The sequence below is a fragment of the Paenibacillus pseudetheri genome (genome assembly GCF_924513355.1).
Classification (GTDB): Bacteria; Bacillota; Bacilli; order Paenibacillales; family Paenibacillaceae; genus Paenibacillus_AQ; species Paenibacillus_AQ pseudetheri.
Genome location: NZ_CAKMAB010000007.1, coordinates 173,015 through 230,685, shown reverse-complemented (window position 1 = coordinate 230,685; position 57,671 = coordinate 173,015). Strand labels below are relative to the sequence as shown.

51 protein-coding genes (1 of these 51 cut by a window edge) are annotated in these 57,671 nt (G+C 44.8%); 43 read left to right on the top strand and 8 right to left on the bottom strand.

The window, feature by feature from the left end:
- Positions 1 to 136: the end of an Asp23/Gls24 family envelope stress response protein gene (locus tag L1028_RS09255; protein WP_042126837.1), read on the top strand. Its footprint begins 230 nt before the window's first position; 136 of the gene's 366 nt are visible here — the last part of the coding sequence; its start codon lies beyond the left edge, outside the window; the stop codon is at positions 134 to 136.
- A 91-nt stretch (positions 137 to 227) separates the two neighbouring features.
- Here L1028_RS09255 and ftsW read toward each other — a convergent pair whose 3' ends face one another.
- Both ftsW and L1028_RS09245 read right to left on the bottom strand, forming a co-directional pair.
- Complete coding sequence (gene ftsW, locus L1028_RS09250) at positions 228 to 1,472, bottom strand: putative lipid II flippase FtsW (RefSeq protein WP_234533175.1); 1,245 nt, start codon at positions 1,470 to 1,472, stop codon at positions 228 to 230.
- The gene (locus L1028_RS09245; protein ID WP_042187352.1) at positions 1,469 to 1,816 is read right to left on the bottom strand and encodes a YugN family protein; all 348 of its coding nucleotides are present in this window, start codon (positions 1,814 to 1,816) and stop codon (positions 1,469 to 1,471) included. The genes ftsW and L1028_RS09245 overlap by 4 nt, the downstream gene beginning before the upstream one ends.
- A gap of 198 nt (positions 1,817 to 2,014) precedes the next feature.
- Between L1028_RS09245 and L1028_RS09240 the strand changes: the two genes are divergently transcribed.
- The 9 genes from L1028_RS09240 (at position 2,015) to L1028_RS09200 (ending at position 10,934) form a co-directional block, all read left to right on the top strand.
- On the top strand, positions 2,015 to 3,238 hold the full coding sequence (locus L1028_RS09240; protein WP_423803030.1) for a M20 family metallopeptidase: 1,224 nt from the start codon (positions 2,015 to 2,017) through the stop codon (positions 3,236 to 3,238).
- A gap of 86 nt (positions 3,239 to 3,324) precedes the next feature.
- Positions 3,325 to 3,735, top strand: coding sequence for a CBS domain-containing protein (locus L1028_RS09235; RefSeq protein WP_234533189.1), 411 nt, complete (start codon positions 3,325 to 3,327; stop codon positions 3,733 to 3,735).
- 215 nt (positions 3,736 to 3,950) lie between these two features.
- Complete coding sequence (locus L1028_RS09230) at positions 3,951 to 5,663, top strand: DNA repair helicase XPB (protein WP_234533174.1); 1,713 nt, start codon at positions 3,951 to 3,953, stop codon at positions 5,661 to 5,663.
- Positions 5,660 to 7,591 (top strand): helicase-associated domain-containing protein, encoded by a 1,932-nt coding sequence (locus tag L1028_RS09225; protein WP_234533173.1) that lies wholly within the window; start codon positions 5,660 to 5,662, stop codon positions 7,589 to 7,591. The genes L1028_RS09230 and L1028_RS09225 overlap by 4 nt, the downstream gene beginning before the upstream one ends.
- A gap of 15 nt (positions 7,592 to 7,606) precedes the next feature.
- A complete protein-coding gene (locus L1028_RS09220) occupies positions 7,607 to 8,044 on the top strand; it encodes a YlbF/YmcA family competence regulator (RefSeq protein WP_076282926.1) in 438 nt (145 codons plus the stop codon).
- 40 nt (positions 8,045 to 8,084) lie between these two features.
- Positions 8,085 to 8,348 (top strand): YlbG family protein, encoded by a 264-nt coding sequence (locus L1028_RS09215; RefSeq protein ID WP_042126853.1) that lies wholly within the window; start codon positions 8,085 to 8,087, stop codon positions 8,346 to 8,348.
- A gap of 164 nt (positions 8,349 to 8,512) precedes the next feature.
- Positions 8,513 to 8,950: a hypothetical protein gene (locus L1028_RS09210; protein ID WP_234533188.1), complete on the top strand. Its 438-nt coding sequence runs from the start codon at positions 8,513 to 8,515 to the stop codon at positions 8,948 to 8,950.
- Positions 8,951 to 9,078: 128 nt separating this feature from the next.
- On the top strand, positions 9,079 to 9,978 hold the full coding sequence (locus L1028_RS09205; RefSeq protein WP_234533172.1) for a selenium metabolism-associated LysR family transcriptional regulator: 900 nt from the start codon (positions 9,079 to 9,081) through the stop codon (positions 9,976 to 9,978).
- 53 nt (positions 9,979 to 10,031) lie between these two features.
- Positions 10,032 to 10,934, top strand: coding sequence for a PHP domain-containing protein (locus tag L1028_RS09200; RefSeq protein WP_279306844.1), 903 nt, complete (start codon positions 10,032 to 10,034; stop codon positions 10,932 to 10,934).
- Between the two features lie 314 nt (positions 10,935 to 11,248).
- Here L1028_RS09200 and L1028_RS09195 read toward each other — a convergent pair whose 3' ends face one another.
- Complete coding sequence (locus L1028_RS09195; protein ID WP_234533171.1) at positions 11,249 to 13,138, bottom strand: Rqc2 family fibronectin-binding protein; 1,890 nt, start codon at positions 13,136 to 13,138, stop codon at positions 11,249 to 11,251.
- Positions 13,139 to 13,432: 294 nt separating this feature from the next.
- On the opposite strand from L1028_RS09195, the gene L1028_RS09190 reads away from it, so the two are divergent.
- From L1028_RS09190 to spoVM, 18 genes are all read left to right on the top strand, one after another.
- Complete coding sequence (locus L1028_RS09190) at positions 13,433 to 16,252, top strand: calcium-translocating P-type ATPase, SERCA-type (RefSeq protein ID WP_234533169.1); 2,820 nt, start codon at positions 13,433 to 13,435, stop codon at positions 16,250 to 16,252.
- A 91-nt stretch (positions 16,253 to 16,343) separates the two neighbouring features.
- Positions 16,344 to 17,180, top strand: coding sequence for a diaminopimelate epimerase (gene dapF, locus L1028_RS09185; protein ID WP_234533167.1), 837 nt, complete (start codon positions 16,344 to 16,346; stop codon positions 17,178 to 17,180).
- Positions 17,181 to 17,400: 220 nt separating this feature from the next.
- Positions 17,401 to 19,272 (top strand): bifunctional homocysteine S-methyltransferase/methylenetetrahydrofolate reductase, encoded by a 1,872-nt coding sequence (locus L1028_RS09180; protein ID WP_234533165.1) that lies wholly within the window; start codon positions 17,401 to 17,403, stop codon positions 19,270 to 19,272.
- Between the two features lie 38 nt (positions 19,273 to 19,310).
- Complete coding sequence (locus tag L1028_RS09175) at positions 19,311 to 20,204, top strand: YicC/YloC family endoribonuclease (protein ID WP_234533164.1); 894 nt, start codon at positions 19,311 to 19,313, stop codon at positions 20,202 to 20,204.
- A 49-nt stretch (positions 20,205 to 20,253) separates the two neighbouring features.
- Positions 20,254 to 20,514, top strand: a complete 261-nt coding sequence (remA, locus tag L1028_RS09170) for an extracellular matrix/biofilm regulator RemA (RefSeq protein WP_006209218.1) — start codon at positions 20,254 to 20,256, stop codon at positions 20,512 to 20,514.
- 19 nt (positions 20,515 to 20,533) lie between these two features.
- Positions 20,534 to 21,106 carry a guanylate kinase gene (gmk, locus tag L1028_RS09165; RefSeq protein WP_234533161.1) on the top strand — a complete coding sequence of 191 codons (573 nt, stop codon included), beginning with the start codon at positions 20,534 to 20,536 and terminating at the stop codon, positions 21,104 to 21,106.
- A gap of 49 nt (positions 21,107 to 21,155) precedes the next feature.
- A complete protein-coding gene (gene rpoZ / locus L1028_RS09160) occupies positions 21,156 to 21,356 on the top strand; it encodes a DNA-directed RNA polymerase subunit omega (RefSeq protein ID WP_060622274.1) in 201 nt (66 codons plus the stop codon).
- 228 nt (positions 21,357 to 21,584) lie between these two features.
- Positions 21,585 to 22,820 (top strand): bifunctional phosphopantothenoylcysteine decarboxylase/phosphopantothenate--cysteine ligase CoaBC, encoded by a 1,236-nt coding sequence (gene coaBC / locus L1028_RS09155; RefSeq protein ID WP_234533159.1) that lies wholly within the window; start codon positions 21,585 to 21,587, stop codon positions 22,818 to 22,820.
- On the top strand, positions 22,820 to 25,351 hold the full coding sequence (gene priA, locus L1028_RS09150; RefSeq protein WP_234533158.1) for a primosomal protein N': 2,532 nt from the start codon (positions 22,820 to 22,822) through the stop codon (positions 25,349 to 25,351). The genes coaBC and priA overlap by 1 nt, the downstream gene beginning before the upstream one ends.
- Positions 25,352 to 25,435: 84 nt before the next feature.
- The gene (def, locus tag L1028_RS09145) at positions 25,436 to 25,921 is read left to right on the top strand and encodes a peptide deformylase (protein ID WP_094868543.1); all 486 of its coding nucleotides are present in this window, start codon (positions 25,436 to 25,438) and stop codon (positions 25,919 to 25,921) included.
- A gap of 4 nt (positions 25,922 to 25,925) precedes the next feature.
- A complete protein-coding gene (fmt, locus tag L1028_RS09140; protein ID WP_234533156.1) occupies positions 25,926 to 26,861 on the top strand; it encodes a methionyl-tRNA formyltransferase in 936 nt (311 codons plus the stop codon).
- A gap of 77 nt (positions 26,862 to 26,938) precedes the next feature.
- Entirely contained in the window at positions 26,939 to 28,333 is a 1,395-nt protein-coding gene (gene rsmB, locus L1028_RS09135) for a 16S rRNA (cytosine(967)-C(5))-methyltransferase RsmB (protein WP_234533186.1), read from the top strand.
- A gap of 150 nt (positions 28,334 to 28,483) precedes the next feature.
- Positions 28,484 to 29,524 (top strand): dual-specificity RNA methyltransferase RlmN, encoded by a 1,041-nt coding sequence (gene rlmN, locus L1028_RS09130; protein ID WP_042187390.1) that lies wholly within the window; start codon positions 28,484 to 28,486, stop codon positions 29,522 to 29,524.
- 6 nt (positions 29,525 to 29,530) lie between these two features.
- Complete coding sequence (locus L1028_RS09125; protein WP_234533153.1) at positions 29,531 to 30,304, top strand: Stp1/IreP family PP2C-type Ser/Thr phosphatase; 774 nt, start codon at positions 29,531 to 29,533, stop codon at positions 30,302 to 30,304.
- Positions 30,304 to 32,571, top strand: coding sequence for a Stk1 family PASTA domain-containing Ser/Thr kinase (pknB, locus tag L1028_RS09120; RefSeq protein ID WP_234533152.1), 2,268 nt, complete (start codon positions 30,304 to 30,306; stop codon positions 32,569 to 32,571). Before L1028_RS09125 ends, pknB begins: the two co-directional genes overlap by 1 nt.
- A gap of 99 nt (positions 32,572 to 32,670) precedes the next feature.
- Entirely contained in the window at positions 32,671 to 33,576 is a 906-nt protein-coding gene (gene rsgA, locus L1028_RS09115) for a ribosome small subunit-dependent GTPase A (RefSeq protein ID WP_234533151.1), read from the top strand.
- A 3-nt stretch (positions 33,577 to 33,579) separates the two neighbouring features.
- Positions 33,580 to 34,245 (top strand): ribulose-phosphate 3-epimerase, encoded by a 666-nt coding sequence (rpe, locus tag L1028_RS09110; protein ID WP_094868549.1) that lies wholly within the window; start codon positions 33,580 to 33,582, stop codon positions 34,243 to 34,245.
- Between the two features lie 176 nt (positions 34,246 to 34,421).
- Positions 34,422 to 34,502, top strand: a complete 81-nt coding sequence (gene spoVM, locus L1028_RS09105; RefSeq protein ID WP_020431362.1) for a stage V sporulation protein SpoVM — start codon at positions 34,422 to 34,424, stop codon at positions 34,500 to 34,502.
- 108 nt (positions 34,503 to 34,610) lie between these two features.
- Here the strand turns inward: spoVM and rpmB are convergent, their stop codons facing one another.
- The gene (gene rpmB / locus L1028_RS09100) at positions 34,611 to 34,799 is read right to left on the bottom strand and encodes a 50S ribosomal protein L28 (RefSeq protein ID WP_042187400.1); all 189 of its coding nucleotides are present in this window, start codon (positions 34,797 to 34,799) and stop codon (positions 34,611 to 34,613) included.
- 191 nt (positions 34,800 to 34,990) lie between these two features.
- On the opposite strand from rpmB, the gene L1028_RS09095 reads away from it, so the two are divergent.
- From L1028_RS09095 to L1028_RS09080, 4 genes are all read left to right on the top strand, one after another.
- Positions 34,991 to 36,775, top strand: a complete 1,785-nt coding sequence (locus L1028_RS09095; RefSeq protein WP_234533150.1) for a DAK2 domain-containing protein — start codon at positions 34,991 to 34,993, stop codon at positions 36,773 to 36,775.
- Between the two features lie 83 nt (positions 36,776 to 36,858).
- Complete coding sequence (locus L1028_RS09090; protein ID WP_234533149.1) at positions 36,859 to 37,722, top strand: DegV family protein; 864 nt, start codon at positions 36,859 to 36,861, stop codon at positions 37,720 to 37,722.
- A gap of 9 nt (positions 37,723 to 37,731) precedes the next feature.
- Positions 37,732 to 39,783, top strand: coding sequence for an ATP-dependent DNA helicase RecG (recG, locus tag L1028_RS09085; protein WP_234533148.1), 2,052 nt, complete (start codon positions 37,732 to 37,734; stop codon positions 39,781 to 39,783).
- A gap of 66 nt (positions 39,784 to 39,849) precedes the next feature.
- Positions 39,850 to 40,137 carry a stage VI sporulation protein F gene (locus tag L1028_RS09080; protein ID WP_042187408.1) on the top strand — a complete coding sequence of 96 codons (288 nt, stop codon included), beginning with the start codon at positions 39,850 to 39,852 and terminating at the stop codon, positions 40,135 to 40,137.
- Positions 40,138 to 40,466: 329 nt separating this feature from the next.
- Here the strand turns inward: L1028_RS09080 and L1028_RS09075 are convergent, their stop codons facing one another.
- Complete coding sequence (locus tag L1028_RS09075) at positions 40,467 to 41,327, bottom strand: YitT family protein (protein WP_234533147.1); 861 nt, start codon at positions 41,325 to 41,327, stop codon at positions 40,467 to 40,469.
- Between the two features lie 240 nt (positions 41,328 to 41,567).
- Positions 41,568 to 41,963: a hypothetical protein gene (locus L1028_RS09070; protein ID WP_234533146.1), complete on the bottom strand. Its 396-nt coding sequence runs from the start codon at positions 41,961 to 41,963 to the stop codon at positions 41,568 to 41,570.
- Between the two features lie 184 nt (positions 41,964 to 42,147).
- Here L1028_RS09070 and L1028_RS09065 point away from each other — a divergent pair, with 184 nt between their 5' ends.
- Both L1028_RS09065 and L1028_RS09060 read left to right on the top strand, forming a co-directional pair.
- On the top strand, positions 42,148 to 42,561 hold the full coding sequence (locus tag L1028_RS09065; protein ID WP_234533145.1) for a DUF2500 domain-containing protein: 414 nt from the start codon (positions 42,148 to 42,150) through the stop codon (positions 42,559 to 42,561).
- Positions 42,562 to 42,658: 97 nt separating this feature from the next.
- Positions 42,659 to 45,385: a calcium-translocating P-type ATPase, SERCA-type gene (locus tag L1028_RS09060; protein WP_234533144.1), complete on the top strand. Its 2,727-nt coding sequence runs from the start codon at positions 42,659 to 42,661 to the stop codon at positions 45,383 to 45,385.
- 96 nt (positions 45,386 to 45,481) lie between these two features.
- Here L1028_RS09060 and L1028_RS09055 read toward each other — a convergent pair whose 3' ends face one another.
- The gene (locus tag L1028_RS09055) at positions 45,482 to 46,417 is read right to left on the bottom strand and encodes a C40 family peptidase (protein WP_234533143.1); all 936 of its coding nucleotides are present in this window, start codon (positions 46,415 to 46,417) and stop codon (positions 45,482 to 45,484) included.
- Positions 46,418 to 46,740: 323 nt separating this feature from the next.
- Between L1028_RS09055 and L1028_RS09050 the strand changes: the two genes are divergently transcribed.
- The 7 genes from L1028_RS09050 to L1028_RS09020 all read left to right on the top strand — a co-directional run bounded on the left by L1028_RS09050 (position 46,741) and on the right by L1028_RS09020 (position 52,836).
- A complete protein-coding gene (locus tag L1028_RS09050; protein ID WP_234533141.1) occupies positions 46,741 to 47,811 on the top strand; it encodes an ABC transporter substrate-binding protein in 1,071 nt (356 codons plus the stop codon).
- A gap of 61 nt (positions 47,812 to 47,872) precedes the next feature.
- Positions 47,873 to 48,796, top strand: a complete 924-nt coding sequence (locus L1028_RS09045; RefSeq protein WP_076282900.1) for an ABC transporter permease — start codon at positions 47,873 to 47,875, stop codon at positions 48,794 to 48,796.
- The gene (locus L1028_RS09040; protein ID WP_042187421.1) at positions 48,789 to 49,583 is read left to right on the top strand and encodes an ABC transporter ATP-binding protein; all 795 of its coding nucleotides are present in this window, start codon (positions 48,789 to 48,791) and stop codon (positions 49,581 to 49,583) included. Before L1028_RS09045 ends, L1028_RS09040 begins: the two co-directional genes overlap by 8 nt.
- A gap of 112 nt (positions 49,584 to 49,695) precedes the next feature.
- Positions 49,696 to 49,968 carry an SGNH/GDSL hydrolase family protein gene (locus L1028_RS09035; protein WP_234533139.1) on the top strand — a complete coding sequence of 91 codons (273 nt, stop codon included), beginning with the start codon at positions 49,696 to 49,698 and terminating at the stop codon, positions 49,966 to 49,968.
- Positions 49,969 to 50,082: 114 nt separating this feature from the next.
- On the top strand, positions 50,083 to 50,874 hold the full coding sequence (locus tag L1028_RS09030; RefSeq protein WP_234533138.1) for an SDR family oxidoreductase: 792 nt from the start codon (positions 50,083 to 50,085) through the stop codon (positions 50,872 to 50,874).
- 170 nt (positions 50,875 to 51,044) lie between these two features.
- Positions 51,045 to 51,761 (top strand): MgtC/SapB family protein, encoded by a 717-nt coding sequence (locus tag L1028_RS09025; RefSeq protein WP_042126933.1) that lies wholly within the window; start codon positions 51,045 to 51,047, stop codon positions 51,759 to 51,761.
- An 85-nt stretch (positions 51,762 to 51,846) separates the two neighbouring features.
- Positions 51,847 to 52,836, top strand: a complete 990-nt coding sequence (locus tag L1028_RS09020; protein WP_234533136.1) for an aldose 1-epimerase — start codon at positions 51,847 to 51,849, stop codon at positions 52,834 to 52,836.
- Between the two features lie 125 nt (positions 52,837 to 52,961).
- Here L1028_RS09020 and thrS read toward each other — a convergent pair whose 3' ends face one another.
- Entirely contained in the window at positions 52,962 to 54,875 is a 1,914-nt protein-coding gene (gene thrS, locus L1028_RS09015; RefSeq protein WP_234533133.1) for a threonine--tRNA ligase, read from the bottom strand.
- A 473-nt stretch (positions 54,876 to 55,348) separates the two neighbouring features.
- Between thrS and L1028_RS09010 the strand changes: the two genes are divergently transcribed.
- Positions 55,349 to 56,017, top strand: a complete 669-nt coding sequence (locus L1028_RS09010; protein ID WP_234533131.1) for a TraX family protein — start codon at positions 55,349 to 55,351, stop codon at positions 56,015 to 56,017.
- A 95-nt stretch (positions 56,018 to 56,112) separates the two neighbouring features.
- Complete coding sequence (locus tag L1028_RS09005; RefSeq protein WP_234533130.1) at positions 56,113 to 57,633, top strand: stalk domain-containing protein; 1,521 nt, start codon at positions 56,113 to 56,115, stop codon at positions 57,631 to 57,633.
- Positions 57,634 to 57,671 lie beyond the last annotated feature (38 nt).

Here is a 57,671-nt window from a genome sequence, read left to right as displayed (position 1 = left end):
AACTCCGATACATGAAGTGTGCCGGATGCTTCAACAGAACGTACGCGAAGCTGTGGAGAGTATGACTGGACTTCATATTGTTGAAGTGAATGTCAAAGTTGAAGGCGTAGCCTTTAAGAACGATGAAATCGCTTAATGTAAAAGAGCTTGTACACAAAAAAAGCAGTCCAAGATTTTTAACTTGGACTGCTTTTTTATATATTCCACCAGATCGGGATTTATGAATCTTACCGGGAACGAACTTGTCTAACCGTAGTTACGGATTTCGTGACTTCCTCTTTAGCTGGAAGATTAGTTTCTCTTGAAATGCTCAGCATAATTCCCATGGACAGCATACTCACAAGAAGTGAAGAGCCGCCGTAGCTGATAAATGGCAAGGTTACACCAGTAAGCGGAATCGTCTTCGTTACACCGCCGATATTGACAAAGGCCTGAATGGCAATGAGGCCCATGATACCAATGCCCACTAGTGTGCCAAAGGGATCCTTACACCTTAATGCGATTAAAATACCTCGCCAGATAAAATACAGATATAACATCAGAAATAATGCCGTTCCTACAAAGCCGAATTCTTCGCCAATGACGGGGAAAATAAAGTCCGTATACGGGTATTTAAGATAATCCAGCTTTTGAATGCTTTTGCCAAAGCCAGAGCCACTGACTCCACCTTGTCCGAGAGCAGTCAAAGACTGAATAATATTATATCCTTCGCCTTCAGCATCCTGATAGGGATCTATGAAAGCTTGAATACGGCCTTTCCTATAGTCCTGATTGGCGGCTACTTTGTCGGATGCGGGGGAAAGGGAATCAATCGCTGCTTTAGCCCCCATAACAATTCCTACCCCTAGCACCAAGAGTGCAATAGAGCCCAGGATATGCTTCATGCTGGCACCGCCTGCATAAATGACAAGTCCACTGGTAGCCACGAGAATAAGGCATGAGCCCAAATCTGGCTGCATCATAATAAGTCCGGCAACTATACCCACAATGACCATTACAGGGATATATCCTGTCCGGAAATCTCTAAACCGTTCACCTTTTTTGGTAATCAGTGCAGAGAGATACAGGATAATTGATATTTTGGCCAGCTCGGTAGGTTGAATCCCAAGCTTCCCGATACTTAACCAGCTCTTGGCGCCATTGATTCTTTCGGAGAAGGCAACAATTAGCAGGAGAATAACGGTGATGATGAAGATAGGTACATACCACTTCTTGAATTTACTGTAGTGAATATTCATGGCTATAAACATAACAACGATTCCAAGTACGATCCAAATCATTTGACGTTTCATGAAAAATAGAGGGTCATTACCGAACTTCGAGCTCGCTAAGGTCAAACTGGAGCTAGCACTGAAGACCATGACTAGACCGAAACCCACAAGTAGCAGTGTTAAGATAAGTAGTTGGAAATCGGGTGTTCCTCTTTTGGGCAGGCTGACATTTTGTTTCGTCTTTCCCTTTCTGTTACTCAAGCCTCCAACAGCTGCTTTAATTCGAGAATCCGAGTAGCAGCAGTGTCCAATACTGGTTTAGGCACCGGGGAGTCATACTCCAGGCCATGGGGGAATGTTGCTTTCCCTAAGTATACGGCTTCAATTGCAAGTACGGCATCAGCTTTCTCTAGCTTCCCCTCGACAGCTCGAGTGTTGATGCGTAGAAAGTATTCGCCACCATCCTGTGGGTCTTCAATTTTGCAATCGTAAGTGGCACGATAGTATTCCCATTGCCAGCGAATGAAGCCAGCCTTTGTCGCACTCTCGTCCAGATAGAGAAGATCACTCTTCAATCCTACGAGGCCCGTGTTCTCAAAAATCATAGCACGCATATCCCCCTTATGAAGTATAATGATGAATTTCATGATCCGTTTGCTGATGTTCTACCTCATGATAGTATGTTTCTAAACGTTGTGCAAGAGTAGGCACCTCCTAACGATACCCAGTTTTTTGCGTTTCTGCTACAATAAAAGAATTATAGCCGTATGCGGCTGGAATAAAGTGAACAGGACTGCTGTCGCATGCTATTGATGCGGGTTTATGAAGAAGGGGATGGAGAACGTATGAAGAGCTTAGCGGTTGATTCGCTCATGCCGGAGATCGTGGAATGGAGACGCCATTTACACCGTTATCCGGAGTTGTCTTTTCATGAAAAGGAAACGTCAGCATTTATAGCAGACAAATTAGCAGAATTCGGCATTGAAGTTAGAAGAAGCACGTCTGGGTATGGTGTAACAGGTATATTGCGAGGAGAACGACCGGGGAAAACGGTAGTCCTTCGCGCGGATATGGATGCACTACCTATTAAAGAGGAGAATAAGAATGACTACGTTTCGCAAAATGAAGGGGTTATGCATGCCTGTGGGCATGATGGACACACTTCAATACTGCTGGGTGTAGCCTCTTACTATAGCAGCTGCCTTGATGAGCTAGAAGGGGAGCTGCGTTTTCTTTTTCAGCCAGCGGAGGAAGTCTGCCCGGGTGGCGCACAGGGGATGATTGCCGAAGGCATGCTGGAAGGTGCGGATGCGGTGTATGGACTGCATTTGTGGACTCCGATCCCAATGGGGACTGTGGGCAGTGCACCAGGACCTCTTATGGCATCTGCTGATGAATTTTTCATTGATATCATCGGTAAAGGTGGACATGGCGGTATGCCGAATCGCTCGATTGACAGCATTGTGGCCGGGGCGGCGCTTGTGACTCAGCTTCAGAGCATCGTAAGCCGCTCTGTGAACCCGCTGGAGCCCGCTGTTCTCAGTGTAGGAACCATTCAAGGGGGATTCGCCCAGAATGTCATTGCTGAGCATTGTCGCATTACAGGAACCGTACGGGCATTTGACGAGGAGACCCGTTATCTGATCCGTAGCAGGATCGAAGAAATGACAGTTTCAATAGCTGGCGCATACGGTGCAGAAGCTAAGATAGACTATGTTATGGGATATCCGCCACTCGTGAATCACGAGGGGGAATATCAGCGTTTTTTCGAGGTGGCACCAGGAGCGTTAGGAGAAGACGTTCAAGTGATTCGGATGGAAAAGCTGATGCCTGCTGAGGATTTTGCCTACTATGTAAAAGAAATTCCTGGCTGCTTTATGTTCGTAGGTGCTGGGAATCCAGATAAAGATGCAGTTTACCCGCATCATCATAGCAAATTTGATTTTGACGAGGATGCTATGTTGTATGGGATGAAATTATTGATCGCAATGGCGAATTCCTGTTTGCAAGAGAAGACAATCGTATAATTTCGTTTCAAAGAGGAGAACCTATTCCATAACATGGAGATTATGATTAGGAGGGTTCATTCTTGAAGAAGACAGTGAAAGAGGTTATGACGAAGGAGCCTGTAGCAGTCACACTACAGGATAATGTGTATGAAGTCGCAGTTAAAATGAGAGATCATGACACTGGGTTTATGCCGGTCATTGATAATGAAGACGATAAGACATTACTCGGTGTAATTACAGATCGTGATCTAGTGATAAGAGGTTACGCGGCTAAACACTCTGGATCAACAGCTGTGGAAAAGGTAATGAGTAAAGAAATTCAGACCGTCTCAGAGGATACATCAGTAGATGAGGCTGCAGAACTGATGTCGAGCTGGCAAATTCGCAGATTGGCCGTGACTAGTGGCCAGAAGCTGATTGGCGTAGTGTCCATCGGTGACTTGGCTGTGCGGAACATTTTTGCGGACGAGGCTGGCGAAGCACTTCATGATATTTCGCAGCAGCATTTACATTAAATAGTTTGATTGGGAAGCTCATGACCGTTATGCGGGGATGAGCTTTTTCCTGTTCAAATATAAGAAAATATTGATTCCACACGATATATTATCCTTATATTTCCAGAATAAACACAACCTCCTTTTGGGACGTCGAAGACGTTTTTGGTTTGTATGAATGTAAGCAGATTACATAGGCAAGCTTGAATAAAATTAATGATTGGGGAGGGAATGATATGACTGAAACAGGAGCTTGCATTGTGCGAAGGGATCGGACGATTCTACTGGAATGTGCACATCCTGGTTTTGAGAAGGCAAGGAAAGAACTGGGAACCTTTGCAGAGCTCGTAAAGAGTCCTCCGGCTTATCACACCTATAGAATCACTCCATTATCGTTATGGAATGCTGCAGCGCTTAATTATACAGCTGAAACGATTATTTCAAGTCTGCATCAACTCGCGCGCTGGGGTGTTCCTGCCGGGCTGGAGGATGAGATCGGAACTCTTCTCTCTAGGTATGGGAAGCTTACCCTTCACGGACGGGAGACTTCGAATGAGATCATTACACTTAGGGCTGAAACAGCTGAGATTCTGGATAGGCTAGTGAATGAATCAGGTTTAAAGGAGTTAGGTTTGCAGAGAATAAATCCACTTGAAAGCTCATGCCGTGCGGAGAACAGAGGGCTTTTAAAGCAAGAGCTGATGAGACTAGGCTATCCTGTCCTGGATTATGCTGGTTATCATGTCGGACAAGCTCTAAGTTTGGCCTGGAAGGAGTCTCACAATCACGCAAAGGATGGAGCGAAAGGTGAAGCTTTTGGTCTGCGTGATTACCAGCAGGAGGCTGTTCAGATGTTTCAAGGCATAGAAGGGCAGGGAGGCAGCGGGGTTGTTGTGTTGCCTTGTGGAGCGGGTAAGACGGTAGTGGGATTAGCCGTTCTTGAAAGTCTACAATGCGAAACACTGATCTTAACTTCAAATACAACTTCGGTAAGACAATGGGTAGATGAGCTACTTGAGCGAACCGATTTGGATGATGAATCTATTGGTGAATACTCCGGTGAAAAAAGAGAAGTACGGCCTGTTACTATAGCTACCTATCAGATACTGACGCACCGTCAATCCAAAGGCGGTCCTTTTCTCCATATGAAGCTGTTCAATGAACGCAACTGGGGTTTGATTATTTATGATGAGGTCCATCTGCTTCCAGCTCCAGTATTCCGGGCTACAGCAGATATTCAGGCTACTAGAAGACTAGGTCTCACTGCAACTCTGGTTAGAGAAGACGGGAAGGAAGGGGACGTATTCTCATTGATCGGGCCTAAGCGTTACGACATGCCTTGGAAGGAGCTGGAGCAGCAGGGCTGGATTGCAGAGGTAGAATGTGTCGAGATGATCGTACCGATGAGCTCTGAGCTGAGACAGAAGTACTTGTATGCGGAAGCGAAAGAGAAATTTCGTATGGCCTCATGCAATCCTGCAAAAGCTGGGGTTGTAGTCGAGCTTCTAAAAGCCCATCAGGGATCTTCGGTTCTTGTTATTGGACAGTATCTCGACCAATTAATTGAACTGGCGGATAAGATCGGTGCACCTCTGATTACGGGTAAAACGAAGCAGCGAGAAAGAGACGAGTTGTATGCAGCTTTTAACGAGGGAATAATACAGGTGCTTGTTGTCTCTAAAGTAGCGAATTTTGCGGTGAATTTGCCAGATGCGTCGATTGCTATTGAGGTTTCAGGAGCTTTTGGATCCAGGCAGGAGGAGGCCCAGCGTTTGGGTCGAATCTTGCGTCCGAAGGCGGGTGAGAACAAAGCGTACTTCTATTCGCTGGTATCTGAAGATAGTCGGGAACAGGAATTCGCTATGCGCCGCCGGATGTTTTTAACAGAACAGGGGTATGAATATGTCGTTAAAATGGTGCCGATCGGAAAGGAGTTAACGATCCATTGAACCAGCTATCAGCGGAAGCCTTAGAGGTCTTAAAGCGATTATGTGCTGCTTACGCGGCCCAACCCTTTGACGAGGGGAAAGAAGAGCGTTGGCGTCCTACGACGCTCTGCCGGGCAGAGCAAAAGCTTGCAATGAATGAACTGCGGCGCGCGGGGTTGTTAACTGCGAGGCATAAAATATTGGGGGAAAAGCTGTATCAGATTCCAGTTGAACAATTATTAGTGCTAGAACAAGAATTCTTCCCATACCAACCTGAGTTTATTGAGGGTTATTCAGTGAATCTATCCATGGAGGCGGGTGCTGGACTGGCAGCAGATCTGTTTCGGGCCTTGCTGTTCATAGCTCGTGAAGGCTTGCCTTTGACCGCTAAGGGAATTATTCATAAAAAGAATTTAAATCGTTTAGCGGCTCAGCTTTCTTTTCAGGAAAAGCATTTAGCGGGGCTCTCTATGGGCACTCCTTCAAATGAAATGGATACCCTGTCAGCGTCTCTTGTAGTAGATATCATGTTGTGTCTTGGGCTTATTACCAGACTGAAAACAGGCTATAGACTTGCCAAGGATATGCTGGGACGTTGGTTGCAACTTCCTGAGACAAGAATGACTGACATCCTGTATGGGATTGTTATTCATCGTTTTGGAAGCATTGGGCCTGCCGATCAGCATTTTCGCTGTTTAATATCCAGCCCTGCTTTTCTAACAGAGAAATGGACAGCGTTGCCTGAGCTACTGGACTGGATGGCAAATATGAATTTAACTGGAACATTTGCCCGAAAAGAGCTGGAACAATCAAGCTTGAACTGGCTTCGTTGTCTAACAGGCTTTGGATGGTGTGAACTGGGGAGCACGCCTGAGGGTATCCAGTGTTTTCGCTGGACTGCTGCAAAACCGAAGCTGATGTACAGTAGCGAGTCCTTCCCTGATGCTGTGGCAGAGCATTCGAATGATCAGTTTATTGTGCAGCCCGATTTTGAAGTCCTGATTCCACCGGATGTTCTCTATACTGTGCGCTGGGTTTTAGCTGAATGCGCTGAACTTCTGCAAACAGATACGATGTGGAGCTTCCGACTGACTCGTGAGATGCTAGTGCATGCATCAGAGCGAGGGATGCCTCCAGAAGAAGTGATAGCTTGGATTAAAGATCATGCACTGGGTGATCTGCCATCTGTGGTGGAGCTGTCTTTAGAGCAATGGGGCAAGAGCATTGGCCGAACATCACTCTCTGAAGTGATTCTGTTGACTTGCCAGACGGAGGAGGACGGAGCGGCTATTGCAGCCCATCCGCGACTGCAAGATAGCCTTAAACGTATCGGACCGCTTCATTTCCTTGTATCTCCGGAGTCTGTGGAGCAGATGCGTAAGGAGCTGTTTTTAGCAGGATTGGCCCCTTCTAGGATGATTGGAGGACGTGAGGAAGAGGTGAACGCTGATTGGACTTCATTTCATCAACAAGCCGAAACCGAGCAAGATGTATACTCACTCCCAGTACTAAATGCTGAACTAAGGCTACTCCACAGCGGGAATCCATTTTTAAACTTACCTGTTATTTCTCCTGAGCAGGAGGAGGATATCTTATTAGGTGGAGAAAATGTGCCCCAGATCTGGAGCAAGGAATGGCGCCATTATCATAGCTCAACCGCTGAGAAAGTAATGGAGCAAGGTTTGAAATGGGGAATTAAGGTACGTTTTTCCTTAAAGGATCAAATGTTAGATTTCATCCCCTCTCGAATCAAAGGCAATCCTTGGAAGGTGGCAGGGTATCTGCTGTATAACGATGGTGAAACGGTTGAGGAAATAGAGCTGACCCCTGAAGACTGGAAGGAAATGAAGTTAGTTATTCCCAAAAGGCGAAGAAATTCCTCTTCTGCTGAACCGAGTGATTATGGTATGATAGAAAAGTCTACTGATTTCGGTAGAACATTAACGTAGAAAAGAGCTGAGTTCATGAGCGTAGCGGAATTAAATACGGTCGATATGGCTGAAGTGCTGACATACGCCTATGAATTAGGCGATATGATTAATCAATCCGCCGAAGTGTCGGATTACTTATACTGGAAAGGACGGGTTGATTCGAACCCAGAAATTCAGGCCATGGTCAAACAACTTCAAGCCAAGAAAGAGTTGTTTGAAGAAACACAGCGATTCGGACATTTTCATCCGAACTATCATTCAGCGAAGGATGAGGTTTCGGCAGTAGAAGCGGAATTGGAGAAGTTTGAAGAGGTCGCTCGTTTTAAGCAGGCGGAGAAGACTCTTGATGACATTCTACATTCCATGTCGGAAGCGATTGCTTTTTCAGTATCGGATAGCATTAAAGTACCAAGCAATGATCCTTCCCCTAAAGGTGGATGCGGTAGTGGGGGAAAATGCTCCTGCGGATAAGCTTCCCTTAGGATTTAGAGAGAGAAAGGCGGTTTAGCTTATGTTTGCGGAACGGACAGGATACATCATTTGGGTAAGTGACGTCAAAGCGGCACGCAACCTTGAGAAATACGGAACATTACATTATGTTTCTCGGAAAATGCATTATGCAGTGATGTATGTTAATGCAGAACGTGCCGAGGAAGTTATGAAGAATGTCCGCAGACTCTCCTACGTTCGTAAGATTGAAAGATCCTATCGTAACGAAATTAAGACAGAGTATACCAGTAATGGGCCGGACAAGTCCCGTAATTACGGTATGTAATTCTTGGAGATGAACAGGTGCTTAAGTAGCACCTGTTTTTTTATGCGCAGACCTCGGGTGACCGCGGTTTCTTCCGTACTCTGGAACTTGTACAACTTTCAGCAATAAGGTAAGATGACAACATTAAGTACATACAAAGACCCTTATGGTGGAGTGTGATGATGATGCGCAATAAAGGGACGGATTGGCCCAGTTCTTACGAGCCCTTCCACATCATGCTGAACGACTACAGGGTCGCTGACATCGTTATAACAAATCATGCGAAGAGTCGTTATTTGGACCGGATCAGTAAAGGTGTAAGCAATGACGAAGAGGTCGCCGCATGGATGTGGCAGTGCCTGATGCAGAATCGGCTCAAGCCCTTTTCAGACAGTGATTTTAACGCGTATTTAATTGACGATGACTCTGTAGTAATCGCTGAGTTCACGGAATTGCTAGGTGAAAAAAATATTTCAGGTCAGCCATTATATTCTATGATCATCGTTTCGTTTCTTGGGAGAATCTCTGTGACACCACAGTTGAGAGATTTAAAAACTTACTTTTCGCTGCTGCACAATTCCCGCCGCACTAAGCTAACGAAGAAGAAGCGCAAACGCAAATAGTGTATAAAGAACGAACAGGAGGCATGCGGCGGTAGCTGCATGTCCTTTTTGAAAATAAGAATATATAAGCTTCATATCGTACATAATCCTTAAGTTTCTTTTATAGATAGCACAAGGAGTTGCAGAGCATGAACTTTCATCAATTACATATTTTTTATACTGTCTTAGAGCGAGGAAGCTTCTCGGCAGCGGCGCAGACATTACATATGACTCAACCAGCAGTGACCATGCAAGTACAGGCGCTAGAGGATTATTTTGGAACCAAGCTCTTCAATCGTTCTACCAAAAAAATCGTACTCTCCGAAGCAGGGCATACCCTAATGCCATACGCGATCCGTAGCATCCAATTGATGCGTGAGACGGATCAAGCGATGTCGGCATTTACGCATATGCTGGAAGGGCGCTTGCAGCTTGGGGCAAGTCTTACCATTGGGGAGTATGTGCTGCCAAGGCTCTTAGGTCCTTTTGGGAAGCAATATCCGAACATTTCAATCATGATGAAAGTCATGAATACCTCGCAAATTATGGAGGAAATCCTAAAACATCAGTTGAATTTTGGATTAATTGAAGCGTCGGTGACACATCCTGATATGGTGATTGAGCCGGTAATGGGGGATGAATTGAAGTTGATTGTGCCCCATGATCATCCGCTTGCAGACCAGCAAGAGGTCACTTTGGAAGAGGTGCTTAAGCACCCTTTCGTCCTGCGTGAGCAGGGCTCAGGAACGCGGCGTGTGATGGAAGAACAGCTGTTCTCGAAGGGGCTTGATCCGGGATCAATGAAAATAGTGATGGAGCTTGGTAGTACGGGTGCTGTGAAGTCGGCAGTAGAGGCTGGTCTTGGGGTTACAATTATCTCGACTTCTTCTGTTAAACATGAGGTTGCGCTTGGACTACTGAAAATCGTGAATATCTCGGATGCCTCATTTAAAAGACAGTTCTACGCCATACATCTAAAATCGACACTGCTGCCGATTTCTGCAGTGACGTTCTTGACCTTTTTGCGCGAGCATTCGAATGTTAACTAAAGTAATATGACCTGAGGCAGGGAAACTTGAAACTAGCGGTAGAGGTGATAGAAATGGAGAATGAAACTAGACTAGATCAACTAAAGGGCGACAGATCGGAGAATATTGACGCCTCACGATGCGATCTTCACACGCATACTCAAGCCTCTGATGGCATGCAGCCACCGGAGGAAAATGTACGTCTCGCTAAAGAGAAGGGACTAATCGCAGTTGCCATTACGGATCATGATACTGTGGCTGGTGTGAAGGAAGCTCTCGAAGCAGGAGAGAAGTACGGAATCACTGTTGTACCGGGTGTAGAGATCAGCACTCGTGCTGGAGGAAAAGATATTCACGTCCTTGGATACTACGTAGATCCAGCAAATGATTTGTTTCTTTCCCGTTTGGAAGGGCTAAGAGAAACCCGGGCACTAAGGAATGAGGCGATCATCTCTAAATTACGTGGTCTTGGGATTAAGATTACGCTTGAGGCAGTTGTCGCGGGGATTGGACGGGAACTGAAGCCTGATGAGAGTATTGGTCGACCACATATTGCTGATGAGCTGGTTCGTCTTGGTGCAGCTACGGATATGAGAGATGCGTTCAATAAGTATTTAGCCGAAAGTGCAGCAGCTTACGTGTCACCTCCACGAATCACGCCTGAGGAAGCCTGTAATTGGATTATTGAGGCAGGTGGGTCTCCAGTATTGGCGCATCCGGGTCTATATGGTGACGATCAGTTGGTTCGAGGCATATTGGAGCGGGGGACCTTTAAAGGAATTGAGGTTTATCATTCGGATCACAAACCCGCTGATTCAGAGCGTTACCTAACCATGGCTGAAGAGTATAGCTTGATTATAACCGGCGGCTCGGATTTTCACGGTGCCCGCCAAGGTGTTGTATTCCATGGAGATATCGGTAGCGTTACGGTTCCTTTCCATGTGCTGGATCAGTTGAAGAAGCTTGCTGACGTATAGCGCAACTCAAATCAATAAGTGATTTATTAGTTTTAGATTGCACTTTGTGCAATAGGATCGCCATTGCAGCTTGGAAAAAACAAGTCTATTGCACTTAGTGCAATCAAAATGAGGATTAATCCCTCAATGAGTGATTTTAAGAACTTCTATTGCACAAAATGCAATCAAAATCATTTTGTGCAAAAACTAAGCGCATTCTGTTGCACATAATGCACTAGAATAACTTCATGACTAAGCAAAGGTCTTGTATGCTTGGCAGAATACGAAAACCGGCTGTCATCCATACAAGGACGACAACCGGTTCTTTTTGTTACTTAGCTTCTCAACGTATTTGGAAGGCTCTTAATGCGATCTTCATCTGGAGTGACAAACAACGTCTTTTGATGATCGTAGATCACAAATCCAGGTTTGGAGCCACTCGGTTTACGTACATGGCGGATCAAAGTGCAGTCTACAGGCACACTGCTTGACTGCTTCGCTTGACTGAAATAAGCGGCAAGCTGAGCTGCTTCTTCCAGTGTGGCATCTCCAAATTCCTCACTGCGAATGACAACATGAGAACCAGGGATATCCTTGGTATGCAGCCAAGTGTCATTAGGTGAAGCCAGTCGATTAGTGACGTATTCGTTCTGTAAATTGTTTTTTCCGACATAAATGTCGATGCCTTCAGACGATGTGAAGACCTGCAGTGTAGGTCTGGTTGCTTTTTTCTTTTTCTTGCCTTTTTTGCTTCGGTCGCGCAGGTATCCTTGACTTACAAGCTCGTCGCGGATCTCTTCAATGTCATTCAATGAAGCATGGGCTAGCTGTTGAAGTAAACTTTCCATGTAGGATATTTCCTCATGGGTCTTAATCAGCTGCTCATTAATGACAAGGAGGCTGTTTTTATATTTATTGTACTTTTTAAAATAACGTTGTGCGTTATCCGATGGGCTTAATAAAGGGTCCAGTGGGATGACCATCTCTGCCTGATTTTCGTCATAATAATTGACCAATGAGGCTTCTTTAGCTCCTTTGGACACGGCATGTAAGGACGCGAATAGCAATTCACCCCAAATGCGATAGCGATCTGCGTCTTGCGCTTCGTCTAGATCCTTCTGCAGATTGGCAAGCTTCTTAACGTTTTTGCTGCGTTCGTTGCTCAGGAAACGGATCAAATCACTTACCCGTTGCTTTACCGTATCACGTTCGGCTTTATCCCCGTAATAATCCTCCATACACTCACTGATTGAGTTATATTTCTTCGCATTTTCACCCAATAGAGTTAACGGAATCGCGGAAAAAATCATTTTCCCTTTCGCATTCGCACCTGAAACTGGAGAGAATTCGCAATCAAGTACGGATCCCATAACAGACTGGAAGGCGTCCCATAATTTTGCTGGAAATTCTGCTGCAGATCCCTGTGTATCATCTATCGCAAGGATATTTCTGAGACGAAGAGCAATCTCTCCGGCAACAAGTGGGCTCATTCCGCTGAAAGCATGCACCATCCAGCCTACCGGGTCAGCTGATGGGGAAGGACCGCCTGAGCCGTCAGGTTTCTGCTCAACCTCTTCTTTTGTAATCAGGTTAGCGAGCTCACCTTCGATGATTTCTTCCGGTTCAGTCTCCTTCTCATCTTCTTCCAGTAGAACGGATTCTTCAGCAGCTGTGATCAAATTGAGAAATCGTTCTTTGTCGATCTCCAGAGGGTTCAGCTTGTGTTGCTGAGGGGGCTCTGTGTAAGCGACGCCGGGCATTACGATCCGGTAGCTACTGATCGATGGAGTAACATGATGAATGCCGTCTATGATCGTTCCAGTGCTGAGATCTGTAAGGATGATATTACTATGCCGTCCCATGAGCTCTATGATGATCTTTTTGGCAGAGACGTCTCCAAGCTCGTCTCTAGTCTTAACGTTTATGTGAATAATTCGTTCCATGCCTACCTGAGTGATACTCTCGATAGCCCCACCTTCACAATGCTTACGCATGAGCATGCAGAACATAGGTGCTTCTGATGGGTTTATGCTGCTTCTTTCTGTAAGATGCAGACGCGGATATGTCGGATTAGCAGAGAGCAATAGCTTGCCACCGCCGCCGGCACCCCGCAGGTTAAAGATAAGATCGTGATTGTTCGGTTGATATATTTTGCCTATGCGCGCACCGATGAATGATTGCAGTTCGTGCACGATAGCTCGGGTAACAATACCGTCTAATGCCATGATAAAGCTCTCCTGTCGACGTGAAATGAATTTCTAAAAAATATAAGAAAGTATAAGTTTCACATCATACTTTATATCTTATATTTCTTGTTTAAACGCTTACCGCCCTTATAAGAACGCCGAAGACGTTTAAGCTTACCTCTCTATGATGCCATACTTTGGGACATTCGCGCAAAAGGGGAATTGGTTAGGCGGTGATATTATTGGACGACCTTGAATACACTTGGTCATGAACAGGTGGAAAAGCTGTGCGCCGCCGGAAGTCAAGAAACGACCGGGAGGGAAAGAAAAGTCATGGAACAAAACAGTTGGCACCGGCTCGGTGCAGAAGAGCTGCAGAAAATGTTCAATGTCCATCCGAGGACGGGCCTCAGTGGAGAGGATGCCGCGGAGCGACGGAAGCAAAATGGGTATAACGAGCTGTCCGAAGGAAAGACCGTATCCCCGTTTACCCTGCTGTTGAACCAGTTTAAGGATTTCATGGTGCTTGTGCTTATGGGTGCGACGCTCGTATCCGGTTTGCTTGGCGAATATTTGGATGCCATCACGATCATCGCGATTATCCTTTTAAACGGAGCCCTTGGGTTTGTCCAAGAGTTCCGTGCCGAACGTTCGCTAAGAGCTTTAAAACAGCTCTCCGCACCTTCTGCCAAAGTACTGCGTGGGGGGAACAGCGAGGTCATTCCAGCAAAAATGTTAGTACCAGGTGATATTGTCTTGCTGGAGAGTGGTGATCGAATACCCGCGGATATACGATGGCTGGATTGCAGTTCTCTATATGTAGAGGAATCCGCGCTAACTGGGGAATCGCTGCCTGTCTCGAAGCATTCGGATGTGATCCACGCGGAGGAGATTCCGCTCGGCGATCAGAAGAATCTTGGGTTCATGGGCACAATGGTAACCAGGGGTACTGGTAAAGCTATCGTAATTCGTACGGGTATGGACACAGAGATGGGTAAGATTGCAGACCTGATCCAGAATACAGAATCTCAGGAAACTCCGCTTCAGCATCGTCTCGAGCAGTTAGGAAAAATTTTGATCTATGTATCACTAGGTTTAACTATTGTGGTTGTAGCAGCCGGTATTTTACATGGACAGCCTGCCACAGCAATGTTCTTGGCCGGGGTGAGCTTGGCGGTCGCTGCGATTCCGGAAGGGCTGCCAGCCATTGTAACCATCGCACTTGCGCTGGGCGTGCAGAGGATGATCAAACGAAAAGCTATCGTTCGTAAATTGCCTTCAGTGGAAACCTTGGGCTGCGCATCCGTTATCTGTTCGGACAAGACGGGCACATTAACACAGAATAAAATGACGGTGACCCGATTATGGACGGGCGGACGTGGGCTTGAAGTAACAGGTGAAGGTTATGCTCCGAACGGACAGGTTCTGGAGAAAGGTAAACCGGTAGATCTCAAAAATGATCAAAGTTTACGGCGGATGCTACAGGTGGGTGCTTTGTGCAGTAATGCGGAGATTATCGAGACCTTTCCGACCGAAGTGCGAGGTAAGCGTAAAGGGAAGGATAAGGACATTGTAGTTGATAAATCTTCTGACAGCTCATCGAGCTGGGAACTCAAAGGAGATCCAACGGAAGGAGCTCTAGTAGCACTTTCAGGGAAGATGGGCTTGACTGCCCAGACACTAGCCGTAACATACTCCCGTGAGAAGGAATTTCCTTTTGATTCGGAGCGGAAGTTAATGTCAGTTATTATTGGTCATCCCGGAGGACGGATGGTATGTACGAAAGGCGCGCCAGATGTACTGCTCAATCGTTGTTCGTATATGCTCTGGGAGGGCGGTGTAGTGCCTTTAACGCCAACATTGCGGCAGAAAGTACTCGATGCCAATGAGCAAATGGCTTCAGGTGCACTTCGTGTCCTAGGTATGGCTTATCGTGATATGCGCTCAAGTGAAAAAGTGGATAGTGAAAAGGATGCGGAGGGTCAACTTGTCTTTATCGGATTGGCTGGAATGATTGATCCACCGCGGCGTGAAGTTCGCGATGCCATTAGCGTCACACGCCGAGCAGGAATTAAGACTGTAATGATTACTGGGGACCACGGAACGACTGCAGAGGCCATTGCTCACCAATTAGGAATTTTGCAACGCGGGGGCACAGTACTAACAGGGGCTCAACTGACTCGGATGGATGATGATGAGCTGGATAAAGTATCGGACAATGTGTACGTATTCGCCCGCGTATCTCCAGAGCATAAGCTTCGTATCGTGAAGTCTTTGCAGCGTCGTGGTCATGTTGTGGCTATGACCGGAGACGGAGTCAATGATGCTCCAGCCATTAAAGCGGCAGATATAGGAATATCTATGGGGATCACCGGAACAGATGTGACCAAGGAAGCATCTTCATTAGTGCTAGGGGATGACAACTTCTCAACCATTGTTGCTGCCATTGAAGAGGGTAGAAACATCTATGAGAATATTCGTAAATTCATTCGATACCTGCTCGCATCAAATGTAGGGGAAATCTTGACCATGTTCTTTGCTATGATGCTCGGCCTGCCTCTGCCGTTAGTGCCTATTCAAATTTTATGGGTCAACTTGGTGACAGACGGACTGCCAGCGATGGCGCTTGGTGTTGACCAGCCTGAGAAGGACTTAATGGAGCATAAGCCACGTGGTGCGAAGGAAAATATTTTTGCCCGTCGTTTAGGATGGAAGATCATAAGCCGTGGATTTTTAATTGGTTTATGTACGTTAGGAGCATTTTGGCTAACCTTACGTGTAGCACCAGAGAATCCGGCGCAGCTGATTCGAGCACAGTCCGTAGCTTTTGCAACACTCGTTATGGCTCAGTTGATTCATGTCTTTGATTGCCGCAGTTCTCGTTCGGTGTTCCATCGAAATCCGTTCCAGAATAAGTACCTAGTTCTTGCTGTATTGTCATCCGTGATTTTGATGCTGGCTGTTATGTATATTCCATTTCTCCAGCCCGTCTTCAAAACAGTGCCGCTTAATTTCCGTGAATGGTGTCTAGTATTTGTAACAGCGGGGATTCCGACGTTCTTGATGGGTGCTGGCAGTGTTTGGGGTGGTAAACGAAATCGAGGTCGGAGCGTCAGTAATTCGATGATAAAAAGTACAAAAATTTCGGCATAAAGTTAATAGTATTGCTCCATTCCTAAAGGTATACTTGTTGCAGTTAACAGCTCGTATCTAACTTAACATAACCTTTAGGAGTGGACTTTCAATGGAATTCACAAAAATGCACGGCCTAGGCAATGACTTCATCGTAGTTTTCGGCGAGCAAGAGCTACCAAGTAATGCGGCGGATCTTGCTGTTACGCTATGCAATCGATTCTTCGGAATTGGTGCGGACGGACTTGTATACATCCTTCCGTCTGAACGCGGCGATTACATGATGCGCATTATGAATTCTGATGGCTCGGAAGCGGAGCAGTGCGGAAATGCCATTCGCTGTGTATCTAAATATGTTTACGATCATGGCCTGGTAAACTCCGAGCAGATTGTTATTGAAACGATTGGTGCAGGAGAACAAAAGGTTACCTTGAATGTAAAAGACGGTGTGGTGGAAACTGTAACGGTTGATATGGGTGAACCTGTGTTGTCCGGCCTTCAAATACCGGTAGCTATTGATGCAGAACCCGTTCTCTCAGAGCCGATTGAATCGGACGGAACCGAATTTAAGTTTACTGCAGTATCTATGGGTAATCCTCATTGCGTTATTTATGTAGAAGATGCAGGTGCCTTCGATCTTGCGACATGGGGACCTAAGTTAGAAGTACATCCATTGTTCCCCAGAAAGGTAAACGTCGAGTTCGCGACGGTTCTGGATCGAGGCAGAGTAGATATGCGGGTATGGGAACGCGGAGCTGGACCAACACTTGCTTGTGGGACTGGGGCTTGCGCAACTTTAGTATCTTCTGTGCTCAATGGTCTGACAGACCGGGCGGCTTGGATTAGTCTAAAGGGTGGCGATCTCTATATTGAATGGAACGAAGATGATAACCATGTGTATATGACAGGTCCTGCTGAGGTTGCATTCACAGGCAGTGTTGCACTATAGAAAAAAACTATAAAAGGTGGTTCAAGAGAGCATTCTTGGACTGCCTTTTGTTGAAAGATAAGATAGTATAGGTTTCATACTATATATCATTTTTTTATTTCAAATAGAAACGGTAGTCGCCTTTAATAGACGACTGCCGTTTCTTCTTTTGAAAGCTTATCATACATACTGATTTATGATACATTAGTATGAAACTAATGAGTCAGGGGAGGATCTTGCAGTGAAGCCGGATTTACGTTCCGCATGGGGAAACAAAGTATTGGTCGGAGACGGAGCGATGGGTACCTATTTATATCAGAAGGGTTTCCCTGTCGGCATTTCCTACGAAGAATTAAATTTGACCTCTCCGGGGGTTATCGAAGATGTCCATCGCAGCTATATCGATGCAGGAGCAGTGTTGCTAGAAAGCAACACCTTCTCAGCGAATTTTGACAGGCTGTCCAAATATGGTTTGGAGTCCAAGGTTGAAGAAATTAATCGCGCCGGAGTAAGAATCGCTCGTAAAGCTGCTGGAGATACTGGATATGTATTAGGTGCTGTAGGCTCTATTCGTGCCGGTAAACGAGCAAATCTCTCATCCACAGAGTTGAAAAAGTATTTTACACAGCAGATTACAGCCTTGTTAGAAGAAGAAGTAGACGGCATTATGCTAGAAACCTTCTACGATGTCGAGGAACTGCATCTTGCGCTGAGAACAGTACGTAAACATAGTACTCTTCCTGTCATTTGCCAATTTGCTGTGGATGAATCGGCACGTACATTAGATGGTTTGACGCTGCCAGAGGCTTTTCGCATTTTAGAAGGTGACGGCGCAGATATCATCGGATTTAACTGTAATACTGGCCCGAACGGGATTAAGAGAGCACTAAAAGCGGTACAAGGCAATCTAATTCTGCCTACCTCGGTCTATCCGAATGCTGGCGTTGCGGATTATGTAGATGGAGAATATCGGTATGGAGCCTCACCGGAATATTTCGGACAGATGGCAGTTACTTTTGCAGAAATGGGCTGCAGAATTATTGGGGGCTGCTGTGGTACTACTCCGCAACATATTGCTGAAATTTCTTCTGCATTGAAAGATTACGTACCTCAGCCACTTCCAGAACCGACGCTTCCGACAGTGGAGCGTGTATCTTTGCAGGAGCATTTTGGCGAAGATGAGGGAAGAGATGGTCGTGAGCCAAACTTGGTTGATCTAGTAAAGGAACGTCATACGGTTATCGTTGAGCTTGATCCACCTCGTGATTTGGATATCGGCAAGTTCATGAAGGGTGCAGAAGCGTTGAGAAGAGCAGGCGCGGATGCGCTGACACTCGCCGATAACTCACTGGCTGTTACACGGATGAGCAATATGGCTTTGGGCCATTTGGTGCATGCTAAAACTGGACTCCGTCCCCTAGTGCATATTGCTTGTCGTGATCGTAATCTGATTGGTACCCAATCGCATTTGATGGGTTTTGATGCACTCGGAATTGATCATGTGTTAGCGGTGACTGGAGATCCAGCGAAATTCGGAGATCTTCCCGGCTCAAGTTCGGTTTATGACTTAACCTCTTTTGAGATTATTCGTATGATTAAGCAGTTGAATGATGGCATTTCCTTCTCAGGCAAACCGTTGAAGCAGAAAGCTAATTTTGTTATCGGTGCTGCCTTTAACCCGAATGTTAAACATTTAGATAAGGCCGTACAGCGACTGGAGAAGAAAATTGCCTCTGGTGCAGATTATATTATGACTCAGCCTGTTTATGATCAGGAGCTTATCGTAAAGATCGCTGAGGCAACTGCACATTTGGATATTCCCGTGTTTATTGGTGTGATGCCACTGGCTAGTGGGCGTAATGCAGAGTTCCTGCATAACGAGGTTCCGGGAATCCAGCTTACGAATGAAGTCCGGAATCGCATGAAGGGACTTGAAGGGGAAGCAGGAAGAGCTGAAGGGGTCGCCATCGCTAAAGAGTTGTTAGATGTTGCTACGGCTCATTTCAATGGGATCTATTTGATGACACCGTTTATGTTCTATGATATGAGTGCACAGTTGATCGAGTATGTATGGGAGAAATCAGGACGTAAATTGTCCCCCTTGTTTCGCTAGTAATAATCAATTACAATAGTGTAATGGATGTGATTCCGTTGTCATTTAGCATGACCGGATACGGTCAATCGTCCCTGCAATTCGGCGGCTACAAGATTATGTTCGAAGTGAAATCGGTGAATCACCGGTACTGCGAAGTTGTACTGCGGATGCCCCGGGATTGGACGGGTTATGAGGATGTGCTGAGAAGAAAGGTTCAGCAGCACGTCAAACGGGGAAGGATAGATGTTACCATCAATAGAGAGCACGATGAGTCGTCTTCCGGACCGGTTCTGAATCGCTCTACTGTCATGACTTATCTTAAGGCAGCAGATCAGCTTAAGAACGAGTATGGTTTGTCCGGTGAGTTGACTCTACGTGATATACTTTCTATACCCGGTATTATGGAAAGCAAAGATGAGGCTGCGGGTGCCGTGTCCGCGGCCTTAGAAGACTACTCTGAAATGTTGGAGACGGGACTTGAACAGAGTTTGCAGTCTCTGCTAGAGATGCGCGCCCGTGAAGGCAGTTTTCTAGCCGCTGATATTGAACAGCGTCTCAATCATCTCGAGACCATGCATGCTGAAATGGTCGAACTTGCACCTGTTGTAGTCATTGAATATCGTGACAAGCTTCGTCATCGATTAAATGAGTTAAATGATGGGACGTTCGCTTTTGATGAGCATAAATTCGGGATGGAAATCGCTATTTTTGCAGATCGCTGTAATATTGATGAAGAGTTGACCCGGTTGTATAGTCATTTCGAACAATGCAGAGCCCTCCTGAAGGGGAAAGGACCGGTAGGACGCAAGCTGGATTTTCTCATTCAGGAGATGAACCGGGAGACGAATACAATCGGATCGAAATGTAATCATTTAACACTCGTGGGTCTTGTGCTAGACATGAAAGCGGAGCTGGAGAAGATTCGCGAACAAGCGGCAAACATAGAGTAACCGGGAACAGGCAATAGCATAGAACTTTTATGGGGGGAACTACCGGAACATGGCAATCAAACTTATCAACATTGGCTTTGGGAATATTGTGTCCGCCAATCGCATTATTTCCATCGTCAGTCCGGAATCTGCACCAATCAAACGTATTATCCAGGAGGCTCGAGATCGACATATGTTGATCGACGCCACCTATGGCCGACGGACTCGTGCCGTAATCATTACAGATAGTGATCATGTCATTCTGTCGGCTGTACAGCCGGAGACTGTGGCGCATCGCTTATCCAGTAAAGATGACGACAACGACGAATAACAACTAAATGGAGTGTATTATGTCAAAAGGATTGCTCATCATATTATCCGGACCTTCCGGCGTGGGTAAAGGTACTGTATGTACTGCGCTACGACCGAAGATGCCCGAACTTGTCTACTCAGTTTCTGCTACTACTCGCAGTCCACGTGCGGGTGAGGAAGACGGCGTGAACTATTTTTTTAAAAGCAAAGAGGAGTTTTCGGCTATGATAGATGCCGATCAACTGCTTGAATATGCGGAGTACGTAGGTAATTTTTACGGTACTCCACGTGATTTTGTAGAGAGAACTCTCAATAGCGGCAAAGATATTATTCTCGAAATTGAGGTTCAGGGAGCTCTCAAAGTCAAAGAAAAATTTCCTGAAGGTATTTTTGTGTTCCTTCTTCCACCTTCTATGGATGAGCTGAAGGACCGCATACGCGGACGGGGTACGGAACATCCAGATGTGATCGATCACCGCATGACTGTAGCGGAGGATGAGATTAATCTAATGCAGCATTATGATTATGCTGTTGTGAATGATGAGATTGATCTGGCCTGTAAGAGAATAGAAAGCATTATTATCGCCGAACATTGTAAAGTTAGAGAATGAATGCTGCAAGGCTGAAGGTATTACCAGTAAACTATGAAGAGGTGTCCCAGTGCTATATCCATCAATTGATGAAATGATGACCAAGGTTGACAGTAAGTATTCGCTCGTTGTAGCCGCATCACGTCGTGCTAGACAATTGCGTGAGGGTGGCAAGACAGATGTGAAGAACCCAAGATCGCATAAATTCGTCGGTGTTGCTCTTGAAGAAATTTACGAAGATCGCATTACGCTTACCCGCGGTGAAGAGTAGTCTCAAGCCTATTTAGATATGACCTTTTGTAGAAACGGATACCGCCTAGTTGTGATTAGGCGATGCCGTTTCTTCTTGGGTTATGGAGCAATTATTGGTCTTAATGAATGATGATAGCCCAAGACCGGGCTGTTTCTGACAACCGGAAGGTTGTTATTTTTTTCTCAAAATATAAAAAGTTTAAGAAATAGATCATTCGTTGTAAGAGTAGGGAACAGGGGGGAGATCATGTTGAAGAGCTTGAAGGGGAAGACTATTTTACTTGGGATTACAGGGGGAATTGCCGCTTACAAAGCAGCTGCCCTGACCAGTAAGCTTGTCCAAAAAGGAGCCAAGGTTCATGTCATTATGACAGCTTCGGCAAAGCAGTTCATTACAGAATTAACTCTACAGTCACTGTCGAAGCAACGAGTATATAGCGATACATTCCAGGAACGGGATCCATCCTCCATCTCACATATTGATTTGGCTGATTCGGCGGACCTTGTGATAGTAGCACCAGCAACTGCTAATATTATTGCTAAAATGGCGCACGGAATTGCGGATGATATGTTATCCACAACGTTACTCGCTACTACTGCACCTATAATGGTGGCGCCGGCTATGAATGTTCATATGTATCAGCATCCCGCTGTACTTAGCAATTTGGATACCCTCGCTAAACGAGGTGTTCAATTTATTGAGCCTGGTGAAGGTCTGCTGGCATGTGGTTACGTGGGTAAAGGACGTTTAGAGGAACCGGAGACCATTGTAAGTTATGTTGAGGACTTTTTTGCGTTGCAAGAAAGTGTGAAGACTAGTCCACTCAAGGGTAAAAAGATCGTCATCACAGCTGGTGGTACAGTAGAACGAATTGATCCGGTACGCTATATCTCCAATGATTCCTCCGGTAAAATGGGTTTTGCATTGGCACGTGCTGCACGTGCTATGGGTGCTGAGGTTGCCTTGATAGCTGCTCGAACTGATGAGGCGCCTCCGCAGGACCCGGATATTAATGTTATTCGTGTTCAATCCGCACAAGAAATGTATGATGCGGTTACTGCGCTGTGGGACAGCTGCGATATCATGATCAAGGCGGCTGCTGTATCGGATTACCGACCTAAACAAAGTGAGCCATCCAAAATTAAAAAAAGTGGAGATACGCTGACTCTTGAGCTTATAAAAACAACGGATATCCTGGAAACGCTAGGTAAGAACAAAGACAAGCAGTTCTTGATCGGCTTTGCGGCGGAGACGGGAAATACAGAATTTTATGCAAAGGACAAGCTGGTCCGCAAAAACTGCGATCTCATTGTTGCAAACAATGTAGCGGCTGCAGGAGCCGGATTCGGATCGGATACGAATATTGTATCGATTTATGACGTAGATGGATTGGTGCTCGAATTGCCACAATTGTCTAAGGATGAGGTCGCTCGCCGTTTGCTGACGCTCGTGGCAGAGCGAATTACTGGAGCTTCATTATAATGGATATTGCCAAGGTCATTGTGGATGTGCCTGTACGCAGCACTGACCGGCCATTTGATTATAGTATTCCAGAATCACTAAAGTTATGGATTGAAGTGGGCAGCCGAGTAGCGGTCCCGTTTGGACACCGCACGGTGCAAGGCTTTGTCGTTTCTCTGGAGTCAGGTGAAACAGTAGTGAATCCTGGTCTTAAGGCTATTCAAGAAGTGCTGGATTTGCTTCCACCTTTATCTCCTGAATTAGTTGAACTAGCGGACTGGATGAGTAAAAGATATGCATGCAGACGAATTTCAGCGCTGCAGGCGATGCTGCCCACCGCTCTAAAAGGGAAGGCAGAACGACTGATTTCGCTAGGAGATGTGGAAGAAGATACAGCATTTTCTGATGATGAGCTATTCCCTATGTTTGCCGATACAGGGAACGAGGAACGACTAATTACTGAATTTATTGGACGTAATGGCGAAGTTTCCATGAAGCAGCTTACCCGTGCATTTCCGGAGGCTGCGGAGACGGTAAAGTTCATGCTAAGACGTGGAGTTCTTGTGGAAAGCCAATCGATTAAAGATAAAATGGGCAAGAAGAAGCTCAAAGCAGTAGATCTTGCGATAGGGATTACGGCTGCTCGTGAGGCGTTGAATAAATTCCCAAAAAAGTCCGCGCGACAGAAGGAAGTACTTAGCTTTCTGATTGAAAGGGAAGCTACACTCCCAATGGCGCTTAAGGAAGTCTTGTCTGCACTTCAAGTGACAGCAAGTACCGTGAAAGGTTTAGAGGAAAAAGGCTTTATCGAAATCAGTGAAATCGAAGTCTATCGCGACCCTTATCAAGGACGTGATTTTAAGCCTACTACGCCTCTGCCACTTACAGCAGAGCAAGAGGTTGTATACACACGTATTTCACGAACGTTAGAAGAACAGCTTCACGAAGTTTTTCTGTTACATGGCGTTACGGGGAGCGGTAAGACAGAAATCTATTTGCAATGTATCAAACGTTGTTTGGATCAGGGTAGACAGGCCGTAGTGCTCGTCCCAGAAATCGCATTAACGCCGCAGATGGTGGAGCGCTTTAAAGGGCGTTTCGGAAGTGGTGTCGCGGTAATGCATAGCCGATTATCTGTTGGCGAACGTTATGATGAGTGGCGCAAAATCCGTGAAGGAAAGGCTACGGTTGCCGTTGGCGCCCGTTCAGCGGTGTTTGCACCGTTCTCTAACCTAGGTTTGATTATTATGGATGAAGAGCATGAGACCTCATATAAGCAGGAGGAAAATCCGAAATATCATGCCCGTGATGCAGCGATTCGCAGAGCCGAACAGTGTGGGGCAGCCGTGATTTTAGGCTCCGCCACGCCTTCGTTAGAAAGCTATCATGCTGCTAGAGCGCAGAGTGATATTCATTTTTCACCAGTACTTCTAGAGATGCCTACCCGTGCGCTTGGTAACGAACTACCTAAGGTAAATGTCGTGGATATGCGGGAAGAGCTTAAAGAAGGTAATCGCTCGATGTTCAGCCGAAAGCTTCATTCTGCATTGGCTGAAAGACTGGAACGTGGAGAACAGACCGTGTTATTGCTTAACCGTAGAGGTTTCTCGACGTTTGTCATGTGCCGAAGTTGTGGATATGTAGCAGGCTGCCCGGAGTGTGATATTTCATTAACGTACCATAGTCGTAGTGACAATTTACGTTGTCATTATTGTGGTCATGCCGAACCAGCACCTAAGCTTTGTCCAGAGTGTGGAAGTGAGCATATCCGGTTCTTCGGAACGGGGACGCAGCGGGTGGAAGAAGAGCTTGGTAAGTTGTTCCCTGGGATACGGGTGATTCGTATGGACGTGGATACAACGACAGAAAAAGGTTCACATGAGAAGCTGCTGAATCAATTCAGAGACAAGAAAGCGGATGTTCTGCTAGGCACTCAGATGGTAGCGAAAGGTTTGGATTTTCCTGACGTAACTCTTGTTGGCGTAATTACAGCAGATTCAGCGTTGAACTTGCCCGATTTTCGTGCAGCGGAGAAGACCTTCCAATTGCTTACACAAGTTGCTGGAAGAGCAGGTCGGCATCAGCTTCCGGGTGAGGTTGTAGTTCAGTCCTATACACCTGAGCATTATTCGATTATTCATGCAAGCGGGCATGACTATCTCTCCTTTGTAAGGGAAGAGCTGAAGCATCGCAGAGGGCTACATTATCCACCTTATTGCAGACTGGTACTCGTTACATTATCCCATGAGCAGTTACCGCTATTACTTCGGATGGCAGAGAATTACGCTATGAATCTGCAAGGGAAGGCTAGAAATCTAAGATGGTATGGGAGTCTAGATAAGCTAACCACGGATGTACTAGATCTGTTAGGTCCCGTAGCTTCTCCAATCCCTCGCTTAAAGGGTAGATATAGATTCCAATGTATGATAAAATGGCGCGGCACCATCGATGTGATAGGGCTTGTTCGACAAGTGGCTGAGGAGTTGGAGGATTCTGTAAGGGATACAGGGCTCCAGATCAGCATTGATGTTGATCCGCAAATGTTGATGTAAATCGTTATCATGTTACAATGTAAAAAAAGAGCTAGATCAATAAACTCTAAATATAGAGATGTACAGAACGGGAAGGTGTTTTTAATGGCGATACGTATGATCGTTAAGGAACCGGATGAAGTGTTGCACAAAATAGCAAAAGAAGTAACTGTAGTTACACCTAATGTTAAAAAATTGTTAGATGATATGGCTGATACGATGTATGACGCTGAAGGTGTAGGGCTGGCGGCTCCACAAGTTGGCATTTTGAAGCGCCTAATTGTGGTGGATGCAGATGAAGAGCACGGGCTGATCAAAATGATTAATCCGGAAATCATCGGTACAGAAGGAGAGCAGCTAGGTCCTGAAGGATGTCTTAGTATTCCCGGGTTGAATGGTGATGTACGCCGTGCAGAGACTGTAACCGTACGTGGTCTTAACCGTGAGGGAAAAGAAATTACCATTACCGGCAGTGGTTTACTTGCGCGGGCTTTTCAACATGAGATTGACCATCTGAACGGAGTACTGTTTACGGATATCGCTGAAAAAGTATACGAGATGACAGCTGAACTGAGCGAGACTGAGGAGTGAGGATATGAAGATTGTATTCATGGGAACCCCAGCCTTTGCGGTGCCAAGCTTGCAAATGCTGATGGATGAAGGCTATGAAGTTGTAGCAGTTGTCACCCAACCAGATCGACCGCAAGGACGTAAAAAGATCTTGGCTCCTTCACCAGTTAAAGAAGCCGCATTATCTCTCGGTTTACCTGTGCTCCAGCCTGAACGGATGCGCAAACCTGAGGCTGTCGCAGAGCTAGCTGCATATGAGCCTGATCTAATTGTTACCGCTGCATATGGTCAGATTTTGCCAAAGGCTGTATTGGATTTGCCGCGTAATGGTTGTGTGAATGTTCATGGTTCACTGCTACCTAAATACCGGGGGGGCGCACCAATTCAACGCAGTATCATTAACGGTGAGAAAGTTACCGGCGTTACCTTGATGTATATGGCTGAAGGACTTGACACTGGAGATATGATCTCGCGCGTCGAGGTGGCTATCGAGGATGAGGATACTTCCGGCACGATGTTCGAGAAGCTTAGCCTTGCTGGACGTGATCTCTTGAAGTCTGAAATGCCGCGATTAGTAAACGGCCTTGTTCAAGCGACTGCGCAAGACGACAGTCAAGCGACCTTTGCTCCTAACCTAAATCGTGAGGATGAGCGTTTGGATTGGAACGCTGGCTCACGTGATAACTATAATCGAATTCGTGGATTAGTACCTTTTTCCGGTGCGTTTACGCTTTGGAATGGAGAGACCTTCAAAGTATGGACTTCAAAAATTCCTGCTGAGCGGAAATCAACTGACAGTGCGCCAGGAACGGTACTTTCGGTCACTGAACATGGTGTCGAGGTTAAGACTGGAGACGGAAGTCTGCTGCTAACTACGGTTCAACCTGCTGGTAAAAAAGCGATGAGCGCTGCGGACTTTAGCCGTGGCGGTGTCATGAAACCAGGGACGGTGTTAGGTTGAGCGCGGGCGGTAACGGTGCAGGCCGAACAGGAGTAAATCATAATTCGGGCAATAGCAACGGTAAAGATCATAAAGCATTGGGTGGTAAAAAGGGCGGCACCGGAAATAAAGGTAACACTGCTGCAGCTTCTGCCCGCGATATCGCACTTGATATACTGGTTAAGGTTGAACAGCAAGGGGCTTACAGCAACTTATTGTTGAACAGTAGTCTGCAGAAGTCTGCACTCAGCAGAGAAGATGCTGGACTAGTTACAGAGCTTGTCTATGGTACCATCTCTCGGATGAATACACTTGATTATGTGCTCGAGGAATTTGTTAGCAAAGGGATCGCTAAATTGCAGCCCTGGGTGCGTAATTTACTGCGTCTAAGCTTATATCAAATTATGTATTTGGATCGCATACCATCTCATGCAGCTGTAAACGAGGCTGTTAATATAGCTAAGAAAAAGGGCCATCAAGGGATTTCGGGTATGGTTAATGGCGTGCTTCGTAGTGTGCTGCGCGCTGGAGATTTACCGGTAATACCTGATGGATTGAGTCCTGCGAAGCGGATATCCATCCAGTATTCCCATCCTATATGGTTAGTGAAGCGCTGGATTACCGAGTATGGTGTTGACACTGCGGAAGCTATTTGCGCTGCTAACAATGAGCCGCCCGCTGTCAGTGTACGCGTAAATACTACGATGATCAGCCGTGAAGCCCTGTTGAGTCAGATGATTGAACAAGGTCTTCAAGCTTCTGCTTCTAAAGTAAGTCCTTATGGTATTGTTGTAAAAGGCGGCGGTAATCTGGCTCTTTCATCCTGGTACCGGGATGGATATTTATCAGTTCAGGATGAAAGCTCCATGCTTGTAGCTGAAGCGGTTGCACCTGAGCCTGGAATGAGAGTGCTTGACTGCTGCGCCGCGCCTGGGGGCAAAACAGCCCATATGGGCGAGCTGATGAAAGATGAAGGATCTATTTTCGCTAACGATCTGCATCCACATAAAGCTAAGCTTATCTCAGATCAAGCTGCACGTTTAGGTCTCGAAACCGTAGTAACAGGCAGTGCAGATGCACTGGAGCTGGAGCATACCTTAGAGCATCATTCCTTCGATAGAATTCTTCTGGATGCTCCTTGCTCTGGGCTCGGTGTAATCCGCCGTAAGCCAGATCTCAAATGGCGTAAGCAGCCTGAGGATGTTGCAAGTGTAGCATCACTGCAGGGTCAGCTGCTGCAGTCGGTTTCTAAACTGCTGAAACCGGGTGGTGTTCTGGTTTATAGTACCTGTACGACTGAACAAACGGAAAATAGTGAGGTCGTAGCTGCATTTTTGAAGCAAAATCCTGATTTCACTTCTATAACTTTTACTTCCCCGCTGTGGGGGAGATTGGAAGGTACCGCGCTGGCTGAAGGTGAGGGGATTCAGTTATTGCCACATCATTATGGCAGTGATGGGTTCTATATCTCCAAGCTTCAAAGAGTCTTGTAATATAGCAAATTTACTGACAATTGTTGTATCTTCCGCCCGCCGGGCTAACGTACGGCGGGCTATTTCTTTTACCGTTCTGAAATTTGTGTTAAAATAGGAAGAATGAGAAATAATACGCATATCCTTATGAAAGAACAGGTGCTAATAATAATGAAACCTTTAATATATGATTTTTCTTTAGAAGAGTTACAGCAATGGGCGAAAGATAACGGTGAGCCTGCTTTTCGTGGTGGACAGATTTTTGATTGGTTGTATGTAAAACGTGTAAGTGACTTCGAATCCATGAGCAATTTGTCTAAAGGACTTCGTCAGAAGCTGAACGAGCAATTCTCCATTGCAGCGCTCACTGAGATTACTAAAATGGAATCGAAAGATGGAACTGTAAAATTCCTGTTTGGATTGCATGATGATCATGCGATCGAGACAGTTATCATGAAACATAATTATGGCAATAGCGTTTGTGTAACTACTCAAGTAGGCTGCCGAATCGGCTGTACTTTCTGCGCCTCTACGCTTGGTGGATTGAAACGTGATTTGACAGCGGGTGAAATTGTAGCTCAGGTTGTACGCTCTCAACAGATCTTGGATGAGCGGGGGGAACGTGTCAGCAGTATTGTTATCATGGGTACTGGTGAGCCGTTTGAGAACTATGATGCAACAATGAGATTCTTGCGTCTAATGATTCATGAGAAAGGTCTAAATATCGGACAACGGCATATTACTGTTTCCACTAGCGGTATTGTGCCGAGCATTTATAAATTTGCAGAAGAAGATACACAGATAAATTTGGCGATTTCGATTCATGCACCTAACGACAAACTGCGTTCGAAGCTAATGCCGGTTAACCGCCGCTTTCCGTTTGATGATGTGATTGAATCTTTACGTTATTATCAAGCTAAGACGGGTCGACGTGTCAGCTTTGAGTATGCATTGATCGGCGGGGTGAATGATCAGCCGGAGCATGCTGAGGAATTAGCAGGTGTGCTTAAGAACATGCTGTGCCACGTCAATTTGATTCCAGTAAACCACGTGCCAGAGCGCAAATATGTACGTACTTCACGCAATGATATCTTTGAGTTTCAACGTATTTTGGCTGACAACGGCGTGAATGTTACCATTCGCCGTGAGCAAGGCCATGATATCGCGGCCGCATGCGGACAGCTGCGTGCCAAACATATGGAGTTGGGGTGAGGATATTTGATCAGAACAGTTCATGCCAGCGATATTGGCCGGGTGCGCTCTGTCAATGAGGATTCGGTCTGGATCGGCGCGACGCGCTACGGTTATACACTCGGCATAATTGCCGATGGGATGGGTGGACATCAGGCTGGTGAAACCGCGAGCAGGCTTGCTTTGGAGACGATGAGGAATACCCTAGACGGGCTCCTGCCTGAGCTTCAGGACGAAGCACTGCGTGATGCGTTATCAGCTGCTATTTTGGAAGCTAACAGCACTGTCTTCAAGGAGGCTTCCAGCGACGAGAAGTACCACAATATGGGTACTACTATCGTTGCTGCCCTGATGAATGGTTCAAACGGATATATTGGCCATATCGGAGACAGCAGAGCCTATTTAATAAAGGACAGTGCAGCAGTTCAATTAACCGAAGATCACACGCTAGTCAATGAGCTGTTCAAGAACGGTCAGATCAGTGTGGAGGAATTAGATAATCATCCAAGACGGAATGTGCTGACGAGAGCACTTGGAACAGATGCTGAGGTGCTGGTTGATTTAGCCCCTGTTACCCTGCTACCTGGGGAACTTTTGCTTCTGTGCAGTGATGGTTTAAGTAATTTTGTTAACAATGAGCATTTGGGCAAGGTAGCGGGAATACATGAGATACCGTTAGAGGAAAGAGCGGACCGCTTACTTCAGTTGGCACTGCTTGCTGGCGGCGGCGATAATATTAGCGTCGCTTTGTTAGAACATCATGGAGAGGCCGCTGTGCCCGAAACAAAGGAGTGGGATTGATGATCGGTCACGAACTGGGCGGCCGTTACCAAGTCATCGAACGGATCGGCGGAGGTGGAATGGCGCTCGTCTATAGAGCACATGACATTCTTTTAAACCGAAACGTCGCCATTAAAGTATTGCGTAATCAATTTGTGCATGACGAGGAATTTATCCGCCGTTTTAGGCGTGAGGCGCAATCAGCCGCATCTTTGTCTCATCCGAATGTGGTTAGTATTTACGATGTAGGACAAGAAGACGAAATTCATTATATTGTCATGGAATATATTGAGGGCAAGAATCTTAATGAAATTATAAAAGAACGAGCGCCATTACAGGTTGACGAGTCCGTAAGGATCGCTTCACAAATCTGTGATGCACTTGATCACGCTCATCAGAATCAAATTATTCATCGGGATATTAAACCACATAATATATTGATCGGGCGCAATGGCCGGGTGAAGGTAACGGATTTCGGTATTGCTCGTGCGGTAACATCTACTACCATTACTCAGACAGGCTCTGTAGTAGGTTCCGTTCATTATTTCTCACCAGAGCATGCTAAAGGTGTCTCAACAGGAGAGAAATCCGACCTGTATTCATTAGGGATTGTACTCTATCAAATGCTTACCGGAAGTCTTCCATTCTTAGGGGAGAGTCCGATTAGCGTAGCTCTAAAGCATCTGCAAGAAGAGTTTGAAGAACCAAGGCTCTTAAACCCACTTATTCCGCAAAGCGTTGAGAATGTAATTCTAAGATCGATGCGTAAAAATCCGGAGGAGCGCTATCAGTCTGCAAAGCAAATGCTGCAGGATTTAGAAACCTGCTTGTTGCCGGAGCGGCGTAGTGAAGCAAAGGTTCTCTTTAACGATGAGGAAGACGAAGATCGAACGCGGGTAATACCAGCGATTAAACCGATCCAAAGAAGCAATGGAAATCGTAATCATCGTCACGACCGGATGGATAATGATGAAGATGACGATGACGATCCGGTGCCTGTGAAAAAAGGTAAAAAACAATGGACTAAACCTGCATTATGGATTGGTCTAACTTTAGTGTTATTGCTGGCCATGGCCAGTCTCGTGTGGTACGTGAAATCCCAATTAGTTGTTCCGGAGGTATCGGTGCCTTACGTGGTCGGTAAACAGCTGGAACAAGCAAAGACTGAACTTGAGGATTTGGGGCTTGAGGTTGCTGATCCTATACTGTATGACTACAGTCCAAATTTCGAAGAGAATGTGGTCATGAAGCAAAGTAGGGAAAAGGACGCCAAAGTGAAAAAGGGAGCCTCCCTAATTTTGACTGTGAATACGGCGAAACCATTAACTAAGATGCCAAATGTAACGAACTACACTTTCGACGAAGCGGTTAAAGCGCTGATGGCAAAGGGTGTACCTCAGGATCAAATTAAGAATGCACCTCTCTTCGATGAAAATATGGAGGAGGGTAAGGTTATAAAGTCAGACCCAGCCTTTGACAGCGAGTTTGATCCAGAGACGATTTCAATCACCCTCTACGTTAGTAAAGGGGAAGAAAGTGTCACGATGCCAGACCTCATTGGTCAAACGGAGAGCGAAGCAAAGGCAACACTGGAAGCCAACAAGCTAGTGTTAGGTGATGTAAAGGAAGAATCCAGCTTCACAGTTGAAGAAGGGAAGGTAATGAAGACTTGGGCTTATGAAAAAGGTACCCCTGTTCCTCCTGGAACAGCGATTACTATTTACTTAAGTACAGGGTATCCACCTGAAGCCCTGAATTATACCTTTAATGTGCCAGTTGCTCCTGCTCAGGATGGAAAGAAGAGCAAGATTCGAATTGAGTTCGTTGATGCACGCAATAATGGTGAGAAACAAGATTGGGGAACGCGTACGATTGGAAAGAGTCAAGTGTTGTCCGTTAATCTGGTGCTTGCTCCGAATAAAGATGGTTCTGTTATTGTTACCCGAGATGGTGTACTTTTAGACACTTATGTGATCCCTTATATTGATGCGAAGAATGGCACGGTGCAGGAACCTGAGCCACCGACGGTTCCCACTCCGAAGCCGACTCAGACACCGATAGAACCGACACCTACTCCTGAACCGACCATTGAACCAGAGATTCTGCCTCCAAGTTCAGACAACGAAGGGTCTACTAATACTGGATCAGTCAATCAGACGGGATTCCTTACTAACAATTCGGTGAATAATGAATCGACCACTAATAGTAACAACATAATCAGTAATAAAAATGATGACAAGCATAATAATAAAAAAAACGACAAATCTAAAGATAAAAGCGATAATTAATCAGGGCAGAAGTGCTTGATAGTTGTGGCAGTGATGTGACCCGGGGATTTTCAAACTTGGGTCATTTTCGCAAAATCAGGAGAGGAAGGCTCACTATGTATGCCTGAAGGAATAATAGTAAAGGCGTTAAGCGGATATTATTACGTAAAACCGCTTCGCGAAGGATTAATTGCAACAGAGGAAGACTCAGTTCAATGCAGAGGCCGAGGCATACTTAAGAAAAAGGGGATCGCTCCTCTTGTAGGTGACCGCGTGATCTATATGCTGACTGAGCATGGTGAAGGGATGGTGGATGAGCTTCTCCCTAGAGAATCTGAGTTAATTCGTCCACCTGTAGCGAATGTAAGCCTTGCCGTTCTATTATTTTCTGTGCGGGAACCTGATATGAACCTGAATCTATTGGACAAGTTCCTAGTTCATATTGAGCACTCGGGACTGGAACCCTTAATAGTTCTGACCAAACAGGATTTGGCTAATGATAATGGTGAAGCCACTAAGTATGTTAAAGAGCTCTATGAAGATATTGGTTATGAAGTGATGGTTACAAGCTCAATTACAGGAGCTGGCAGTGATGAACTAAGAGAGCGGCTTACTGGTGGTATTAGTGTATTTGCCGGACAATCTGGGGTAGGAAAGTCGACCTTATTGAATCGTATTGTGCCAGGACTTAAACTGGAGACAGGTGAGATCAGCTTACGTCTGGGCCGTGGTCGTCATACTACCCGCCATGTAGAATTGATGGATATTGGCGGGGGCGGCTTTGTAGCGGATACCCCTGGTTTTAGTCAGCTTGATTTTCTTGAGCTTGGGGTTGAAGAGCTCTCTACTTGTTTCCGTGAATTTGCTAACTATGCTGGGGATTGTAAATTCCGTGGTTGTAGTCATCAGCATGAACCAGGCTGCCGAGTGATCGAGGCATGGAAAGCTGGGAATATCGCTGATAGCCGGTATGAACATTACAAATTATTTTTTAATGAAATGAAAGATAAAAAGCGGAGGTACTAAGTCATGATACGAATAGCACCATCTATATTGTCTGCCGATTTCGCAAGTTTAGGTTCAGAGGTTGCAGAAGCTGAGGTCAGTGGAGGGGATTGGATCCATGTGGATGTAATGGACGGTCATTTTGTGCCGAATATAACGCTTGGTCCACCAATCGTAAAAGCGGTCTCGTTACATACCAAACTTCCACTAGACGTTCACTTAATGATTGAGTCTCCAGAACGTTATATTTCTGATTTTGCTGCCGCAGGCGCTAGTGTGATTACTGTTCACGCTGAGGCTTGCGTCCATTTACACCGTGTGGTGCATCAGATCAAGGAATTGGGTCTTAAGGCAGGAGTAGCTATTAATCCGGGCACTCCGGCATCAGCGGTGCGTGAGGTGCTTGAGGATGTGGATATGGTTCTCGTGATGACCGTCAATCCTGGCTTTGGAGGTCAAGCATTCATTCCTAACACTTTGCGCAAAATTACTCAAATTAGAGAATGGGCGAATGAAGTCAATCCAGATCTACTTATTGAAGTCGATGGTGGTGTTTCGGAAGCTACAGCGCCATTGGTTGTCAGTGCAGGGGCGGATGTTTTGGTTGCAGGAAATGCAGTTTTTGGCCGGAGTGATCGTGCTGCAGCGATCCTTGAGATTCGAGAAGCAGCGGAAGCGGCACTTCGTTAAAAAAATAGGCTATTACGACTAAAGGTATAGGCCAAGTCCTTGACGCATAAATATGGTTACATGAGCAGAAATCTCATGTAGCCTTTTTTGTTTTGGCAGGGAGGACTGCAGTACGTTACCGTTAGAACAAGAAGAAAGTCTCCTGCGTACGGCATGAATTGATGGGAGGGTAAACCATGAAATTTTACACGTTTAAGCTGCCAAGGTTTTTGGGAGGTTTTGTTAAAGCGATTTTGAACACATTTCAGAAGAGTTGATTTTGGGTTTGGAACAGAAAAGAAAACATGAAAAAAAGCACCTTACAAATGTAAAGGGTGCTTTTTGCTTCATATGAGTGATCGCTCGGTCTTTAAAATTGCAAAAGACTAAACGCGTTCAACTTTACCGGCTTTCAAAGCACGGGTGCTGACGTACACGCGTTTTGGTTTACCGTTCACGAGGATACGGACCTTCTGAACGTTAACTCCCCAAGTACGACGGTTGCGGTTATTTGCGTGAGACACGTTGTTACCGCTGCTCGGTTTCTTGCCTGTTACTGCACATTTGCGGGACATAGATTACACCTCCTTATTCCTAACACCTGCATAAAACAATACTTATCTATAATATCACAGCAAATTTTGCTACGTCAACCGATTCAAAAACATTTATTTCTTTTAATACTTATAGTACAATGTAAATTAGTGCATTATGTCCTGTTAATCATAGAATGATTAGGCATGAAGTTAGGAAGGGGAATTCTCAATTGAGTAAGCGTTCTATAAACGGAACAGATTTTACCGCTATGGTATTGGCTGGAGCGGATAAGCTGCAACAGCATGCAGAACACGTCAATTCCCTAAATGTTTTTCCGGTTCCAGACGGAGATACCGGAACTAACATGAATTTGACGATGACCGCAGGTTCGAATGAATTGAAGAAAAATAATACAACGTCTGTCGGTCAATGTGCAGGTGTACTCTCTAAGGGCTTGTTAATGGGCGCACGGGGGAACTCCGGTGTTATTTTATCTCAATTGTTCAGAGGATTTAGCAGATCTGCAGCTCAACATGATGAGCTAAACACACAGCAATTTGCTGCTGCACTACAAAGTGGAGTGGACGCAGCCTATAAAGCAGTTGTAAAGCCTGTAGAAGGAACTATTCTTACAGTGGCTAAAGAGGCTGCAAGACATGCTGTCTACTATGCTCGCCGAACTACAGATGTTACAGAGCTCATGACAGAGGTATTGGCCAAAGCAAAGGAAGCCTTAGCCTATACGCCGGAACAATTGCCTGTCTTGAAGCAAGTCGGTGTCGTAGACTCTGGCGGTCAAGGACTGGTCTATATTTATGAAGGGTTTCACCAGCATCTGACGAGCGGAAGCTCCGGTGTGTCTCAACCTGTAAAAGGACAACCTCAGGCACCAGTCGTGCCAACACCGGTACCGGTGTTAAAGAAACCTGAAAGCGAACTGTCTTCTGTACAGTCTTCTGCACAATCACAGCTTTCTACAGAGGACATAGAATTTCTATATGATATGGAGTTCTTCATTAATCGCCAATTAGGTGGTAACGTGAGAACGGATTTTGATGAGGAAACCTTTAGGAAAGCGTTGTCAGTAAATGGTGATTCCATTATTGTAATTTCGGATGATGAAACCATTAAAGTGCATGTGCATTCCAAGGCTCCAGGTGAAGTTTTGAATCTGGCACTTCTCTATGGGGAAATTACGCAGATTCATATTCTCAATATGCGTGAGCAACACCGTGACTTGCTAACTGCAGGGATGGATATTGCACCTATGCCAGATGTTTTCGCTGATATGCCGGATGAACAGAGCCGTGTACAATCAGCTCCAGCCGAACCACCAGCAGATGATTTGGCACCTTACGGATTCATCGCAGTGTCATCAGGGGCTGGGATTGCAGATATTTTCAAAAGCCTCGGTGTGGATGTTGTCCTAGCTGGAGGTCAGACTATGAACCCTAGCACAGAGGATTTCGTGAACGCGATTTCTTCTATATCTGCGAAGCATGTATACATTCTGCCGAATAACTCCAATATTGTTCTTGCCGCTCAGCAAGCGAAAGATCTCTTGGAGGGCGAACGTGAGATTACGGTTATTCCAAGTAAAAGCATTCCTCAAGGGATCGCTGCAGCCTTTGCGTTCCAAGAAGAGGATTCCGTGGAGACTAATTCTGGGAACATGCTAGAAGCAATCTCACAGGTCAAGTCTGGACAAGTAACGAATGCTGTCCGTGACACAAGCTTTGATGATCTGGAGATTAAATCCGGGCAATTTATCGGAATTTCGAATTCCAAAATTGTCGCTGCCGCAGATGATCTGTTAGCTGCAAGTCAGGCCCTGCTGTCCAACATGCTTGAGAATGGTGATGAAATCGTTACGATCCTTATTGGAGCAGAGACTGATTCTGAGGTCACAGATTCCTTAAGCGAGTGGCTGGAAGAGACTTACCCGAATGTGGAAGTAGAGATTCATGAGGGTGGCCAACCCCTTTATTATTATCTTTTCTCCGTAGAGCCATAGGTAGATGCTGGGGTTCTATAACAGTTTAGGAGCAACTTGTTAATTACGTAGTTGGCAAAATTATAGTATGGGGGAGATAATCCATGAATCGTACCATTATCGTCACCGACAGCACATCTGATATCCCGCCAGCAATGGCGGAAACGTATGGCATTGAGGTCGTCCCTTTGACCTTGATGTTCGGCGAAGAGGCTTTCCGGGACAATCTGGATATGACGCCGGAGCAGTTCTATGAGCGACTTCCCCGCTCGTCACAGTTGCCGACTACTTCTCAACCCTCACCGGTTGAATACATGAATGTGTATCGAGATATTCTGGAACGTTACCCGGGAAGTCCTATCCTTTCGTTTCATATTTCTTCTGGACTGAGCGGTACGTACCAATCAGCATTATTGGCTAAATCGATGTTGGAGGAAGAGGGAGAAGGGATCACTGTAGTAGATTCTCTCTCCGCTTCTTACGGTTTTGGATTTATGGTAGTGGAAGCCGCCAGATTGGCTGCTGAAGATAAAAGTCCCGAAGCGATTCTTGAAGCTGTAGAGCTTCTACGCCAATCGCGTAAGCTTTACTTCTTGGTAGATACACTTGAATATTTACAAAAAGGCGGGAGAATCGGAAAGGCCTCGGCCATTCTGGGAACGCTTCTTAATATTAAGCCGATCCTGTCTATTGATGCAGAAGGAATAATATATGCGGTGGAGAAAGTTAGAGGCCGTAAGAAGGCTATTGCCCGTATGATTGAATTATTTAAAAAGGATATTCAAGGTGTAGACAAAATCAATGTGGCCGTGGGTCATACGGCTGAACCGGCTTCCGGTGAAGAGTTCCTGAAAGAGCTGTCAGGACATTTTACACTAGAAGAGAAAGTGCTGACGAACGTCGGCCCTGTCGTGGGCAGCCATGTCGGAAACGGTACATTAGCTGTATTCATTTGGCCTGCAAAATGAGGGATGAATATGACACTGTCATTAAATCAAATTGAAGTAAAAAACATAACTGGCGTGAGTGCTCAAAAGCAAAGCGAGCTTCACGCCTTTGGCGTCTTTACAGTAAAGGATTTATTAGAGTATTATCCGTTTCGTTATGAGGATTATCGACCACGTTCGCTGAGTGAAACCAAACATGGGGATAAAGTGACTACTGAGGCTAAAGTGATCGGTATCCCCGTACTGCAACGTTTTGGAGGTAAGTCACGACTTAGTTGTAAAATGGTTGCGGAGCCTTGGATGTTCACAGCTACATGGTTTAATCGTCATTACGTGCGTGAGCAACTTACTGTGGGACGAGAAATTGTACTCACAGGTAAATGGGATCAGAAGCGAAATCAAATTACAGTGACGGATTTTGAATTCCCCGATCGTGGGGAAGGGAAGACAGGGACACTACAGCCGGTCTATTCCGTCGGTGGAAAGATCACGCAGTCGTGGATCAGGAAAAGTATTAATCAGGCGCTTCAGCAGTATGGAGATCTAATTCCCGAAATACTACCACATTCTATTATGCGGCAATATGATTTTATGCCCCGTAAACGGGCGATTGCTACCATTCATAGGCCAGAGGATACACGTGAAGGCCAGCAGGGACGCCGCAGGATGGTGTATGAGGAGTTGTTTCTGTTCCAGTTGAAGATGCAGGCATTCCGGGTACTCAATCGTGGTAGGATGGATGGTGTAGTCCATACTGTGGATAACGCAACCGTACGCCAGTTTGTTCGCAGCTTACCTTTTGAGCTTACAGATGCTCAGAAACGAGTGGAGCTGGAGATCTTACATGATCTGCGATCACCATATTGCATGAATCGGCTGCTTCAAGGTGATGTGGGTTCCGGGAAAACGGTATTAGCAGCCGTGGCGCTTTTTGCTACCGTTCGATCAGGTTTTCAGGGTGCGCTTATGGTACCCACTGAGATCTTAGCAGAGCAGCATATGCGTTCACTTACGAAGATGTTTGAGCCGTTTGGAATTACGGTTGGTCTGTTAACAGGGAGTGTAACTGGACGGAAACGTAAAGATTTGTTAGCTTCACTACAAATGGGGATGCTCGATATTGTTGTAGGGACGCATGCATTGATTCAGGAGGATGTATTTTTCCGTGATCTGGGTCTTGTAGTTACGGACGAACAGCATCGGTTTGGTGTAAACCAGCGAGGTGTATTGCGGCGTAAAGGATATAATCCGGATGTACTTACGATGACTGCAACGCCTATTCCACGTACACTTGCGATCTCTGTTTTTGGAGATATGGATGTATCCACGCTGTCGGAAAGACCGAAAGGCCGAGTGCCAATAACTAGTTATTGGGTCAAGCACGATCTTATGGATCGTGTCCTGAATCTGATTAAGCGTGAAATAGAGCTGGGACGCCAGGCTTATCTGATCTGTCCGCTCATTGAAGAATCAGAGAAACTGGATGTGCAGAATGCTATAGATTTACATATTCAGATGAGCCAAGCTTTTCCTAGCTATAAAGTTGGGCTTTTGCATGGGAAAATGTCCCCTGCTGAAAAAGATGAAGTAATGCGTGCATTTTATAACAATGAACTGCAACTCCTAGTATCCACAACAGTTGTAGAGGTAGGTGTAGACGTCCCTAATGCTACGCTGATGATTATTATGGATGCAGACCGGTTCGGATTATCACAGCTGCACCAGCTTCGTGGACGGGTTGGTAGAGGCCAGCATGCCTCTTATTGTGTACTAGTTGCTGATCCGAAATCCGAAATTGGGCGTGAACGAATGACTGCCATGACGGACACCGATGATGGATTTGAGATTTCGCGGAGAGATTTGGAGCTGCGTGGTCCAGGTGATTTTTTTGGAACCAAGCAGAGTGGATTACCAGAGTTTCGCTTGGCGGATATGACGGCTGACTTTGAAGTGCTGGAGCAGGCGCGTGATGATGTGGCAGAGCTGCTAAAGGATGAGAAGTTCTGGACATCTCCTGAATATGCACCTCTTCGGCATTATTTACAAGGCGAGCAAATTTTCCAAGGGGAATTAATTGACTAAGTAGGCACATCTAGCTCCTAAGCCTCATATACTGTGAAAGATTGGATATGACGGGAGGTGCTACACTTGGGTTATCAACAATTCGGAATTAGCCCTCAGCTCGTGGAACGTATCAAGCTGAAGATGAAAAACGCGACTGTCAAAGATCGTATTAAAAATATGATTAACGGCGTCTCGAAACAAGAGCTACAGGACACGGCAGTTGTTCGCAGGTTGGTAAGGAATGCTTCAGGTGTACTGAACGAGAAATTGACCTCGACGCAGGAAGACCAAATTGTGAAATTTATAATCGCTCAGAAAATTGATCCAAACAACACCTTCCACTTGATTCGTTTGTGGGGAATGTTCCGTTAGGAAAGTCACTAGCGAGTATAGGGATAGGGTAGATCTGAGTTTTGATTCTCAGCTAGCTAAAGGAGTAGAGGCTGTCTCAAAAGTAGTGAATGCTACTTTTGAGACAGCTTCTTTTTTTGCAAATCTAAGGATGAATTCTAGGGAAAAGCAGACAAACTAACGCTGGCTGAAGAACACTGACTAGTGAACACAGACTAATTAACGCAAAGTAGCGCTCCCCCAATATACGGGAGAAACGCTATTTATCTTACGTGGAATAATAAAGGTTACCTTCCTTCCTATTCAGCTTACTCATCCTACTCACCATACTAATCGTACTGCCCTATTAGTTATGATGGCAGGTTACTCAATCTTTGATCACTGGCAGCTGATTTGAGCACAATTTGGCTGTCAGGGTCACAATTAAGGACGATGGTCCGCAATTGATGTTCTTCCATTTTGTTGATGAGACAAAATAATGTGCTCAGCTCTCCATTTTGCCCGGAGCCTTCAGCAAGCCCAACTTCTCGATTTAATGAGTTTTCGAGTGCTTCCTGGATATCCATACAACAATTGCTCGTAATCCATGCAGCGCGTGAATCGGATAACCCTCGGAGTGAGAATCTCACACCTTCGAAGGCCAACAAGTAAGCAATAATGGAGTACATGGCTTGCTCCCAGCCAAATAGTGTGCCTGCTATAAGCAAAATAGCACAATTCAGAATCATGATGACGACTTCGATTGACTTAGGTGGTCCACCACTCAGAAGTGAATATCCTTGATCACTTGCATGTTTGTTCACACCACCGAATCGGACAGATATACCGATACCGAGTCCTAAACAGATGCCACCTGCCATAGCAGCAGGTAAAGGATCACTAATCACTGCAGGAAAACGGTGGAGAGCAAGAGAAGCGATGGTCAAGCAAGCTAATCCTAGAACGGTATACAGAGCAAAGCGAAGATTCACTTGCTTTCGAGACATGAATATAAAAGGTAGATTGAATAGAAAAAGAAACAATCCCAGCCGCATTTCAGTGGTGTGAGCGAATAAAGCCGATAAGCCTGTGATTCCACCAACTACAAGCCCATGTGGTATGAGAAATAACTCTAATCCTACTGCGGCAAGTAGTGCTCCTGCAATAACGGTTAGAACTCGGAATACTGAAGTTTTACGTAGTTGTTTATGTTGTGTTGTCTTAGTCTGCAATGTTTTTCCTCCTTTAGCAGGGGAAACAACTTTATTCATTTTCGTAGGCAGCGACAGCTTTTGGGATAATTTTGCAGTGTGTCGTTTCTTTAATTTAAATACTTTATCCAACATTTTATAGATCCATTTTGATTCCTATGGTAGAAGAGACGACATGAAAGTCTAGCCTACATTTAGGTGTCTTATAATTATTTCGCTTTATTCGAATTTTTATCAATGGAAGTTCTAAATGCCTTTCAGCTAACATTCATTTAAGGCAGAGATGAACTTCGCATTGCGTGTTGATATTAGAAAGTGAGAAGTGAATTTTAACAGGTACAGTCGCAGTCGAAGCAAGAATTTATAGATCACAGGACGGAATACAAAAGAAAGCACAGGGAGTATCGCGGCTACCGCAATAGATTTAGTTCCCCACTGTTCAGTTATTTTGATGGCAGCTATTTGAGGAGTTATTTGGGGTACCGTCCTTACGGGAGCTATAAACTTTCGCTCGTAGCGTTCAATTTCGGTTGTCGTTGATTCTTGCTCCGTAGTGAATAATCCTCCAGACCAAACCGGTGGAAAAGAAAACATCATTCCCAGAATTAGGACTATACGAAGAAACCAAAGTAGTGACAAACGCGCTATATATTGCACCGAAATAACACCTCCCAACTGTATGTAGTATAAAAAGCATACCATACCTTTTCATTTGATTCCAAATTGTTTTGTGAAAAAAATTCATTTGAAAACGATGAAAACATGAAACCGAACGGGAAAAATGACGTATTCCGTAGAAAAGAAGACTTTTATTATCTTGTATCAGTCAGGAGGAATGAATTTGAGTGAATGGCAGGATTTTAACGGTTTTGATGAACAAAGCTTTTTCGGAAGTTTCATTCATGAGACGCCCCTATTTTTTAAACTATTTGCTTTGTTTATTCTTGGTGTTTTCGTTTTTATAATTTATAAATCAATTAGAAGCTGGATGTCCAACAATGCAAGTCCTTTGATAAAAGCTAGATCTAAAGCTGTGACGAAACGGACTGAGGTATGGGGTGGATCGGGTGAATCGAGCGCACATACTAGTTATTATGTGACATTTGAGTTTGAGGATGGTGGACGCTTGGAATTGCAGGTTAGAGATCAGGATTTCGGTCTGATTGTAGAAGGGGATCGAGGCGAACTTCTTTATCAAGGGACCAGATTCAAGAGCTTTGATCGAGTCAAGCAGACAGAACAGCTTAATTTCTAAAATTGTACATAACGTTCTAGAATCACCATGCCTTTTTTGGGTAAGACTCATATGAGAGGTTTTACCAGAATCTCAATCCCGGAAGGAGGCTATTGTCTTGAACTCAAATGATCCAAAATCGCAGGGGCAGGTACCTTTTCATACACTAAGTGAGGAAGAAGTGCTCAAAAGGCTGGAAACAAGGAAAGATGGTTTGTCTTCCGGTGAAGCCGCTAAACTTCTGGAGCAGTATGGGAAGAACGTACTTCAAGAAGCAAAAACCAAATCTCTGCTAGGAAAATTTATTGAACAATTTAAAAATGTAATGATCTTTATTTTGCTAGTGGCGGCAGTATTGTCTGGGGTTTTGGGAGAATGGACAGATACAGTCATTATTTTGTTGGTAGTCATCCTGAATGCGGTACTTGGCGTTATTCAGGAAAATAAGGCAGAGCAGGCGCTAGATGCCCTGAAAAGTATGTCCTCTCCGCATGCCAGGGTGCGACGTGGAGGTCAGGTCTCTGAGATTAAAAGTGAAGACCTCGTACCCGGGGATATCGTATTGCTGGAAGCTGGAAATGTAGTTCCGGCGGATATTAGGCTGTTAGAAGCTGCTTCATTGAAAACAGAGGAGGCCGCATTAACCGGAGAGTCATTGCCTTCAGAAAAGAAGGTAGGTGTGCTTGAGGGAAGCGATATTGTTATCGGGGATCGCACCAATATGGCTTATATGAGTAGCAATGTGACTTACGGCAGAGCGGTTGGTGTAGTCACAGCTACAGGAATGCAGACTGAAGTCGGCAGAATTGCTGGATTTATCTCCGAGGAAGAGAATGATGTAACACCGCTGCAAAAGAAACTGGATGAACTAGGAAAATATTTTACCTTTATTATTCTTGGAGTCTGTGTAGTCATTTTTGCCGTCGGAATATTTGAGGGTAGAGAGCTGCTGGATATGCTTCTCACCTCAATCTCACTTGCAGTAGCAGCGATTCCTGAAGGGCTGCCAGCAATTGTTACGATTATCTTGGCACTCGGAGTGCAGCGGATGGCTAAACGTAAAGCGATCATTCGCAAACTCCCCGCTGTAGAGACGCTCGGAAGCACCGAAATTATTTGCTCTGACAAGACAGGTACTTTGACACTGAACAAGATGACTGTTGAAAAAGTGCATGTCAATGGAACTACGAAAGAAGCTGCTGAAGGACTTGAAGGGACACCGGGTGGTGAGCTATTGATTCAGGCTATGACGCTTTGTAATGATTCCAGCATTGACGAAGGAAATTCCTCTGAAGAACCTGGAGGGAATGAAGGAGCTAAGGACCCACAAACTAAGAGTGGTAAAGCGATTATCGGGGATCCTACGGAAACATCGTTAGTGGACTACGCACTTAGTATAGGTACTGACAAAAGGGATTTAGAAAAGAAATTCCCACGTAAAAATGAACTGCCATTTGATTCCGATCGCAAACTGATGACGACGATTCATGAAATTGAAAATGGACATTATCGTGTGTTAACGAAAGGTGCACCAGATGTACTTTTGTCCAAATGTAGTCATATCTACGTGGACGGAGAGATCGTTCCTTTTAATGATGAACATTCACGACATATCATGGAAAGTAATACAATGCTTGCGAATGATGCACTGCGAGTGCTGGCATTTGCTTTCAGAGATGAACAGCATCTACCAACTAACCTCTCCCCGGAAGCTACGGAGAAAGAACTTGTATTTATCGGTTTAGTCGGTATGATTGATCCTCCACGAGAGGAAGTACGGGATGCGGTAGCAATCTGTCGTAAAGCGGGGATTAGACCTGTAATGATTACAGGAGATCATCGAGATACTGCAGCGGCCATTGCTAAAAGATTAGGTATTATCGAAGATGAGACAGGCGTAATGACTGGCAGTGAGCTGGATAAATTCAGTGAAGAGGAATTTGCTGAGAAAGTCACTAATTATTCGGTTTATGCACGTGTATCTCCTGAACATAAAGTTCGGATCGTTAAGGCATGGAGGAAAAAAGGGAAGATTGTTGCCATGACTGGTGACGGTGTGAATGATGCTCCTGCGCTTAAATCATCAGATATCGGCGTCGGGATGGGGATCACAGGAACGGATGTAGCTAAGGGCGTCTCAGACATGGTGCTAGCTGATGATAACTTTACGACCATAGTTGTTGCTGTTGAAGAAGGACGGAAGGTTTACAGCAATATCCGTAAGGCAATCCAGTTCCTACTCTCAGCCAATCTTGGGGAAGTGCTTACGCTATTCATTGCAACCATGATCGGCTGGCGTATACTCGAGCCAATTCATATTCTGTGGATTAATCTTGTTACCGATACCCTACCGGCACTAGCTCTTGGGCTTGAGAAGGCAGGGAATGATTTGATGTCGAAGAAACCCCGCAAAGCCAGTAGCAGTATCTTTGCTGGTGGCGTGGGAATCGGGATCATCTACCAGGGGATATTAGAGGCGGCGCTTACCCTGCTTGTATACCAGTGGGCACATACGCATTACAATGAGGGAATTGCGGTTACGATGGCTTTCGCCACATTAGGATTACTGCAAATCTCTCATGCGTTTAACGTCAGATCCAATACGAAATCGTTGTTCCAGATTGGCTGGTTCAGCAACCGGTATATGCTGTGGGCATCACTGATCTCCACACTTATGCTGGTGCTGGTGATCATCATCCCAGGACTGAATGACTGGTTTGGTGTCTCACATTTAAGCGGGTTACAGTGGGGAATTGTTATTGCTGCAGCACTGGCGATTATAGTGATTGTAGAGTTTGTAAAGCTGTTTGTACGTTTAAGTGGCAAGGGCAAGAACTGGGATTAAGAATACCGCCGCTATACTTCAACAAAGAAGCCTGAACCCTTCCATAGTGGAGGATTCAGGCTGTCTTTATAGGTGCCTTTCGTCAGTGAATGTGGGTTACAGAATACGCTGCATATGCAGGATTACGTTGCTCCAATACCCTGTGTCGAGATCACTGATCTGAACCCCGGGATCACCCCAGGTGTGAATGAACTTCCCATCCCCAATGTAAATACCGACATGCCCAGGTATAGCATCACTTTCAAACCGGCCTGGGACAGTGAAGAATATAAGATCGCCTACATCTAGTGAACTGCGTTGTACGCGAGAACCTATATTATCTTGATCCTTGGCTAGACGCGGTAAGTTTACACCGAATTGTTTGAATACATGCCTTGTAAAAGAAGAGCAATCAAATTTCTTAGTCTCTTCATAAGGCCCGGTACCGAATTCATAAGGCACTCCTAAAAATTTTTTGGCATAAGCAACTAATTCCTTCTTGTCTGCTTCAGAAATACTTTGAATTCGATATGGTTTAGCTTCATTTATTGATTTAGCAGATGGAGATTTTATAATGCTTTCATGATCGGTTGGTGTAGCAATGTTAATTTCACCAGACTGTGGATTCCAACCCACTTCCGTTTGAAGAAATTTAGATAAAGCTAAAGGTGTGATATAAATCTGGCCTTCTTGTCTTCTAGGTGCCTGCGGTAATGTGATTTTTTCCCCTAGGGAAAAGACCTGAGGAGAGCCTGGGCGAAGCATATACATAACATCACTGTAACCAATTTTGGTGTATCCACCATGAGTAGCATCATCTTTCATTCGATAGCCGAGTGAAGTAATCGCAGGTTTGAGTGGAATCCAGTACTTGCCTTGAGCATCTGTGATGGCGGACTTTTCATAATAACTTGAGGCTTGCATGCCATCGGGAGTTACGGCGTTTACCTTGGGTTTTTGTGATTTTGAAGAGTAACCGCATGCGGTACTTGATAAAACGGCAGCTAGTAATACAGTAGCAGTGGATAGTAATTTTTTGTGTTTATTAGGCATATGACACGCTCCATGTTCAAACTGTAGTTTAGTTTGTGCAGGGGGCTTTTTTTTATGTAATGAGGACCAAGGCAATCACTGTAAGACATAACCAAGTCCTTCCTATATTGGTGAGTTATGCGCTATAAAATTTGTGATCTCTGGAAGTAGGATAATTGATTGACGGATAAACAACCTCCATATAATATAGGTTTAATAGATTTCCATCATTATTGTGAGGTACGTGTAAGCTTATGCTTTAATGCTTTTATCAATAAAAGTGATAATGCTGAGTCGCTTACTTTGATGCACGCGTTAATATTCTAATGAAATGGGGTACTTTAATGAAAAAGAGAAACATTTTTGCGGGGTTAAGCTTATGCTTCATGCTAGTAGCTGCTGGCTGTGGAAACAATAACGCCGCTGTAAACTCAGGCAATGCAACAAACACTGGTAATGCGCCAACGAATGCTGGAACCGCTGATTCCAAAACGTACAAAATCGCAATTTCGCAATACGTAGAACATCCGTCACTTGATGCTACACGCGAAGGTATTCTTGCTGCTTTGAAGGATGCCGGGCTTGTTGAAGGAGAGAACCTGAAGGTTGACCTTGAGAATGCTCAAGCTGACCCAGCGAATAACTTGACCATTGCTCAGAAGATTGCTGCTGACACTAATGATTTGGTATTGGCTATTGCGACACCTTCTGCTCAATCGGTTGTTCAAGCGCTTAGCAAATCAAGTAAGGACACTCCGATACTATTCGCAGCAGTGACTGATCCACTCGATGCAAAGATTGTAACTGATCTAGAGCACCCAGGTGGAAATGTTTCTGGTGTATCAGACACGAATCCTGAAGCTATTAATAGATTAATGCAATTCATTGCTACTCAATTTCCTAATGTAAAGAAGCTGGGCATTGTTATCAATGAAGGTGAGCCGAATGCTGTAATTATGGCGGATATTGCTAAGAAAGAGCTGGATAAACATGGCATTGAGCTTGTGAAGGCTGCCATCACGAATACTTCTGAAGTAAAGCAAGCTGCTGAATCACTTGCAGGTCGCGTAGATGCATTCTACATTACTTTGGATAACACAGTAGTGAGTGCTGTTGATACGATCATTCAAACGGCTAATGATAAGAAAATCCCGTTCTTCTCCAGTGACCGGGATACCGTTGAAAAAGGCGCATTTGCAACCGTGGGCTTCAAATATTTCGATCATGGATACCAAGTTGGACAAATGGCAGTGGATATTCTGAAGAATGGTAAAAAGCCAGCAGATATGAAAGTAACGATGCAAGAAAAGCTCGATCTTATCCTTAACCTTAAAGCCGCTGCCGCACAAAGCATAGAAGTGACGGATGCGATGAAAAAAGAAGTTGCCGATCAAGCTAACAATATTATTCAATAAGACATTATATAGGGGCGATTCCATGAGGGCGCCCCTTGATGCTTGAAAGGAGAAGACTTCTATGTATGATTCAATGCTCGGGGCTGTGGAAATGGGGTTGCTCTATGCATTTATGGCTTTAGGGGTGTATATTACTTTTCGCATTTTGGATTTTCCTGATTTGACTGTAGATGGAAGCTTTACTACTGGTGGTGCTATTGCTGCCGTTATGATTACCAATGGTTATGCACCCTGGTTAGCCACGCTTGCTGCTATTGCAGGAGGGATGCTGGCAGGAATGTGTACGGGTCTACTACATACGAAGGGCAAGATTAATGGATTGTTATCCGGGATCCTAATGATGATCGCACTTTATTCCATCAATCTGAGAATTTTTGGCGGTAAGCCTAACTGGTCACTAATGGGTGATACCACGTTGTTCTCGTCCATCAATCCACTTCTTGTTCTTCCTTTTATTGTTTTATTTGTGAAAATTCTAATGGATTTATTCTTGCGCACTGATCTTGGGCTTGCTTTAAGGGCTACCGGAGATAATGCAAGAATGATCCGTAGTCTGGGTGTAAACACAGATAATACGACAATTCTCGGCGTCAGTTTATCCAACGGAATGGTGGCACTTTCAGGTGCATTGATCACTCAGTATTCCACTTTTGCGGATTCCTCAATGGGTATAGGGATGATTGTTATCGGCTTAGCTTCGGTAATCATTGGTGAAGCCATTTTCGGTGCTGGAAATGTATTCCGTGCGACGTTGGCTGTTGTTCTGGGATCTATTGTTTACCGAATCGTAGTTGCACTAGCCTTGTATGTACCATGGTTGAGACCTTCGGATCTTAAGCTGATTACGGCGATTATCGTTATTTTCGCACTTGTATTCCCATCGATTCAGCGTTTCTTGAAGCAGAAGAATATGGCGCGTAAACGTTCGCTTGAATTAGCTGAACAAGCGTTTAGCAGCAAGAGAGGAGGCACCATCGATGCTTAAACTGGATAACGTATCTAAGCTGTTTAATCCTGGGACACCGGATGAGAAGATCGCGCTACTTGGCATTGATTTGGAGCTTCTTCCCGGTGACTTTGTTACCATTATTGGAAGCAACGGCGCTGGTAAATCAACGCTAATGAACATTATTTCTGGTGTGATGAAGCCGGATCTTGGTTCAGCAAGTATTGAAGGGAATTCGATTAGCCATTTAGCAGAATATCAGCGCAGTCGCTGGATCGGACGGGTTTTTCAGGACCCGATGGCAGGTACGGCTCCACGGATGACGATTGAAGAGAATTTAGCGATGGCTTTTAAAAGAGGGAAGAGTAGAGGATTATCGTTTGGTGTAAATGCAGCGAGACGGACGATGTTTCGTGAGGAGTTAAGTCGTCTCGGGATTGGATTGGAGAATCGTCTGCGAGCTAAGGTAGGGTTATTATCTGGTGGGGAGAGACAAGCGCTGAGTTTGCTAATGGCAACCTTTACCCAGCCGCAAATCTTGTTATTAGACGAACATACAGCGGCACTTGATCCTTCACGAGCGGAGCTGATTACTAAACTGACAGAGTCTATTGTCCGTGAGATGAAGCTGACTACGCTTATGGTTACCCATAACATGGAGCAGGCTATACGTCTTGGCAATCGTCTTATCATGATGGATAAGGGCCGTATTATCCTTGATATTGATGAAACAAGGAAAAAGGATCTTACGGTAGAACGCCTGCTGGGAGAATTTGAGACTATCAGTGGTCATAAACTGGCGGATGATCGAATGATGCTTGGTTAGTCTTTTATAGGAGTGTCTTAGGCTCAGGATAAGGGCTTAAAGTGAATTCTGACTCTGTACATAGGCGGAGATTTGATCCTGCGGAAGCAATAGTTAACAGCCGTGGATTTTAATGGCAATGAAAGAGTTGGCTGAGACTGAGCAGATCCCCCTAATCGATTTGGCGGAGAAGAGTCGTAAACTTTTTGAAGCCTATGGAGTGGAAGGAACGAAGGATCTATTCATGTGGTCGTATCCGGGAGAATATATCTTGCATCCAGTTGGCGTACAAGACAATACACATTTTCAAATTTTAGGAGCCCGTCTGCTTACTGATCTTATTGTAGAGGGCATCCGTGAAGCCGGTTTAATTGATCTCATCATCCATCTTCGGCAAGGTGAATAAAAATAAATCTTTTGGGTAAGTAAGAACTATCGATTCAACCTCTGTATGCGAGGTTAAGGTTAAGGAAAGAACTTAACTGGAAGGCTTGCATGATAAGAAGGAGGATACTTTAACATGGCAGATAAGAAGCTGGAAGGTAAGGTAGCGATTGTAACAGGAGGTGGTTCCGGAATTGGACGAGCAACTGTGCTTGAGTTCGCTCGTAACGGGGCCAAAGTTGTGTTGCTAGATAGAACTGTTGAGAACGCAGAAAAGGTTAGAAAACAAGTGGAGAAAGAAGGCGGAGAAGCCCTCGTAATTGAATGCGATGTTGCTGAACCCCCGCAAGTGGAAGCTGCCATTAACAAGGCGGCCGCAAAATGGGGTCGTCTTGATGTTGTTTTTGCTAACGCAGGGATTAATGGAGCCATGACGCCTATTGAAACGATGGATATTGAGTCTTGGGACCAGACGATTCACATCAACCTTCGTGGAACCTTTGCGACTGTTAAATATGCGATACCGCATCTAAAAGAAAGCGGTGGCAGCATCCTGATTAACAGCTCCATTAACGGAAATCGTGTATTTTCTAACATCGGTTTTTCTGCGTACAGTACGACAAAAGCAGGTCAGGTTGCTTTTATGAAAATGGCAGCATTAGAATTGGCTCAGTTTAAAATTCGCGTAAATGCGATCTGTCCTGGGGCAATTAAGACCAATATAGATGACAACACTTTTCCATCCGAGGATCTCAAAGAGGTAAAGATCCCTGTTGAATTTCCGGAAGGGGATCAACCGCTAGAGGAAGGTCCCGGGCGTCCTGATCAAGTTGCGAAGCTGGCACTTTTTCTGGCCTCCGAGGACTCCGATCATATTACAGGGACTGAGATTTATTGTGACGGAGCAGAATCGTTGCTCCATGGTTAAATAATCTTTCACCAAAAAACGGATTCTATCCTCTTCGTTATGCGGATTTTATTAGCTGTCTGCGCATATACATGGAGGATAGGAGTTCCGTTTTTTGCTTTAAAATAAAGCTAATCATAATCTCCGTTTTCCGTTATAATGGAGTATCTGTGGAGAAGGGAGAATGAACTATGGATTTTCATATTGAATCATTAATTAAACTGCTAGTGGCCATGCTGTTCGGGCTGTTCATCGGGATTGACCGACAGATCAAGCAGAAACCGCTGGGGATTCGGACCAGTATGGTCATTAGTATTGCCTCTTGTCTTGTAACTGTAGTGTCTATTCATGCTTTTGATAAGTTTGCAGGTCCAGAGCATCCAAATATGGATCCGATGCGCCTCGCTGCTCAAATTGTCAGTGGGATAGGGTTCTTGGGCGCTGGGGTTATCCTGCGTAGAGGCGGTGATGCGATATCAGGTTTGACCTCGGCAGCACTCATCTGGACAGCTTCGGGAATTGGTATAGCTGTGGGAGCAGGATTCTATATTGAAGCAGCCTATGCGGTAATTCTTTTAATGTTTGCGGTGAATTTGGTTCCTCATTTAATTCGTTCGATTGGTCCTGAAGTGCTTAACAAGCATGAAGTTTCGGTGAGAATCATCATGGAAGCTAATTTTGTACTTACTGAAGTGATCCAAAAAATTGAGAGACCTCAGGTTAGTACCCAACGAAGTACTAGAAGTCCATCCCGGGCGATCCGCAGAATGAAAATTAAGGATTTGGAAGATGGAAGACAAATGATCGATATGGTGATCTCAGCACCGGATAAAGATTACGCAACAGAGATCTATTATGATGTGAAGAAAATTGATCATGTCATGAGCGTTGAAGTGGAACAGCTGTAAAGAAGGGCATGTCACGTCATGAACAGATGTGGTAATCTATCAAGTAGAGACAATTATCAGACACTGGAAGGGAGAACACATTATTATGTCTATCACAGCCTATGAAGGACAATATGAAGGGGAAGCAGCCATCTGGTTGAAAGCTGGCCGTTATGAAGCAGCTATCCTACCAGGCATCGGTGGCAACTTGATCTGTTTCCGTGATACCGAAAACGGTTACCGTTTCTTGCATGAACCGGGAGCTGATGAAATGGAAGCCTTCAAAGCAAGTCCTGGTATCCATGGTATTCCTGTATTATTTCCTCCGAATCGTTATGAAGATGGCAAATTTCCTTGGAATGGTCAAACTTATCAACTTCCAGTAAATGAAGTCGCAACGGGCAACCATTTACATGGTTTTTTACATACGGCAGCTTGGGAAGTAGAAGAGTTCGGTAGCGGTAAGACCGAAAGCTTCGTAACTGTATTCATCAAAGTGGATGAGAACCATCCTTCTTATCAACACTTGCCGTTTAAATACACAATGAAACTACGGTATACCCTTGGTGAAGGTGGCTTAACTCAACAGGTACAAGTACACAATGATGGTGATGAAGTGATGCCTTGCTTGTTGGCATTCCATACTGCGATTAATGCACCATTTGCACCAGGTAGCACACCACAAGACTACCTTGTAAAAGCAACCATTGGTAATCGCTGGGAATTGAATGACCGTATGCTGCCGACTGGTAAATTCCAAGACCTGGAGCCGGGTGAAGCTCAGCTTCGTGATGAAGGTGTGAATCCTTATTTCGCTTCGATGGACAACCACTACACAGCTGTAGCTCAGAATGGACGTAACCGGATGGAGCTTACCGACAGCAAAGCTGGAGTCACTTTAGTATATGACGTAGGGACTTCATACAAGCAGTGGATGATTTGGAATAATGGTGCTTCTGAGCAGTTCTTCTGCCCAGAGCCGCAAATCAACTTGGTTAATGCACCAATGGTAGATCTGCCAGCGGATGAGATCGGCTTATTCAGTCTCAAACCAGGCGAGTATTGGGATGAAAGCAGTCGTCTGTACGTGAAATAGTGTTCATGTGAATAATAATATGTGACAAGCAGAAACGCCATTGGTTATATTTCAAAGAAAGGGCTGTCTTGTTCGTAGGTTTCTACGAATAGACAGCCCTTTAACATTTAATTAGGAGCAGAACTTTATTTTTTACTACCTATTTCTTTATTAATCTGTTCAACAATCTCCTGGATACTCTTTGAACCAAGATCACCCTCACCACGTTTTCTTACAGATACACTGCCAGAGTTTTTCTCATTCTCACCGAGAATGAGCATATAGGGTGCTTTTTCAAGTTGGGCTTCACGAATTTTGTAACCTAGCTTCTCATTTCGGATATCAACCTCTACACGAATGCCAGCTTGTTCTAAGGATTGTTTCACCTGAAATGCATAAGCAACGTAGTTCTCAGAGACGGGTAATAACTTCGCTTGAACGGGTGCTAGCCATAGCGGGAATGCTCCGGCGTAATGCTCCGTAATAATCCCCATAAAACGATCAATCGACCCATAGACGGCGCGATGGATTACGACCGGGCGGTGCTTAAGGTTATCTTCCCCGATATAAGTAAGATCGAATTTCTCTGGCATTTGCCAATCTAGTTGGATGGTTCCACATTGCCAGCTTCGTTTTAGCGCATCCAAGATATGGAAATCAATCTTTGGTCCGTAGAACGCGCCATCACCTTCATTCACACGATACTCGATCCCGAGATTATCTAATACACTTTGTAAAGATTGTTCAGCTAGATCCCATAGTTCTTCTGATCCCATATAATCTGCCGGGCGAGTAGATAATTCAATCTTATACTCAAAGCCAAACACTTGATAAATATGGTCAATCAGTGATATTACCCGGCTTATTTCATCCTCAATTTGCTCTGGTAATACGAAGAGATGGGCATCATCCTGACAGAACGTACGAACACGCATCATCCCGTTAAGTGCCCCAGAGAACTCATGGCGATGTACTTGACCAAATTCGGCAATACGGATAGGCAACTCTCGGTAAGAATGTAGATTATTTTTGTAGATCATCATATGACCTGGGCAGTTCATCGGTTTGAGTGCGAATTTTGTTTCGTCTACATTTGTGAAATACATATTGTCTTTGTAGTGATCCCAGTGCCCGGATTGCTCCCAAAGCCGATTGTTCATCATCAGTGGTGTACGAACTTCATCGTAATCTCTCTGTCTTTGTAATTCACGTGCGAAATTCTCAAGCTCTGTACGGATAGTCATCCCCTTGGGAAGATAGAAGGGCATACCTGGAGCTTCTTCAGAGAACATAAACAATTCCAGTTCCTTACCGAGCTTACGGTGATCACGTTTTTTAGCTTCTTCAAGAAAGAGTAAGTGCTCTTCAAGTTGAGCTTTCTTAGGAAAAGCAGTTCCGTAAATACGTTGCAGCATTTTATTATTGGAATCTCCACGCCAGTAGGCACCTGCTACATTCAACAGCTTAAAGGCCTTGACCAAGCCAGTTGAGGGAAGATGTGGGCCTCGACAGAGATCCGAGAATTCACCCTGATCATAAATAGATAATACTGTGTCTTCCGGTAGATCACGGATAAGCTCCAGCTTTAAGGGCTCATTCATCGCTTCAAAAAGCTTGATTGCTTCAGCGCGGGGAACGACACGGCGGACAATCGGGTGATTCTCATGAATAATTCTCGCCATCTCTTGTTCGATTGCAACAAGATCATCCATGGATAAAGGTGTTTCTATATCAATGTCATAATAGAAGCCATCTTCGATTACTGGCCCTATGCTGAGCTGGACACCCTTATCTCCATATATACGTTTTATGGCCTGCGCCATGATATGTGCTGTACTGTGTCTATAAATTTCCAAGCCTTCTTTGCTATCCAACGTAACAATTTCAAGCTGGCAATCATGTTCGATCGCTTGGTTTAGATCAACGGATCTTCCATCGATTATTCCAGCTACAGCACTTTTTTTCAGACTGGTACTTATGGCACCTGCTGCTTCTTTAATCGTCGTTCCTTGCAGTACCTCTCTAATTGTTCCGTTTTGAAGTGTTACCTTGATCTCCATGATTGTTAGCCTCCATTTCTCAAAAATTGTTAGTGGTGAACGCAAAAAAACGCATCTCTCCCAGAAAGGGACGAGTGCGTTCAGCTCGTGGTTCCACCCTAATTCGACCTATCACAAGGATAGGACCTCATTGGTATCCTTTAACGTGGATAAGTCGGTGCCACATACTACCGCAAAATTTAGATCTGCGGATTCAGCGCCACGGCTACAAAGGGGTAACTTCACAATCGTTTACTGGAGAAGCTTTCAGCCTGGACCTCTCTCTCTGGACAGTTCGTATAGGAAATCATGTCTTTGATCATTGCCATATGATGTTGCTCGTTCATAGTACTCAATTGCACCCCAAAAAGTCAAGAGGCAAGAAACCAGAAATTCAGATCTCTTTTATTGCAGTCACCATTTGTGTATTGGCGAAGGAGATGAAGAACTCATTGGCGAATGTATGATATCAACTTATTTTTAGGAGGTTTGATATGCAGATTCTCGCCATGTTGACGATGCTAATCGACCATATGGGCTATATCTTTTTTCCAGAGGATATTGCTTGGAGATATGTAGGAAGAATAGCCTTTCCAATCTATTGTTACGGGCTTGTGCAGGGTCATATCCATACATCATCCAGACCGAAATATTTGTTCAGGCTACTCTTAATCGCTATTATTGCTCAGATTCCATATAATTTAGCGATTAATCCTGGTGGATGGAATGTGGTGTTTACACTTTTGTTATCCGCAATCGTATTGGTTATTTTGGATAAACTTCCTACGCCATGGCTTGGTATTCCTGTCGTCATTGCAGCTATCGCGTTCATGGATTATTTCCCAATAGATTATAATGCGTATGGCCTGCTGTTAGTATTGATATTCCGTTATACGAAGTCATACTGGCTTGTTGTAGCACATTTGGCACTAAATCTGTTCTACATGTTCTATAACTATTGGAGTGTGCAAATGCTTAGTATTTTACCGACACTACTGATTGCTTTGACGCCTGCGCTTTGGGGATATTTAGAGCGTCACCGGGTGCCACGTTGGGTGTGGTGGTCTTTTTACCCTGCGCATTTACTGATTTTGGCAATATTCAGAGGCATAATTTACAATGAATGGGTTTCTATCGAATGGCGAACTTTGATGAATTTATAATTTTTTACAATAAGTAATACTTTGATTTACAAATGTTACCTTAGCTGAGATAATGGATTGATTTCAAAAAAAATTCTTAAAAAAGGAGACTTGCTATGAGAAGAGTAATAGCTAGAACAAAATGGTTTATTCCTTTTGTTGCACTGCTGCTTGTTCTGGCCGGTTGTCAATCGGTTGGAGGTTTCGATGTTAATAAGGCATTGATCGGGGATGTCGATGTTAAATCATCAGAATCCAGCATGACTTTTTCTATGAACGCTGAACCTTCAGAAGGAATTAGCGCAGAAGATAAGGAAATGGTCGATCTAATAAATTCTTTTTCCCTGAGTATTAGCAATGCAAAGTTACAAGAGAATGGTAATGTATCTGCCAATGGAACGATCGGCTATAAAAAATTGAATATTCCATTCTCATTGTTTATGGACAAACAAACTTTAGTCTTTACTGTTGAAGGAGCAAAACAACCGTTTTACTTCCCGGTTCAAGGTTATGATGAGGTCTTTGCTGAAGTTGGATTGGATCTGACTAAAGCTGAGGATCTTAGTAAGCTGCTAACGAAGTTTGTGGTAAAGAATCTTCCTAATCCAAGCGTAATTAGCGTAACACCCGTTAGTGAGGCTGTGTATGGTCAGCAGGTGAATATGACGAAGTTACATACCGAAGTGACGGGTGATGAGCTTCCAGCATTGTTAAAAGGATTCCTGAAATCGATCTCTAAAGATACGGAAGGCTTTACAGAATTGGTAGGTGGTCTATATGACTATCTGTACCCAGTGATCAAAGCTATGGACGAAGAAGGATCCGGTGATTTACAAGATTTTGGTTTTGGTGAAATTCCTCTGGATGATAAAGAAGCTGTTGTAACCGTACTGCATGATGCTGCGAAATTGGCTGTGGATGCGTTACTGCTGGTATATGACAATCAACTGGACAGTCTCTACAAATCTACCCCTGAGCTTAAGACGGTTCTGAGTAAGGATACTAAGCTTGCTGTCGACATTTTTGTAGACAGTGGACTACATGTTCGTAAACAGAATGTTGATCTGAAAGTGGCGCTTCCAGGTACTGAAGATATGCTATTAAAGAGTTTCTCTCTTAAGGCTTCCAGTCAGATTTGGAACATTGGTGGTGCTGTAACGGCAGATCCAATCAGTACTAAAGGAGCACTTGATGTTTCTTCCGGTTATCTGACTCCTGCAGAGACTTTGAACAATTTTGATCCGAATTCTAATGTTTATCGTATATTGAAAGACGATCTTGGTATCACCAAGAGAACGATTGTCATCGAGCCAGACGACGAATATTATTATCCGATCGTTGACAATAATACGACGTACATTCCTCTGCGGTATTTGGCAGAAGATTTAGATGCTACCGTGGAATGGGATACAGTCAATCGTGCCATTGTCGTAACGGATGGTGTGTACGGTGATAAGCTGGTATTCAAAATCGGTTCTCCCGAAGCATTGATTAACGGTGAAAAAGTGAAGCTTGCTGAGCCTGTATTTGTTGACGAATATGGTGATGCCTATGTATCGCTGCGTCTACTTGCTGAAGCACTTCATGCTACTGTGTATGTAGATGAAGATGGTTGGATTACTATTACACGTAAATAGTTAGTTCGATCCTCATTGGTTAAATAACACAAACACAC

Coding starts and splice junctions, on each gene's coding strand:
- L1028_RS09245 (WP_042187352.1), bottom strand. CDS start 1,816: ATGATTTTTGAGAACACGGGCCTCGTAGGATTGAAGAGTGATCTTCTC.
- L1028_RS09240 (WP_423803030.1), top strand. CDS start 2,015: ATGCTATTGATGCGGGTTTATGAAGAAGGGGATGGAGAACGTATGAAG.
- L1028_RS09235 (WP_234533189.1), top strand. CDS start 3,325: ATGACGAAGGAGCCTGTAGCAGTCACACTACAGGATAATGTGTATGAA.
- L1028_RS09230 (WP_234533174.1), top strand. CDS start 3,951: ATGACTGAAACAGGAGCTTGCATTGTGCGAAGGGATCGGACGATTCTA.
- L1028_RS09220 (WP_076282926.1), top strand. CDS start 7,607: ATGAGCGTAGCGGAATTAAATACGGTCGATATGGCTGAAGTGCTGACA.
- L1028_RS09215 (WP_042126853.1), top strand. CDS start 8,085: ATGTTTGCGGAACGGACAGGATACATCATTTGGGTAAGTGACGTCAAA.
- L1028_RS09210 (WP_234533188.1), top strand. CDS start 8,513: ATGCGCAATAAAGGGACGGATTGGCCCAGTTCTTACGAGCCCTTCCAC.
- L1028_RS09205 (WP_234533172.1), top strand. CDS start 9,079: ATGAACTTTCATCAATTACATATTTTTTATACTGTCTTAGAGCGAGGA.
- L1028_RS09200 (WP_279306844.1), top strand. CDS start 10,032: ATGGAGAATGAAACTAGACTAGATCAACTAAAGGGCGACAGATCGGAG.
- L1028_RS09195 (WP_234533171.1), bottom strand. CDS start 13,138: ATGGCATTAGACGGTATTGTTACCCGAGCTATCGTGCACGAACTGCAA.
- L1028_RS09190 (WP_234533169.1), top strand. CDS start 13,433: ATGGAACAAAACAGTTGGCACCGGCTCGGTGCAGAAGAGCTGCAGAAA.
- dapF (WP_234533167.1), top strand. CDS start 16,344: ATGGAATTCACAAAAATGCACGGCCTAGGCAATGACTTCATCGTAGTT.
- remA (WP_006209218.1), top strand. CDS start 20,254: ATGGCAATCAAACTTATCAACATTGGCTTTGGGAATATTGTGTCCGCC.
- gmk (WP_234533161.1), top strand. CDS start 20,534: ATGTCAAAAGGATTGCTCATCATATTATCCGGACCTTCCGGCGTGGGT.
- coaBC (WP_234533159.1), top strand. CDS start 21,585: ATGTTGAAGAGCTTGAAGGGGAAGACTATTTTACTTGGGATTACAGGG.
- priA (WP_234533158.1), top strand. CDS start 22,820: ATGGATATTGCCAAGGTCATTGTGGATGTGCCTGTACGCAGCACTGAC.
- def (WP_094868543.1), top strand. CDS start 25,436: ATGGCGATACGTATGATCGTTAAGGAACCGGATGAAGTGTTGCACAAA.
- fmt (WP_234533156.1), top strand. CDS start 25,926: ATGAAGATTGTATTCATGGGAACCCCAGCCTTTGCGGTGCCAAGCTTG.
- rlmN (WP_042187390.1), top strand. CDS start 28,484: ATGAAACCTTTAATATATGATTTTTCTTTAGAAGAGTTACAGCAATGG.
- pknB (WP_234533152.1), top strand. CDS start 30,304: ATGATCGGTCACGAACTGGGCGGCCGTTACCAAGTCATCGAACGGATC.
- rsgA (WP_234533151.1), top strand. CDS start 32,671: ATGCCTGAAGGAATAATAGTAAAGGCGTTAAGCGGATATTATTACGTA.
- rpe (WP_094868549.1), top strand. CDS start 33,580: ATGATACGAATAGCACCATCTATATTGTCTGCCGATTTCGCAAGTTTA.
- spoVM (WP_020431362.1), top strand. CDS start 34,422: ATGAAATTTTACACGTTTAAGCTGCCAAGGTTTTTGGGAGGTTTTGTT.
- rpmB (WP_042187400.1), bottom strand. CDS start 34,799: ATGTCCCGCAAATGTGCAGTAACAGGCAAGAAACCGAGCAGCGGTAAC.
- L1028_RS09090 (WP_234533149.1), top strand. CDS start 36,859: ATGAATCGTACCATTATCGTCACCGACAGCACATCTGATATCCCGCCA.
- recG (WP_234533148.1), top strand. CDS start 37,732: ATGACACTGTCATTAAATCAAATTGAAGTAAAAAACATAACTGGCGTG.
- L1028_RS09055 (WP_234533143.1), bottom strand. CDS start 46,417: ATGCCTAATAAACACAAAAAATTACTATCCACTGCTACTGTATTACTA.
- L1028_RS09050 (WP_234533141.1), top strand. CDS start 46,741: ATGAAAAAGAGAAACATTTTTGCGGGGTTAAGCTTATGCTTCATGCTA.
- L1028_RS09045 (WP_076282900.1), top strand. CDS start 47,873: ATGTATGATTCAATGCTCGGGGCTGTGGAAATGGGGTTGCTCTATGCA.
- L1028_RS09040 (WP_042187421.1), top strand. CDS start 48,789: ATGCTTAAACTGGATAACGTATCTAAGCTGTTTAATCCTGGGACACCG.
- L1028_RS09035 (WP_234533139.1), top strand. CDS start 49,696: ATGGCAATGAAAGAGTTGGCTGAGACTGAGCAGATCCCCCTAATCGAT.
- L1028_RS09030 (WP_234533138.1), top strand. CDS start 50,083: ATGGCAGATAAGAAGCTGGAAGGTAAGGTAGCGATTGTAACAGGAGGT.
- L1028_RS09025 (WP_042126933.1), top strand. CDS start 51,045: ATGGATTTTCATATTGAATCATTAATTAAACTGCTAGTGGCCATGCTG.
- L1028_RS09020 (WP_234533136.1), top strand. CDS start 51,847: ATGTCTATCACAGCCTATGAAGGACAATATGAAGGGGAAGCAGCCATC.
- thrS (WP_234533133.1), bottom strand. CDS start 54,875: ATGGAGATCAAGGTAACACTTCAAAACGGAACAATTAGAGAGGTACTG.
- L1028_RS09010 (WP_234533131.1), top strand. CDS start 55,349: ATGCAGATTCTCGCCATGTTGACGATGCTAATCGACCATATGGGCTAT.
- L1028_RS09005 (WP_234533130.1), top strand. CDS start 56,113: ATGAGAAGAGTAATAGCTAGAACAAAATGGTTTATTCCTTTTGTTGCA.